At 70.6% G+C, this 57671-nt stretch carries 48 protein-coding genes (2 of these 48 cut by a window edge); 16 read left to right on the top strand and 32 right to left on the bottom strand.

The window, feature by feature from the left end; translation table 11 throughout:
• The 7 genes from gcvT to GF068_RS08490 all read right to left on the bottom strand — a co-directional run.
• Positions 1 to 271, bottom strand: the beginning of a protein-coding gene (gene gcvT, locus GF068_RS08520; protein ID WP_153818811.1) for a glycine cleavage system aminomethyltransferase GcvT. It extends 845 nt beyond the left edge of the window; only the first 271 of its 1116 coding nucleotides appear in the window; the start codon lies at positions 269 to 271; its stop codon lies beyond the left edge, outside the window.
• Between the two features lie 125 nt (positions 272 to 396).
• Positions 397 to 909, bottom strand: coding sequence for a hypothetical protein (locus tag GF068_RS08515; protein WP_153818810.1), 513 nt, complete (start codon positions 907 to 909; stop codon positions 397 to 399).
• A complete protein-coding gene (locus GF068_RS08510) occupies positions 906 to 4550 on the bottom strand; it encodes a pilus assembly protein (protein WP_153818809.1) in 3645 nt (1214 codons plus the stop codon). The genes GF068_RS08515 and GF068_RS08510 overlap by 4 nt, the downstream gene beginning before the upstream one ends.
• An 11-nt stretch (positions 4551 to 4561) precedes the next feature.
• Entirely contained in the window at positions 4562 to 5218 is a 657-nt protein-coding gene (locus tag GF068_RS08505) for a hypothetical protein (RefSeq protein ID WP_153818808.1), read from the bottom strand.
• Positions 5215 to 6480, bottom strand: coding sequence for a prepilin-type N-terminal cleavage/methylation domain-containing protein (locus tag GF068_RS08500; RefSeq protein ID WP_153818807.1), 1266 nt, complete (start codon positions 6478 to 6480; stop codon positions 5215 to 5217). Before GF068_RS08500 ends, GF068_RS08505 begins: the two co-directional genes overlap by 4 nt.
• Complete coding sequence (locus GF068_RS43425) at positions 6480 to 7088, bottom strand: prepilin-type N-terminal cleavage/methylation domain-containing protein (RefSeq protein ID WP_170319363.1); 609 nt, start codon at positions 7086 to 7088, stop codon at positions 6480 to 6482. Before GF068_RS43425 ends, GF068_RS08500 begins: the two co-directional genes overlap by 1 nt.
• Positions 7085 to 7717 carry a prepilin-type N-terminal cleavage/methylation domain-containing protein gene (locus GF068_RS08490; RefSeq protein ID WP_170319362.1) on the bottom strand — a complete coding sequence of 211 codons (633 nt, stop codon included), beginning with the start codon at positions 7715 to 7717 and terminating at the stop codon, positions 7085 to 7087. Before GF068_RS08490 ends, GF068_RS43425 begins: the two co-directional genes overlap by 4 nt.
• A 196-nt stretch (positions 7718 to 7913) precedes the next feature.
• Between GF068_RS08490 and GF068_RS08485 the strand changes: the two genes are divergently transcribed.
• Positions 7914 to 9002, top strand: coding sequence for a DUF6599 family protein (locus GF068_RS08485; RefSeq protein ID WP_240806742.1), 1089 nt, complete (start codon positions 7914 to 7916; stop codon positions 9000 to 9002).
• A 63-nt stretch (positions 9003 to 9065) separates the two neighbouring features.
• On the opposite strand, the gene GF068_RS08480 is transcribed toward GF068_RS08485, so the two are convergent.
• From GF068_RS08480 to GF068_RS08465, 4 genes are all read right to left on the bottom strand, one after another.
• Positions 9066 to 9830 (bottom strand): peptidylprolyl isomerase, encoded by a 765-nt coding sequence (locus GF068_RS08480; protein WP_153818804.1) that lies wholly within the window; start codon positions 9828 to 9830, stop codon positions 9066 to 9068.
• A 103-nt stretch (positions 9831 to 9933) separates the two neighbouring features.
• Positions 9934 to 10785 (bottom strand): MaoC/PaaZ C-terminal domain-containing protein, encoded by an 852-nt coding sequence (locus GF068_RS08475; protein ID WP_153818803.1) that lies wholly within the window; start codon positions 10783 to 10785, stop codon positions 9934 to 9936.
• A 67-nt stretch (positions 10786 to 10852) separates the two neighbouring features.
• Positions 10853 to 11599 (bottom strand): hypothetical protein, encoded by a 747-nt coding sequence (locus tag GF068_RS08470; protein ID WP_153818802.1) that lies wholly within the window; start codon positions 11597 to 11599, stop codon positions 10853 to 10855.
• Positions 11590 to 13746, bottom strand: a complete 2157-nt coding sequence (locus GF068_RS08465; protein ID WP_153818801.1) for a serine/threonine-protein kinase — start codon at positions 13744 to 13746, stop codon at positions 11590 to 11592. Before GF068_RS08465 ends, GF068_RS08470 begins: the two co-directional genes overlap by 10 nt.
• A gap of 26 nt (positions 13747 to 13772) precedes the next feature.
• Between GF068_RS08465 and GF068_RS08460 the strand changes: the two genes are divergently transcribed.
• Both GF068_RS08460 and scpB read left to right on the top strand, forming a co-directional pair.
• Entirely contained in the window at positions 13773 to 15002 is a 1230-nt protein-coding gene (locus GF068_RS08460) for a segregation and condensation protein A (protein ID WP_338046288.1), read from the top strand.
• Positions 14992 to 16581, top strand: coding sequence for an SMC-Scp complex subunit ScpB (gene scpB / locus GF068_RS44930; protein WP_240806741.1), 1590 nt, complete (start codon positions 14992 to 14994; stop codon positions 16579 to 16581). Before GF068_RS08460 ends, scpB begins: the two co-directional genes overlap by 11 nt.
• Positions 16582 to 16598: 17 nt before the next feature.
• Here scpB and GF068_RS08450 read toward each other — a convergent pair whose 3' ends face one another.
• Positions 16599 to 16949: a helix-turn-helix domain-containing protein gene (locus tag GF068_RS08450; RefSeq protein ID WP_153818800.1), complete on the bottom strand. Its 351-nt coding sequence runs from the start codon at positions 16947 to 16949 to the stop codon at positions 16599 to 16601.
• Positions 16950 to 17007: 58 nt separating this feature from the next.
• Between GF068_RS08450 and GF068_RS08445 the strand changes: the two genes are divergently transcribed.
• On the top strand, positions 17008 to 18516 hold the full coding sequence (locus GF068_RS08445) for a lamin tail domain-containing protein (protein ID WP_153818799.1): 1509 nt from the start codon (positions 17008 to 17010) through the stop codon (positions 18514 to 18516).
• Between the two features lie 367 nt (positions 18517 to 18883).
• Positions 18884 to 19546, top strand: coding sequence for a helix-turn-helix domain-containing protein (locus GF068_RS08440; protein WP_153818798.1), 663 nt, complete (start codon positions 18884 to 18886; stop codon positions 19544 to 19546).
• A 68-nt stretch (positions 19547 to 19614) separates the two neighbouring features.
• On the opposite strand, the gene GF068_RS08435 is transcribed toward GF068_RS08440, so the two are convergent.
• The 4 genes from GF068_RS08435 to GF068_RS08420 form a co-directional block, all read right to left on the bottom strand.
• Positions 19615 to 19941: a hypothetical protein gene (locus GF068_RS08435; protein WP_153818797.1), complete on the bottom strand. Its 327-nt coding sequence runs from the start codon at positions 19939 to 19941 to the stop codon at positions 19615 to 19617.
• Positions 19942 to 19954: 13 nt separating this feature from the next.
• The gene (locus tag GF068_RS08430; protein ID WP_153818796.1) at positions 19955 to 20176 is read right to left on the bottom strand and encodes a hypothetical protein; all 222 of its coding nucleotides are present in this window, start codon (positions 20174 to 20176) and stop codon (positions 19955 to 19957) included.
• Between the two features lie 203 nt (positions 20177 to 20379).
• On the bottom strand, positions 20380 to 21765 hold the full coding sequence (locus GF068_RS08425; RefSeq protein ID WP_153818795.1) for a TldD/PmbA family protein: 1386 nt from the start codon (positions 21763 to 21765) through the stop codon (positions 20380 to 20382).
• Positions 21766 to 21805: 40 nt separating this feature from the next.
• Positions 21806 to 22477 (bottom strand): hypothetical protein, encoded by a 672-nt coding sequence (locus GF068_RS08420; RefSeq protein ID WP_153818794.1) that lies wholly within the window; start codon positions 22475 to 22477, stop codon positions 21806 to 21808.
• A gap of 239 nt (positions 22478 to 22716) precedes the next feature.
• Between GF068_RS08420 and GF068_RS08415 the strand changes: the two genes are divergently transcribed.
• From GF068_RS08415 to larB, 4 genes are read left to right on the top strand one after another with little or no spacing between them, the layout of a single operon-like run.
• On the top strand, positions 22717 to 23982 hold the full coding sequence (locus GF068_RS08415) for an AAA family ATPase (RefSeq protein ID WP_153818793.1): 1266 nt from the start codon (positions 22717 to 22719) through the stop codon (positions 23980 to 23982).
• Entirely contained in the window at positions 23982 to 24665 is a 684-nt protein-coding gene (locus tag GF068_RS08410; RefSeq protein WP_153818792.1) for a retron system putative HNH endonuclease, read from the top strand. The genes GF068_RS08415 and GF068_RS08410 overlap by 1 nt, the downstream gene beginning before the upstream one ends.
• A 5-nt stretch (positions 24666 to 24670) precedes the next feature.
• The gene (locus GF068_RS08405) at positions 24671 to 25183 is read left to right on the top strand and encodes a DUF1579 family protein (protein ID WP_170319361.1); all 513 of its coding nucleotides are present in this window, start codon (positions 24671 to 24673) and stop codon (positions 25181 to 25183) included.
• 57 nt (positions 25184 to 25240) lie between these two features.
• Positions 25241 to 26026: a nickel pincer cofactor biosynthesis protein LarB gene (gene larB, locus GF068_RS08400; RefSeq protein WP_153818790.1), complete on the top strand. Its 786-nt coding sequence runs from the start codon at positions 25241 to 25243 to the stop codon at positions 26024 to 26026.
• Here the strand turns inward: larB and GF068_RS46930 are convergent.
• Entirely contained in the window at positions 26011 to 26244 is a 234-nt protein-coding gene (locus GF068_RS46930; RefSeq protein WP_338046287.1) for a hypothetical protein, read from the bottom strand. The genes larB and GF068_RS46930 overlap by 16 nt on opposite strands.
• 9 nt (positions 26245 to 26253) lie before the next feature.
• Here GF068_RS46930 and larC point away from each other — a divergent pair, with 9 nt between their 5' ends.
• Positions 26254 to 27477 carry a nickel pincer cofactor biosynthesis protein LarC gene (gene larC / locus GF068_RS08395; RefSeq protein ID WP_338046286.1) on the top strand — a complete coding sequence of 408 codons (1224 nt, stop codon included), beginning with the start codon at positions 26254 to 26256 and terminating at the stop codon, positions 27475 to 27477.
• Positions 27478 to 27491: 14 nt separating this feature from the next.
• Here the strand turns inward: larC and trxA are convergent, their stop codons facing one another.
• Complete coding sequence (trxA, locus tag GF068_RS08390) at positions 27492 to 28133, bottom strand: thioredoxin (RefSeq protein ID WP_153818789.1); 642 nt, start codon at positions 28131 to 28133, stop codon at positions 27492 to 27494.
• 103 nt (positions 28134 to 28236) lie between these two features.
• On the opposite strand from trxA, the gene corA reads away from it, so the two are divergent.
• On the top strand, positions 28237 to 29397 hold the full coding sequence (gene corA / locus GF068_RS08385; RefSeq protein WP_338046285.1) for a magnesium/cobalt transporter CorA: 1161 nt from the start codon (positions 28237 to 28239) through the stop codon (positions 29395 to 29397).
• Between the two features lie 97 nt (positions 29398 to 29494).
• Entirely contained in the window at positions 29495 to 30565 is a 1071-nt protein-coding gene (locus GF068_RS08380; RefSeq protein ID WP_153818788.1) for an ADYC domain-containing protein, read from the top strand.
• A 4-nt stretch (positions 30566 to 30569) separates the two neighbouring features.
• On the opposite strand, the gene GF068_RS08375 is transcribed toward GF068_RS08380, so the two are convergent.
• The 7 genes from GF068_RS08375 to GF068_RS08345 form a co-directional block, all read right to left on the bottom strand.
• Positions 30570 to 31757 carry a DUF790 family protein gene (locus tag GF068_RS08375; protein WP_338046284.1) on the bottom strand — a complete coding sequence of 396 codons (1188 nt, stop codon included), beginning with the start codon at positions 31755 to 31757 and terminating at the stop codon, positions 30570 to 30572.
• Positions 31758 to 31767: 10 nt separating this feature from the next.
• The gene (locus GF068_RS08370) at positions 31768 to 33138 is read right to left on the bottom strand and encodes a DEAD/DEAH box helicase family protein (protein ID WP_153819143.1); all 1371 of its coding nucleotides are present in this window, start codon (positions 33136 to 33138) and stop codon (positions 31768 to 31770) included.
• A gap of 21 nt (positions 33139 to 33159) precedes the next feature.
• Positions 33160 to 34764 carry an ATP-binding protein gene (locus GF068_RS08365; RefSeq protein WP_153818786.1) on the bottom strand — a complete coding sequence of 535 codons (1605 nt, stop codon included), beginning with the start codon at positions 34762 to 34764 and terminating at the stop codon, positions 33160 to 33162.
• Between the two features lie 103 nt (positions 34765 to 34867).
• The gene (locus GF068_RS08360) at positions 34868 to 35932 is read right to left on the bottom strand and encodes a glycosyltransferase family 4 protein (RefSeq protein ID WP_153818785.1); all 1065 of its coding nucleotides are present in this window, start codon (positions 35930 to 35932) and stop codon (positions 34868 to 34870) included.
• Positions 35925 to 36344 (bottom strand): 6-pyruvoyl trahydropterin synthase family protein, encoded by a 420-nt coding sequence (locus GF068_RS08355; protein ID WP_153818784.1) that lies wholly within the window; start codon positions 36342 to 36344, stop codon positions 35925 to 35927. Before GF068_RS08355 ends, GF068_RS08360 begins: the two co-directional genes overlap by 8 nt.
• Before the next feature lie 29 nt (positions 36345 to 36373).
• Complete coding sequence (locus tag GF068_RS08350; protein ID WP_153818783.1) at positions 36374 to 37369, bottom strand: zinc-binding dehydrogenase; 996 nt, start codon at positions 37367 to 37369, stop codon at positions 36374 to 36376.
• On the bottom strand, positions 37366 to 38088 hold the full coding sequence (locus tag GF068_RS08345) for a RibD family protein (protein WP_153818782.1): 723 nt from the start codon (positions 38086 to 38088) through the stop codon (positions 37366 to 37368). The genes GF068_RS08350 and GF068_RS08345 overlap by 4 nt, the downstream gene beginning before the upstream one ends.
• A 99-nt stretch (positions 38089 to 38187) precedes the next feature.
• On the opposite strand from GF068_RS08345, the gene GF068_RS08340 reads away from it, so the two are divergent.
• Complete coding sequence (locus tag GF068_RS08340; protein ID WP_240806739.1) at positions 38188 to 38787, top strand: YqgE/AlgH family protein; 600 nt, start codon at positions 38188 to 38190, stop codon at positions 38785 to 38787.
• A gap of 12 nt (positions 38788 to 38799) precedes the next feature.
• Here GF068_RS08340 and GF068_RS08335 read toward each other — a convergent pair whose 3' ends face one another.
• Entirely contained in the window at positions 38800 to 39732 is a 933-nt protein-coding gene (locus GF068_RS08335) for an alpha/beta hydrolase (RefSeq protein ID WP_338046283.1), read from the bottom strand.
• Between the two features lie 189 nt (positions 39733 to 39921).
• On the opposite strand from GF068_RS08335, the gene GF068_RS08330 reads away from it, so the two are divergent.
• Together GF068_RS08330 and GF068_RS08325 are read left to right on the top strand one after the other, a co-directional pair.
• Positions 39922 to 50955: a tetratricopeptide repeat protein gene (locus tag GF068_RS08330; protein WP_153818781.1), complete on the top strand. Its 11034-nt coding sequence runs from the start codon at positions 39922 to 39924 to the stop codon at positions 50953 to 50955.
• A gap of 323 nt (positions 50956 to 51278) precedes the next feature.
• Positions 51279 to 51617, top strand: a complete 339-nt coding sequence (locus tag GF068_RS08325; protein WP_153818780.1) for an HU family DNA-binding protein — start codon at positions 51279 to 51281, stop codon at positions 51615 to 51617.
• 162 nt (positions 51618 to 51779) lie between these two features.
• Here the strand turns inward: GF068_RS08325 and GF068_RS08320 are convergent, their stop codons facing one another.
• A complete protein-coding gene (locus GF068_RS08320) occupies positions 51780 to 52397 on the bottom strand; it encodes a hypothetical protein (protein ID WP_240806738.1) in 618 nt (205 codons plus the stop codon).
• Positions 52398 to 52515: 118 nt separating this feature from the next.
• The gene (locus GF068_RS08315; protein ID WP_153818779.1) at positions 52516 to 52809 is read right to left on the bottom strand and encodes a hypothetical protein; all 294 of its coding nucleotides are present in this window, start codon (positions 52807 to 52809) and stop codon (positions 52516 to 52518) included.
• A 209-nt stretch (positions 52810 to 53018) separates the two neighbouring features.
• Here GF068_RS08315 and GF068_RS08310 point away from each other — a divergent pair, with 209 nt between their 5' ends.
• Entirely contained in the window at positions 53019 to 53837 is an 819-nt protein-coding gene (locus GF068_RS08310) for a hypothetical protein (protein ID WP_153818778.1), read from the top strand.
• Positions 53838 to 53924: 87 nt separating this feature from the next.
• Here the strand turns inward: GF068_RS08310 and GF068_RS08305 are convergent, their stop codons facing one another.
• The 4 genes from GF068_RS08305 to GF068_RS08290 all read right to left on the bottom strand — a co-directional run.
• Positions 53925 to 55199 carry a serine hydroxymethyltransferase gene (locus tag GF068_RS08305; protein WP_153818777.1) on the bottom strand — a complete coding sequence of 425 codons (1275 nt, stop codon included), beginning with the start codon at positions 55197 to 55199 and terminating at the stop codon, positions 53925 to 53927.
• On the bottom strand, positions 55196 to 56515 hold the full coding sequence (locus GF068_RS08300; RefSeq protein ID WP_153818776.1) for a dihydrolipoamide acetyltransferase family protein: 1320 nt from the start codon (positions 56513 to 56515) through the stop codon (positions 55196 to 55198). Before GF068_RS08300 ends, GF068_RS08305 begins: the two co-directional genes overlap by 4 nt.
• Positions 56516 to 56642: 127 nt before the next feature.
• Positions 56643 to 57404, bottom strand: a complete 762-nt coding sequence (locus GF068_RS08295; RefSeq protein WP_338046282.1) for a glutaredoxin family protein — start codon at positions 57402 to 57404, stop codon at positions 56643 to 56645.
• Positions 57401 to 57671: the 3' end of an ABC-F family ATP-binding cassette domain-containing protein gene (locus GF068_RS08290; RefSeq protein ID WP_153818775.1), read on the bottom strand. 1748 nt of this gene lie beyond the right edge of the window; the window shows 271 of its 2019 coding nt (coding positions 1749-2019); its start codon lies off the right edge, out of view — the gene reads right to left on this strand; its stop codon occupies positions 57401 to 57403. Before GF068_RS08290 ends, GF068_RS08295 begins: the two co-directional genes overlap by 4 nt.

Here is a 57671-nt window from a genome sequence, read left to right as displayed (position 1 = left end):
TATAGAGCGCCTGCCCGTCCATGAGGCGCTTGGCGTCGTTCGTGATCAGGTAGTTGACCACGTCCGCAGCGTAGTCCCCCGAGAGGACGAGCTCGCCCATGTGGCAGACGTCGAAGATGCCCACGGCGGTGCGGACGGCGCGGTGCTCCTCCGTGACGCCCTTGTACTGCACGGGCATTTCCCAGCCCGCGAAGGGCACGAGGCGACCGCCGAGCGCGACGTGCTCGTCATGAAGAGGGGTCCTGCGAAGCGGTACCTGGGGCTGATCCATGGTCGACACCCCGCGCGATGTAGTCCGATTCGGGGTCGAAGTCGATGGGCGTCGGGTGTGGTCCAGCACGGACGCACGATCGCAGCCAGCACGCCCGATGACGCGGCGCGCATCGTGCCCGAGGCTTACTCGAGCTTCGTGGGATCGAGAGGTTGTCCCTGCGGCGTGAGGCCGAGCTCGCGCCACCGCTCTTCTTCGGTCAGGCCATCCTTCGCAGGAGGTTTCGTCACGTCGCGCACGACGATCTCGGTGTGATCGTCCCGCACGAGGACCTCGACGCGCAGGACACGCGAGGGCGCGGACTTGGACGTCGCGTTGTGGAAGATCGTCTTTCGCGGGGAGGACTCGACGCGCTCGGCGACGACGCGCGCCTTGACGTACGCCGCGACATCCTCGGCGCGCAGGCTGCCCTTCGCGAAGAAGGCGTCCGGGAACTGCGCCGAGACCGTCATCGCGCGCGGCAGCTTGATGCCGAACGCGTCGACCGGGCCCTCGGCGAGCTCGCCGGGCGCGAGTTTGTCGGGGGGCGGGTCCACGACGGCCGCGGGGGCGGCGCTCGGCGCGTGGCGCTCGTCGCCTCCGCGGCACGCCGAGAGGAGCACGAGCGCCGCGGCGGCGTGGAGGTGGACGCGGCTCACTCGAGGACGAGGCCCCACGAGTCGATCCTCACCGAGGTGCGCGGCGGCGGCAGGCGCTTCGTGACGGTGTTCGTCTTCGAGTTCTCGCTCGACGTTCCGCCTTGTCCGGTCTGGAAGACGAGCTGGAACTCGCCCGCGGTCGAGTTGTTCACGACCGACATCGGGCCGAACGCGGGTTCGTCGAAGCTGAGCTGCTCGTAGCAGCTCGGCGTCTGCGTGACGGCCACGCCGAAGACCACGGTGCCGGGCGGTTGGTCCTCGAAGAAGCTCAGGTCCTGCGGCGCGTTCACCGGATCCTGCACGTAACGCGGGCAGGGCCAGTCCGCGGGCGGCGTGGGGCCGTTCGCGCTGCAGGCCGTCTTCCGGTAGTAGTCGACGCCCCACACGGCGCCGTAGCCGTCCGCGCACGCGTTGCCTTGCGGGCCCGTCGGCGTGAAGGTCGAGAAGTACGCGACGCCGTTGAAGAGCGAGATCGGTCCGGTCACGCGCACGCCGTTCTCGAAGGGGATCACCCAGTTGCTCTTCGTGACGAACGAGCCCGAGCCGTTTGGCTCCTCGCGGATCGACCAGGCGCGCGTCTGCACGCCCGCGCTCGACGTGAACGTCTCCTGATCACCCGTCGACAGCAGGACGACCGGGTTGCCGATCGGATCGACCGTGACGATCGGCGGCGTCTCGATCGGCTGGCGCGTCGCGGCCGCGTCGCTGCCGAACGAGTACGCGTCCCACGCGAGATCCACCTTCCAGTTGTCGGGCTTCGGCGAGGTGAGGTCGACGCGCCAGAGCGTCCCGTCCGCGTCGCCGACGTAGATGCGATCGGAGACCTGGCCCGGGAGCGACGGGTAGGGGACGGGGACGCCGGTGACGGGCGAGTCGAACGCGTCTTCCTTCACCTTGTTCGTCGGGAGCGTGGGGCCGTCCTCGAGCTTGCCGCGGAAGTGCATGATGATCTCGCCCGTGTCGAGGCGGACGATCGAGAGCGAGCGCGCCGCGCCGACCTTGCCGTTCGCGTCGTGCCAGCACCGCACCACGTCGCCGCCGACCTTGGGCTGATACGCGTCGGACGACGAGACGCTCGTCGTCGACCTGAGGCGCGGGCAGCTCCCGGTCGTGAGCGTCGTCGTGCCGCCGGGGAGGATCGCGACGGCGACCTCCTTCACGTCGTTGTTGCCGTCGTCGAGCGCGATCGTGGTGATCGCGGGTTTGACCGTGGTGCTGCCGAAGAGCGGCTCGCCGTTCGTGTTCGTCGAGAGCTGCCAGAGGAACTTCGGATCGGCGGGGTTCGTCACGTCGAGCGCGTAATAGAAGCTGCCGCCGAGGCCGCCGCCCGCGACGAGCACGCTCCTCCACGTCGTGCCCGCCGCGCCGGCCTGCGCCTGCGCGCGCGTGCGCTGGAAGATCACGTCCTTCACGATGGGGCTTCCATCGAGGAGGAACGCTTGCCGGCCGTACGTCGGCAGGATCCCGGGCAGCACGTGCGGCGGGAGGAACGACCAGAGCTCGTTGTTCTCCAGCGTGTCGACGCGCTGCGTGTCCGCCGGATCGTTCGCCGCGACCTTGAAGGCGTGGAGCTGGCCGTCGGTCGTCGCTGCGAAGAGCACGAGCGGGCGCTTCTTGACCACCGGATCCGCGGCGAACGCCGCGTAGGACTCGTCGCGCAGGAACTCCTTCGGCGTGCCCATCGTGATCGGCGAGGCGTGGTAGATGCTGCCGAGCGCGTTGCCGAAGCGCGACTGCGGCACGCCCGGCAGGCCGACCTCCCAGCGGATCGCCGTGTCGGCGCACGCGCTCGCGCTCGCGTTTGCTCCGGCGATCGACTCGCACGCGTCGGGCACGGGGTTCGACGGGATGTCGAGCGCGAGCGGAGCCTGGGCGAGCGTCGCGGCGAACGTCGTGCTCTCGACCAGGCCCGTGCTCGCGCCGCCGTAGAGGCCGAGGCCGTCGTCGGTCGAGAGGTTCGGCCGGAGCGAGCGGCGCGAGTGGATCTGCCCGTTCTCCTGCGTGCCGACGAGCGTGAAGAACTTGCGGGCCGGGGCGTTCGTGTTGAGGTTCGCCTCGAAATCGTCGCCTTTGTTTTGCTCGATCGTCGCGAGCACGGGCTTCAGGATGCCGCTCTGGTTCTCGCAGACGTAGCGCTTGCGCTCGAGGTTGCCGGTCCAGAGGCCGCCGACGGGCGCGTCGAAGGACGTGACGAACTGGTAGCCCGCGGCGGCGGCGTCGCCCTGGCTCTGCGTGGCGCCGGCCGTGGAGAAGACGGGGATCGTGCGGCTCGTCGAGCCGGCCGAGACGACCGAGAGCACCTGATCGAGCGCGCTCTTCAGGCTCGGCAGGTCGTCCGCGAAATACGCGCGCGTCGAGCCGCCCTCGTAGGCGATACGCGAGAGCGTGCAGCACGCCTTGAGCGCGCCCGTCGCGCTCGCGCAGAGGCCGTTCGGAGCGACGAGGTCGCTCTGCGTGAGGTTGCTGCAGCTCGTGCCGCCCGCCTGCGACAAACCGAAGCCGATGGCGAAGGTCTTGATCGGGTTCGGCTGCGTCGAGAGCTCGTGCGCGATCTCGTGCGGCCGCGGATAGGGGCACTTGCCGTTGCCCGTCGCGCAGGACTCGCGCAGGTCGAGGTTCGGCTCGCCGTCCGAGAGGAGGATGATGAACTGGTTGCGACACTTGCCCGCGTAGTACGGATCGTCCTTCGGGCCGAAGGGTTTGCCCGTGGCCGGGTCGTTCGAGCCGTCGTTCAAGAGGTAGTCACGCGCGTCGGCGAGGACGCCCGCGATCGGGGTCGCGCCGTAGGGCCGCATCGCGAGGAGCGAGGACTGGAGGCGATCGTTGATCTGCTGCACCTGCGCGATCGGCGCGTCGTGCGGGCCGAAGCCGATGAGGCGCCCCTCCCACGGCGGCGCGGCGGGGTTTCGCGCGCCGACCTCGAAGTCGTGGGTCGCGCAGTTCGGCGGGTTGCCGTCCGCGGGCGAGCCGCCGGAGCTCCAGCTCGGGTAGTAGCTCCACATGCCCTTCGTGCCGTCGTTCGGCGCGGGCGCGGAGCCGCTCGCGCCGGTGCCGGGATCGGGGAGCGTGTCGAACGTCATCAGGCCGAAGCGGACGCGATCGCGGTACGTGTCGAGCAGGCCGTCGTTCGCTTGCTGGAAGCCCGGCGTGTCGCAGGCCTGGCTCGTGTTGTTCCACGCGTGCGTCCGGAGCGCGTTCGCGGGCCAGTCCCACCACGCGCCGCCCATCGATCCCGGGCCGTAGGCGCAGCCGTTCGAGAGGATGCGGTGGAAGGGCAGGTAGTACTTGTAGTCGTAGGGATCCGGCCCGCTCGGCAGGGTGAACTCGTTCTGGAACGAGCTCGACGATCGATCCTGCGCGAAGCAGGAGAAGTTCTGGATCGTCCCCGTCAGCACGGTGACCAGCGTGGCCCAGCGGTTCAGCGGCGTGGTCGTGCCGGGGACACACGCCGCGCCGTCTTCCTCGGGCCGCTTGCCGCTCGCCATGTTCTCCATCGACCCCGAGGTGTCGATGACGAGCAGCACGTTCGGCAGCGGCGGGTTGATGTCGAGCTGCGCCTCGGCGACCGTCGCGAAGGACGCGATCGAGAGCAGCGTGGCGACGGCGATGGAGGGGGAGAGGACGCGGTTCAACGTTCGCATGAGGTCCTCCGTCAAGGTCCGGAGATCGGTCCGACGACGAGCTCGGCGCGGAAGGTGGTGCTCGAAAGGGTGGTCGCGACGCCGCCGGGCGGCGCGAGCCGGATGCGGCCCGTTCCATGGAGCATGACGCTCATGAAGTGGACGTTGGCCGCGCCCGCGGAGGTGTAGTCGAAGCCCGCGATGGGGCGATCGACGCGGAAGAGGTCGTTCACCTCGACGAGCAGATCGGCCGTGCTGTTCTCGATGCGGCCGAGGCTGCCGTGTTGCCCCGATTGCGGGTCGTACGGCTGGAAGAGCGGGATGCCGAGCTCCTTCTCGATGTACGCCCGGCCAAACCGCGAGCAGTTCTGGTAGTACGGATCGCCCATCATGCCGAGGCACTCCGTCGAGTTCTGCCGCGCGAGGAAGTCGACCTGCGCGCCGAGGTCCCGCGAGAGCTTCGCGGTGACGGCGTTCATCGCGCTCTCGCTGAAGTAACGGCTCTGCGTGGTGACGCGCGAGATGCCGCTCGTGCTCGTCGCGATGGTGCTCGCCTGCGCGGCGAAGAGGCCGATGCCCGTGAGCATGGCGATGACGAGCACGACCACGAAGACCGTGGCGCCGCGCTCGCGGCGGCGCGCGAGGCGGCGCGTGATCGCGCTCGGGTTCCTCTGGACGACCTCGGTCACGGCGAACCTCCTCGCGTGTTGACGAGCGAGAACTCGCGCTCGAGCGTCCGGACGCGCGCGAAGCGCTCCGCGCCCTTGGCGTTGCCGACGAGGAAGCGGAACGGTCGTCCCGCGGGCGCCGCGAGCTGCGTGGGTCGATCCGGCGCGCGAGATCGCGTGGAGAGGCGAACCTGCACGGAGCGCACGGCCTCGGGCCGGGTGCCCTGCACGTCGGGAGGGCCTGCGATCGTGTAGATCTGCGCGTTCGGCACGGGATCGGTGATCGGGAAGCGCTCGAGGACCGGCGCGTCCGGCTGCGAGGTCAAGGTGAGCGCGGTGATGCCGAAGCGCAGCCCGACCGCGTACTCGGCGACGATCTCCTGCGTGCCGGGGACCTCGCTGTCGTCCGCCGCGAGCTCGACCCGCACGAGCTCCGTGCGATCTTCGTCGCCGGTCACGGGGTTCAGCGGCTGCACGTAATCGGCGAAGGTCGGGTCTCCGACCACGGACCGGAGCTCGTAACGCACGCGCGAGATCACGTGCACGGGGAAGCCCGTCCCGAAGCCCTTGATCGCGCACGAGGAGCCCACGCCCTGCGACGTCTGCACGGGCAGGGCGGGCGTGTTCGAGACCGCCACCTGGATCGAGTCGATGGGCGCGCCCGTCGTGGCGAAGCCCTGGATGACGCCGTAATAGTCGCTCGTCGGCCCCTCGACGTGCAGCATGCGGCCGACGCGGAAGTACTCCGAGAGCCTCTTGGCGACGTCGCCGTTGTTCGTCAGCGCCGTGAGGCGGCGGATCGCGCGGCTGTTCGGCTGGAGCACGAGCGTCGTGCTGTTCGCGCCGGGCAGCGTCGTGCTCATGATGAAGTTCTCGCCGGACTCGAGGTCGCCGGCGATCGTGATGCGCTCGTTCCGCAGGTCGTTGCCTGCGTTTTGCGGCAGATCGGGGCGAGGCTCGATGACGACGGGCGCGAGCCTTCGCATGCCGTCCGGCCAGCCGACGAGGTTCGTCGGAGCGCAGACGCGCCGGTCGGTGTAGGGGTTCCTCGTGCTGTTGCGCCCGGCGTGCTCGAGGTCCGTGCCCAGACGACCGAGGCCCATCGACACGGCGACCTGCGCGTACGAGATGCGCGCCTCTTCCTGGAAGATCCGCACGGCGTTTTTCGAGAGGAGCACGGCCGCGGCGGCGACGAGCGCGCCCGCGGAGATCGCGACGAGCAGCTCGACGAGCGTGAAGCCACGCCGCTCGCCCGCGCGGAGGGTGCGGTCGTTCGCGCGCATCAGTTCGAGGCCTCCTCTTGGCCGATCACGGTGGAGAGGTAATAGAAGCCGTAACGCGCGTCGTTTGTCTCGATGTTCGCGGGCGGGGTCGTCCGGCACTCGGTGATCGGCGCGAGGTCCCGCCGCCAGATCACGCGCACGAGGGCGCGGGCAGCGATGGGGTGCGTCGCGCCGCCCAGCGAGAGCGGCTTCTGGACGGCCCGCGCGATCTGCAGGTGCGTGCAGAAGACGCCGCTCGTCGTGGTGTCGTCGACGCTCACGTCGACGCCCTGGATGTCGGCCACGGGCGAGCTCCAGCCGGGGATCTCGGGCGCGAGGATCCACTGCGCCGGGCCCGGCGGGCTCGCGCTGTTGTACACGAACGACGAGGCGAGCCAGCGTGTCTCGCCGATGTCCTGCATCCCGAGCGGGTCGTTCCACTGGATCGAGTCGACCTTGAGCCGCTCGGCCCACGTCGACGCGACCTGCCGCGCGCCGTCGCCGATCCGCGCGTTCGAGTTGCCGATCAGCGCGACCTTCTGCAGCGCGATCACGCCCGTCGCGCCGACCGCGAGGATCGAGAGGGCCATCATGACCTCGATGACCGTGTAGCCACGCGCGCGGCTCACTGGATCACCCTCGGCAGGCCAAACGACGGCACGAGCACCCGGCGCACGCGGCCGTTCGAGAGGTTCGTCACGGTGAGCCTCGCCGCGCCGACCATCTCCGTGAACGCGCCGCCGTTGTACCGGACGAACGCCTTGCGACGCGAGAAGCAGACATCGGCGGTGTCCTCGCTCGCGTTGTCGGGGCCGAGGAAGCCGACGTCGACGATCTCCTTCTTGTCGGCCGCGGCGAAGCGGAAGGTTTGTCGCTCGAGCGTGGGGTCGTCCCAGTTGATCGTGTTGCAGCCGCGCGGCGAGATCAGCGTCGGCGTCGGCGTGTCGAGCGCGGCTCGCACGGTCTCGACCTGCGGCAAGCCGTTCGCCTTGCGGAACCGCACGACGAACGTCGCGCGTTCGTTCGACTCGACGTAGCCGCGCCGGTAGATCTCCGCGAGCTGCATCGTGAGCCGACTCAGGCCGATGTCGCGCATGATGCGGATGAACGCGGGCGACGCGATCGCCGCGAGCAGCGCGATCATGAAGATGACCACGAGGATCTCGGTCAGCGTGAAGCCACCGAGCCGCCCCGCCGCACGTGCAGCGCGCGTCCGCGTCCTCGGAAACCGGCGAGAAAGGAAACGAGCCACCAACATGATTGGTAGCAAGCCTCGTGCCTCCACAGAGAAGTTTTCGGGGAAGCCGAAGAGGCCCGGAGCAAGGCCGATCGTGGGGTGCGGCGCGGAACCATCCGCTACGGATTGCGACGCTCTGCAAAAGTTGCGGGATCCGGGGGGCCGGGGCGCTCGTGGCCTTGCACCGGTCTCTTGAACGTTGCATTTGCGGTCGACCATGATCCAACGGCACGCGGCATTCGGAACCCTGTTCGCCCTCGCCCTCGTCAGCGCTTGCAAGAGCGACGAGCCTCGTGGGGCCGCGCCTCCGCCGCCTCCCGCGGCGAAGCCCGCGGCGTGCGCCGGCGGCGGCGGGACCTTGTCCGACGCGCAATCCGCGCCGTTTTTCCCGCGCACCACGGCGAACTTCTGCCTCGACCCGAACGGCGGCGACAAGACGTACGGCGAAGCCGGCAGCCTCCCGCTCGATCAGATCTGCGACATGTTCGACGGCGAGTGCGAGATCTACAAAGGCTTCGGCGTCCGCCGCGTCGTCGAGCTCCGGTACGTCGACGGCAATGGCAGCGCGGCGACGATCGACGTGCACCTCTCGAAGTTCGGCTCGACCGAGGGCGCGTACGCGATGTTCACGAAGCGCGTCGTCGGCGACGGTGATCCCGCGGGCGAGGACACGCCGCGGCCGATCGAGGGCGGCGGCGCGGCCGCGCTCGGCCTCGGGACGGCCTACCTCTGGCGCGGCGCGCACCTCGCGGAGATCACGTACAACGACGAGGCGGCGGCCGAGCCTGCGATCAAGGCGCTCGGCGACAAACTGCTCGCGCCGCTCGTGAAAGAGATCGGCGCGAAGCTCCCGGGCGATACGGCGCTCCCGCCGGCCGCGGCGGCGCTGCCGGAGGCGAACCGGTTGCCGCTCGGCGTTCGCGTCGTGACCAAGGACCTCCTGGGCATCCCGAGCACGGGCGGCGGCGCGTTTGGTTATTACAAGGACGCGGACAAACGGTATCGGTTCGCCGTCATGGTCCGCGCGGACGTGGAGCAGGCGAAGGACGTGCTCGCGACGCTCGGCAAGGGCCCCGGGGCGCAGAAGGAGAAGGGGATCGCCGACGGCGCCGTGCGCTTCATGAGCAAGGAAGGCGAGGCGCCTGCGGTCGAGTGGATCGTCGCGCGCACGGGCAGCCGGCTCGTGGGGATCGGCGACGAGGCGCGCGTGCTCCGGAGCGGGATGACGGCCGACGAGGTCGCGAAGGTGTCGCTCGGCAAGGACGAGAAGATCTCTCGCCTGAAGGACGTGCTCGCGAAGAAGTGAAGTGGACGAATCCCTCACCCCAGACCCCTCTCCGTTCGGGAGAGGGGCAGGGGAGAGGGGCGCTCATTTGGTTCGCAGAATGACGTGGTAGCCGAAGGGCGTCTCGACGAGGCCGCTGATCTCGTTGACCTTCAGCTTCTCGACCGCCTCCTGGAACGGACCCACCATCGCGCCCTTCGGGAAGAGCCCGAGGTCGCCGCCGCGGGCGCCCGCGTTCGGCTCGTCGCTGTACTCCCCGACGATCGTCTCGAACTTCGCGCCGCCCTTGACCTTCTTCAGGGCCTCCTCGGCGCGCGCCTTCGCCTCTTCCTTCGTGCGCGTGATGTTCGCGGGCGCGCGCATGCTGCCCTTGTACATCACGAGGAAGTGCTTCGCGCCGAACATCTCCCGCTGCGGCTGCTGCGCCGGGGCCGTGGGGCGCGGCGGCGCCTGGGGCGTCGGCTGCGTCGCCGGCTGCGTCGTGACCGTCTCCGTCACCGGGGCGGCGGCGGGCTTCGCGGCGAGGAAGCCGAGCGGCTTGTTGAACATCCCGAAGAAGCCGAGGATGCCGATGAGCACGAGCACGCCGAGGACGACGTGCGGCGTCCACCAGTTCGGGTCCTCGTCGTCGCCTTGCGCGGCGGCGTCCTTGCCCTGGTGCTGCGCGTGCTCGTCTTCCTCTTCGTCCTCTTCTTCGTCTTCCTCTTCGTCCTCTTCTTCGTCTTCCTCTTCGTCTTCGGACTCGTCCGCGCCCTCTTCCTCTTCGTCCTCTTCCTCGTCCTCCGCCCGCTTCTTGTCGAGCTCGGGATCCTCTTCGGCCTTGCGCTGCTTCTTGGTCTCTTTGCTCATGATGACTTCTCAGAGAGAGGGCTTCGCCCCACCGTCTTTGCCGCGCGGGCGGCTGTGACCCTGCTATCGGTCCGGTCGAGTTAGCACGCGCCTCGGCGGCACGTCAGGCGATCTCCGCGTATCCGCCCGTGAGCACCGCCTCCGGTCTTCCCTTCACGCTCGCCTGGAGCGCCACCTTTCCGCCTTCGAGCACAAATCCCTGCGTGACGATCGTGTCGCCGGGCCAGACCGGCTTGCGGAACTGCGCCGAGAGGAGCCGCAGCCGCGACGCGTCTCCGCCGAGGAGCCCCTTCACCACGGCGCGCGCGGCAAAACCGTACGTCGCGAGCCCGTGCAGGATCGGGCCCTGCGGGAAGCCCACCGACGCGGCGAACGCCGGGTCGGCGTGCAGCGGGTTGTGATCACCCGAGAGCCGGTAGAGCAGCGCTTGCTCGGGGGACGTCGTCTCCTCGTGGAGGAACGTGGGCTCGCGGTCCTTCGGGATCGAAGGTTCGTCCGGGTCCGCGGGCGGGCGCGGGCCGCTGAAGCCACCTTCGCCGCGGTAGAGGATCGACCACGTCGTCTCGTAGACGCGCTCGCCGCCCTCGAGCGTGGTCGTCGTGTCGATGACGACCTGCGCGAGCCTTTTCATGTCGTAGAGGCCGCGGATCGTGGCGGTCGTGAGCAACGTGCCCGAGGGCGGGATCGGCGCGAGGGCGCGGATCTTCTGGCCGCCGTGGACCACCATCGCGAAGTTGCCGCCCGTGCGCGCGAGGGACTTGAAGACCGGCTCGGTCGCAGGGATCACGGCGAAGGTCGGGTAGACCTTCATGCCGCCGGCGGTGCCCTCGTAGAGGTAGGCGAGCTCGTCGCGCTTCGCGCCGATGCCGAGCGCGTAGAGCGCGAGGGTCTTCCAGTCGTAGGTGAACGAGCTCGGCTCCGTGGTGAAGCCCAGGCTCGAGAGATCGAGGGCCATTCGCGCCTTCCGTGAGGATCGGGACGGGACTCGTACCGATCTCGCGCGGACGCGTCAATTCCCTGTTTTAAAGCGCGATACGGTAGGCCACCAGCAACCCGAACTCCAGCATGTCCACCCGACCCGACAGTGACGCGCTGTCACCCGTGGGCGCTTGTTTTGGCTCCGTCGGCAAGAACCAGCTCGCGTAACGCAGCGTCGTTCCGAGCGACCAGTTCGGGGCCACGGTCCACTCGCCGCCGATGGCCAGGCCCGCCGCGAGGCCCTCGGTCGAGAGCGCCGCGGCGCGCGGGCCGACGAAGGCCGTGTCCGCCCAGGGATCGCGATCCGAGGCCACCGTCCAGGCGTCGCGGATGATCACCGCGCCGAGCGTCACGCCGCCCCACCACTCCCACTTGTCGCTCTGGATGCCGTAATAACGCGCTTGCCCCTCGACGAGGAAGTAGCTGCGATCGTGCTCGCGCTCGAGCTCGGCGGCGCCGGGCGCCGTGCCGCTGAGGAGCGACTGCGCCCAGGCGATGCTCGCGCCGAGGCCGAAGCGGCCGATGCGGTACTGGTTGAAGACGCCGAGCGAGAAGCTCGTCTCGCCCTTCTCGCAGCTCGTGCGCGAGCGCGGGCACACGTTCGCCGCGGGCAGGCTGATCAGCCCCGCGTTCACCGAGACCAGCGTGTGCGTGTAGTCCTGCTCCAGCGCCGCCGACGCGCGCCGCGCCGCCGCAGACTCCTTGCTCTGCGCGCTCGCGAGCGACGGAGACACGAGCCACGTGAGCGCGGCGGTCGAGATCACGAGCGCGACCGGGAGCCTCAAAGCCATGGTCCACCGGTCGGTGTGGGCGGTGGATCGGTCGTCGGCAAGGGCGGCGGCGTGGGCGGAAGGACGGGGCCGTCCTGGCCCGTCGGTTTGCCCGTCGGGGCGTTCGTCGGGGACGTCGTCGTCGTCGGCGCCGGAGGTATGCCCGAAGGTTGCGGCGGGCTCGGGGCCGAGGCGCTCGGCTGGGGTTTTTCGTCCTTGCCCGTGGGGCGCGGCGGCGGGAGGCGGCCCTGGGGGCGTGGATCCGGGGAGAGCACGCGTGGCGCGTCGTTCGACGTGGGCGTGAGCTCCGGGCCGGGCTTCGACGCGAGCTCGGCGACGAGGTGCTGCGCGGTCGTGAGTGAGGGGTTCAGCGAGACGGCGATGCGGGCGAGGTGGAGCGCCTCCTCGGCGTCACCCGCGTACTTGCGGCCGAGCGCGCTCGTGACGAGGCGCTCGGCGGCCTCGCGGCGCAGCTCCTTCACGCGTGCATCGCCGGGCCAGCGCGCGTGCGCGGCCTCGAGGATCTCCTTCACGTTGTCGCCGGGCGGCGCGTCCCAGGCCTGGCGCTTCATGGCCTCCCGCGCGGCTTCGAGCCGGCCGTCGAGCGAGTCGGCCGACGGCGCGCCGACGAGGCCGAGGCGCTTGCCGCCCACGACGGCCACGAGCGGCACGGCCGTCAGGCACAGGACGAGCGCCACGATCCGCGTGAGCCGCGCGCGGCGCTTCGTGCCTTCCGGCGGCGGCGTGGAGAGCGGCGTCTCCGTGCCTTGCATCGTCGACTCGTGCGCGAGCGGGGCCGCGGGCGACACGTGTGCTTCCGCGTCGTCGACCGGGTCTTCGTCGTCGTCGCCGGAGGCGCGTGACGTGGCGTGGCTCGAAGGTGGAGCGGCCTTCGCCTCGTCGGCCTCGATCGCAGGCGCCGAGGTCGCTCCGATCGGCGCGGGTGAGCTCTCGGGATCGTCCTCGATCCGCGACGAGATCGGCATCGGCGTCGCCTCTGCGCCTGCGGCCACGCCGCCGATCCTCGCGGCGAGGTCCGTGGAGAGCTCGAGCGATTTCGTGCGCTCCTTCGAGGGCAACTTCACCGCGCCCTTTCGCGCGAAGAGCAGGTTCGACCGGGCGAGCTCGTCGGGGTCGAGGCCACTCTGCCGCGCGGCGGCGTAGAGCTCCTTGCCGAAGGCGCGCGCGTCTTTCGCCCGTGCCTCCGGCTTCTTCGCGAGGTTCTGCATGATCACCGCGGCGAGCGGCGCGGGCACGTAACTCGCGCGCGGGATGCTCCGCAGATCGGGCGGCGGATCGTGCGTGTGCTGGATCAGGAGCTGCACGGGCGAGTCGCCTTCGAAGGGCGTCCGGCCGGCGAGGCACTGGTAGAGGATCGTCGCGATCGAGTAGACGTCGGCCGCGGGGCTCACGGGTTTGCCCTCGGCGCCCTCGGGCGAGATGTACTTCGCCGTGCCGAAGATCAGGCCCGCCTGCGTGGCCATCGAGCCCTGACGATCGGCCCAGTCGAGGCGGGCGATGCCGAAGTCGAGGACCTTCACGAAGTCGGGGTCGTCGCCGCGGCGGACGAGCATCACGTTCTCGGGCTTGAGATCGCGGTGCACGATGCCCTGCGCGTGGGCCTCGCCGACGGCGTCGCAGATCTGCAGCGCGATGTGCATCGCGCGCGCCAGGGGCAGCGCCGAGGGCTCTCCGCCCGCGCCCGACGCGGCGAGCGCGGAGAGCAACGACATGCCGTCGAGGTGCTCCATCACGAGGTACATCTCGCCGCCCGTGCGGGGATCACCGCGCTGCGGGATCGTGCCGGTCATGAGGACCGAGACCACGCCGGGGTGGGCGAGGCGGCTCGCGATCTTGGCCTCGCGGTGGAAGCGGGCGACGAGCTCGGCGTTGCCGCTGAGCTCGCGGTGGAGGATCTTCACGGCGACGTCGCGCTCGATGCCGGCCTGGAAGGCGCGGTAGACGCGGCCCATCGAGCCGATGCCGATGAGGTGCTTGACGCGGATTTGCCCGCTGAGCTCGAGGCCCGCGTAGGGGTCGACCTCGGGGCTCGAGAGCGAGGGCCCCTTCACGTTCACGAGGGGCGTGCCGTCCTGCGGGCAGAAGAGGACATCCGCGTCGTAGCGCTCGCCGCACGACGGGCAACTCTTCGTGGGGGACGGGGTCATCGGCGGGACGAGTGTAGCAGGAACGCGTGGATCCCACGCGGCCTCCGGATTACCGTCCCGGCCAGGTGAGCAAGGCGAGGGCGAGCGCAGCGGGGAAGACCCAGGCGAAGGCGAAGGCCACGCCTCCGCCCGCGCCCACGCCGATCCGCGAGGTGCCGGCCGAGGCGGTCGAGACGAACGACAACGCCTACCGCGTCGCCTTGCCTCAGTTCGAGGGCCCGCTCGACCTCCTGCTGCACCTGATCCAGCAGCACGAGCTCGATATCCTCGACATCCCCGTGAGCTTCATCACGCAGAAGTATCTCGACTACCTGTCGATGATGCGGGCGCTGTCGATTGATCTGGCGAGCGAGTACCTCGTGATGGCGGCGACGCTGATTCACATCAAGTCGAAGATGCTCTTGCCGGTGGTGCCCAAGGATCAGGACGGGGATGGGCTGCCGGAGGAGGAGGTCGATCCGCGGGAGGAGCTCGTCCGTCGGCTGCTCGAGTACCAGAAGTACAAGGCCGCGGCGGCGGACCTCGCGGAGCGCGGGACGCTCGGCAAGGACATCTTCCCGCGCGGGACGCCGGAGGCCACGCCGGAGGGGCCCGCGCCGTTCGCGCCCGTCGGCGTGTTCTCGCTGTTTGATGCGCTGGAGAAGCTGCTCAAGCGCACGAACGTGAAGATCGAGCACGAGGTCAACTTCGATCGGATCAGCATCACCGATCGGATCGTGCAGCTCACGGAGCGGCTCTCGGGGCGCCGGCGCGCGACGTTCGAGGAGCTCGTGCTCGACGACCCGGCGCGGAAGGGCGCGGCGCTGACGAAGTTCGACATCGTGATCACGTTCCTCGCGATCCTGGAGATGGCGAGGATGAAGCTCCTGCGGATCTACCAGTCGGACCCGCTCGCGACGATCCACCTCGAGCTGTCGATGAAGGCGGGGGGGAGCGACGAGGGGGAAGAGCGGAACGAGGCCGGCGAAGAGCGGAACGAGGCCAGCGAAGAGCGGAACGAGGCCGGCGAAGAGCGGAACGAGGCCGGCGAAGAGCGGAACGAGGCCGGCGAAGAGCGGAACGAGGCCAGCGAAGAGCGGAACGAGGCCGGCGAAGAGCGGAACGAGGCCGGCGAAGAGCGGAACGAGGCCGGCGAAGAGCGGAACGAGGCCGGCGAAGAGCGGAACGAGGCCGGCGAAGAGCGGAGCGAGACCGGCGAAGAGCGGAACGGCGTTGGCGCGCAAGACGGAGAGCCCGAGGTGAACGATGGCGACTGACGGCGGCTCGAAGCGGCGAGGCAAGTTGCGGCTCGTGCCGCAGCCGCAGCCGCAAGAGGAGGCCCCGCCGGACAGCGATTCGCCCGAGCGGCTCCGCCGCGCGGCATGGGCATGGTTCCGCCCGAAGCCGGCCGAGACGGAGCCGGTCGCGGAAGCGGAAGCGGAGCCGGTCGCGGAAGCGGAGGCGGAAGCGGAGGCGGAGCCGGTCGCGGAAGCGGTCGCGGAGCCGGTCGCGGAAGCGGAAGCAGCAGCGGAAGCGGAGCCGGAAGCGGCAGCGCCGACGGAAGCGGCAGCGCCGGCGGAAGCGCCGGCGGAAGCGGAGGCGGCGCCTCCGGCCGAGACGGCCGAGCCCAAACGCAAGCGCGCGCCTCGCAAGCCGAAGCCCGCGCCGCTCTCGCGCGTCGAGCGGTTTCGTTCGCTCGCGGCGGCGTTTTTCCGTGCGCAGCGCCTCGTCGCGAAGGTGTCCCCGACGGGGGCGACGGGTGGCTCGGACGGCGCTTCGGCCGAGCACGAAGAGAACACCACCCAGGCGAGCGGAGCCGTCGCCCGCGCGCATCTGAAGGGTGTGCTGGAGGCTTTGATCTTCGCGTCCGAGCACCCGATGACGTCACGCGACCTCGCGCGTGTGGCGAAGGCCGAGCACCGCCTCGTGGTCGCGCTGCTCGGCGAGCTCGGGGCCGAGTATCGGAACCGTGGGATCCGGCTCGACGAGGTCGCGGGCGGGTATGTGTTCCGGACGAGCCCTGCGTTCGCGCCGTTCGTGCGCGAGCAGGTCGCGAAGAAGCCGGTCAAGATGACACGCGCGCAGGTCGAGACGCTGGCGATCGTCGCGTATCGGCAGCCGATCACGCGGCCGGAGATCGACGACGTGCGCGGCGTGGACTCGGGCGCGGTGCTCAAGTCGTTGCTCGAGCGCGACCTCGTGCGGATCCTGGGCAAGAAGGAGGAGCCGGGGCGGCCGATGCTCTACGGCACGACGGCGTCGTTCCTGGAGTTCTTCGGCCTGAGCAAGCTCTCCGACCTGCCGACGTTGCGCGAGTTCACCGAGCTCACGGACGAGTCGCGGCGGGCCTACGAGCGCGAGATGGGCGAGGAGCCGCCGGACGCGGCGGTCGCCTTCACGGACACGAGCGCCGCCGCGGCCGATGGTGGTTTGATGGGCGGCGAGGGAAACTTCACCACTCGCTTGACGCCGCCCGAGGCAGAGAGCGGTGCAGGTGACGAGTTCGCATTCACAGGCGAGGACCGGACGCAGACGGAGAGCGGCGGGGAGGAAGCGATGAGCGACGTGCAAGCAACGAGCGACGAGTGGGCCGAGAAGGAAGAGACCGAGGAGCGCTTGGCCGCCGAGGACGAGGACGAGCCCGAAGAGGACGAGGACGAGGACGAAGACGAGGACGAGGACGAGGACGAGGACGAGGACGAGGACGAGGACGAGGACGAGGACGAAGACGAGGACGACGAGGACGACGAGGACGAAGACGAGGACGAGGACGAAGACGAGGACGACGAGGACGAGGACGAGGACGACGAGGACGACGAGGACGAAGAGGACGAGGACGAAGACGAGGACGAGTAGTCCTCGGTCGCTTCAGGTCATGTCGTTCCGGCGTCGTCCGCCGGGTCCGGGTAGGCTTCGGCGAGCTTGCCGACCTCGCGGCGCAGCTCGGCGTGGGCCACGAGCTTCCGTACGAGCTTCCACGTCTCGGGATCCGCGAGCACGGCCATCGGCGACGCCGCCACGGCAGCGCGCCTCGGCTTGCGTACGATCGCCCCTCTTCCCTTGCTCCTGAGCTCCTCCATCTTCGTGACGAAGCGCTTCGTCGGGAACAGGTCGCCGCGCTCCCACGCGAGCACGGTCTCCTGCTCGAGCCCGAGCGCCGCCGCGAGCTCCTTCGCCGTGCAATCGAGCTCCTTGCGGAGCGCCTTGATGTCATCGGGCGTCATGGGCGCGTAAACGTACCAATTTCACGCAACCGGCGGAGCCCTCGGTCGATGTTCCGGCATGCAAAAGGTCGCATGCCTCCTGCTCGCCACCCTCGCCGCTTGTCGGCCCGACCTCCCCCTCGCCGAGCTCCGCCCCGGCTCCCCGGGCAAGGCCGAAGGGATCTCGGTCGCCTTCGAGCCCGAAGCGCCCACCACGGCGGCGCCCCGCGTGCTCCGGGTCCACGTCGCCGCGGAGCAGGCGCTCGACGAGGCGCGGCTCTTCCTGGTGCGAGGCGAGGTGCGGGAGAGCCACCTCAAGCAGATCGAGCGGGACGACATCTCGAAGACGCTCGCCGCGCGGTTCGTGCCGAGCTTGTTCTGGCGGGAGGACGACGGGTCCGTGGTGCTCGCGCCGACGGCGCCGCTCGAGCCAGGCGAGACGTACGCGGTGGCGAGCGGGGAGCCGCGGGCGAGCGTGCATTTCGTGGTCGAGGCGGCCGAGGTGGCGCCCTTGCTCACGCGCGTGTGGCCGCCGGCCGAGTCGCCTCGGGCGGGCCTGTTCGGGCTTTATTGTGGCGACGTGGCGCTGCCCGAGGTGACGATCGAGGCCACGCTCGCGCCGGAGGGGCCGCTCGGCGTGTTTTCGCGTGGGGTCGCGCCGGGGGGCGCGGGCCGTGATTGCTTGCGCTTCGGGGGCCGAGGGCTCGCCGCGGACGGGGGGCCCTGGGTGCCGCCGCCTTTCGTGGGGATCCCCGGCCTGCCCGGGCCTCTGCGGCTCGATCCGTATCCCTTCGGGGGCGCGGGGGCGGAGCTCGGCGAAATCATGGAGGTGCAGCCGGACGAGGCGCCGCTCGAATGCGCGGCCTTCGAGGTCCCGTTCGGGCCGGGGTGCGTGGAGGTGCTGGACGATCGGCTGCGCGGCCGCGCGCCCGGGGCGGCGCTGTTATGGGGCGTCGCGGGGGAGGGGCTCGACGTGGTGATGGCGACGGAGAAAAACGAGCGATTCGTCCTCGGGGGATTGCCCGCGGACCGGGTGATCGCGCTGGACGTCACGACGATCGACGCGCACGGACGGGCGCGGCGGATGGCATTTTCTGCGACCACCCTGCCGCCGATGCCGCACGTCGTCTTGAACGAGGTGATGGCCAATCCGCTCGGGCCGGAGCCGGATCAGGAGTGGGTCGAGCTCTACAATGACGGGGCCGTGGAGGCGGCGCTCGGCGAGCTCGTGCTCCGCGATATCGGGGGCGAGACGCCGCTGCCGGAGGTGACGCTCCCGCCCGGGCGATTCGCGGTGGTGGTGAACGAGACGTTCGTGCCGGACGACGAGATCGACGTGCCTCCGGCCGAGGACGCCATCGTGGTGCGTGTGCCCGCGCTCGGGAAAAACGGACTCGGAAATGGAGGAGAGAGCGTTCGCCTGCTCGATACGCGTGGTCGCATTCTTTCAAAGTTTCCCGCGATTCCGAAGCCGAAGGCTGGTCAAAGCGTGATACGGCGGTCACCCGACGCACCAGATGGAGTGAGCGATTCTTTCCTGCTTGCTGTGCCCACGCCTGGTGGGGTGAACGCGGCGTCATTCCCTTGACTACGGAAAAACCGTGCTCGGGGGTGGCCGTGATGGAGAAGGCGTCTTACTTGCCTAGGAGAATGAACGTTCCTTGCCTGTACAGACGGGCGGGGACGTCCGAGGGAGCGAACGAGCGGTGTCATTCCTACATCGGAGCCAGCGGCCTCAACCTTGCTGAACCAGTGAAAAGGAAGCTGGGGAGGCCCGAGCAAAGCAAGGACTGGAGTCGGGGCCTCGGGTGGGCTAGTTAACAAAGCCCGCACCTTCGCAAAAAAGTGCTAGGTTTGGATACAAAGAGCAACAGGGTGGGGGGCCACCCGCTGGTGTGGTCTGCTGGTCCGGAGGGCTGGACGGGTTGGCACACCTTTCGCGTGGAGTTCGGACGATGGCCGGAGTACGGGGAGAGAAACTGCTGACCGCGTCCGACCTCGCAGCGCTGTGCGAGGTCGATCTGAAGACCATCCATAACTGGGTGGATCGTGGCCGGATCGCACATTTTCGCACGCCAGGCCGGCATCTGCGTTTTCGTGCGGCCGACGTGGCGGAGTTCCTGCGAGCTTGGGGCTACAGCGTGCCCCGTGAGCTCGCGCGGGCGAGCGCGAAGAGCGGGCTCGTGGTGGGCTCGAAGGACACGCTCGCTCATGTCACCCGCGCGCTCGGGGATATGATGCCGCTCCGGGACGTGAAGCATCCATACGATGCCCTCGTCCTGGCGGGATCGGACCCTCCGGACGTGTTCATCGTGGACGCGAAGGCGATCTCGACGGACGTCGACGTGGCCCACTGGATGGAAGCGCTCGAGCGAGCCTGTCGGGAAGCACGTTTCGTCGTGCTCAGCGACGAAACGACGGGGCTGCCGGCCTTCGCGACGCGCGTGGGGCGTACGGACGCGCAAGGCCTGCGGACCTTGCTCGTGCCCGAGCCCGTCGCGCCCGTAGCCGCGCCGGGCGCCGTGCCCGCCGCAGCCGCCGCGAATGCAAACGAGCCGGCAGGAGCCGCACAAGCAGAGGAGCTCCCGCCACGCGCGGCGGGTGGTTCGTCTCGCTAGAGCGTGGGGGTCATGTCATCGAGGGCCAGGGCCGCGCCGTCCAGGGCTGGACGGCGCGGCCTCAGGGCTCAGCGGCGAGCCGAGCCGTCTCGCTCGCACGAGTCGAGATCGAGGTAGTCATCCGCGCACGCGAGGGCGGCCTCGTCGAAGACGTTGTTCCCGAGCGCGCAGTCGGACTTCCTCATGATGCAGTCGTGGAGGTCGTCGAATTTGTTCGTACATCCGTAGATGTCCGCCTTGTCGAGCCTCGACTCGTACGTGATCACGCACTCGTCGTAGTTCTCGGCGCTGCAGCCATTGCAGTCGCACTTGACGTCGCAGTACTCGGTCGCCGGGGAGGCGCAACCTACCGCGGTCAAGCTCAATGCGAGGCAGGCGAGGATTGCTCGTGTCATTTGCATCGTTCCGTCACCTTCTCTTGCTGATGCACTCTTGGAGGCGGTTCGCCTCGGCGTTGCAATCGTCGCCGGGGCCGAAATTGTTGTTCGAGCAGCGCGAGCGATCGTCGGTGCAGGCCACGAAGTCCTCCCAGAAATCGCCGCAGTCGTAGGTGTAGGCGACGTCCTCGGCGGTCTCCGAGTCGACCACACACGCGTCCAGGTCGGCGTCGTTGCCGCCTTCGCAATCCATTTTGGCGGAGCACAGCGCTCCATAGGGAGCACATCCCCCGAGCCCAGCGCCTGCCGTCAAGAGGAGGGCCGCCAGGCCCAAAGTTTGATGAAGGCTTCTCATCGTTCGAATCTCCAACCTCCGGGCCGGAGACTACGAGAAATTCCACGTCCGTGCGCGTCAAATTTGCCGCGTAGACGTGCTTTCCAGCGATTTCGCCCGGCTCAGGACGAGCCGGCGATCGTCATCGAAGAAATTCGCAGCGTGGGCGAAGCGGTGGAGCTGCGCAGATCGAGGTCGTCGCCGACGGCGTCGATGCGCTGCCAGAGCTGATCGAGGTTCAGCGAGATGGTCACTTCGCTGACCGGGAACGCGAGCTCGCCGTTTTCAATCCAGAACCCGGCCGCGCCGCGCGAGAAGTCACCCGTGACGGGGTTGTAGCCAAAGCCCATCATCTCCGTGACGTAGAGGCCACGCGGGGTGCCCTTGACGATGTCCGCGGCCTTCGTCTGCGTGGGCAGGAGCATGAAGTTCGAGGTGGAAGGGCCAACGCCGCCGCCACCCCCACGCGAGGCGCTGCCCGTGGGCGAACGGCCGAGCTTGCGGCCGCTGTAGCTGTCGCAGAGGTAGGTCCGGAGGACGCCCTGCTCGACCACGAGGTTCTTGCGCGCCGCGAGGCCCTCGCCGTCGAAGGGGCGCGAGCCAGGGGCACGAAGGACGAGGGGGTCGTCGACGATGGTGACGAGGTCACTCGCGACCCGGCTGTCCTCACGGCCGACGAGGTAACTCGACTTGCGCCAGACGGAGCTGCCCATGATGGCGCCGGCGAGCAGGCCCAGGATCGCGCGCGCCGCGTCGGGGTCGAAGACGACCGGGGCCTCGCACGTGGGGACCTTGCGGGCGCCGAGCTTGCGCAAGGTGCGGCGCGTGGCCTCGCGGCCGACGACCTCGGGCGCGTCGAGCGCGTCGAGGTGGCGCTTGGCCGTCCAGTGAAAGCCGCGGCGCTTCTTGCCGCCCTCGTCGTCGGCCACGGGGGAGACGACGAGCGAGGCATACGAGCCCGCATACCCGCCCGTGAAGCCACCCGAGAGCACGAGCGCGAAGACGCCGGCGGTGCGGCTGAAGGTGGCGCCGTCGCTGTTCGTGATACGAGGGTCGGCGTCGCGGGCGGCCTGCTCGCCGCGGCGGGCGATGTCGATGGCCTCGGCCGCCGTGACGTCGCCGCCCTTGGGGTCGTAGAGCTCGAGGTCGGGGAAGGGGCCCTTCGAGATGAGCGAGGGATCCGCCGGGCCGGCGAAGGGGTCTTCCTGGGAGATGTCGACGAGCTCGAGGGCGTCGCGGACGAAGCGGTCGATGCCGCGGGCGGTGAGGTCCGAGGTGGAGGTGAGGGCGACGCGGCCCTGCTTGATGACGCGCATGCCGAGGCTCTTGTGGGAGGCCTCCTCGACGAGCTCGGGTTCGCCGAGGCGAACCTTGGTGCTGAGCTCGGAGCCGGAGCGCGCGATGGCCTCGGCGACGTCGGCGCCGCCCGCGCGGGCGCGGCGGACGACGTCCGCGGCGAGGTTCTTCAACTCATCGATCTCGGTCTCGAGCCGGTTCGGCGCCGTCATCGTGGGGGCAGAGCGTGGTGGACAACCGGACGCTCGTCAATCAGCGAGGCCCGCGGGTCCGACCAAGAAAACGCGGCGGCTCGTCCGAGGCGGGATCAGGCGGCAAAACCTCGGGCAGAGGCCGTCCGGGGCGTGCGTGCAGCGGCAAAGGAGCGGCGCCGCGGCCTTCGATCGTTGACAACGTCCGCGCGGTGAAGACGGCGCCGGCGACGAGCAAGGCGTCCATCCAGAGGATGGCGTAGCCGAGCGGGCTGCCCGGGAGCGGGCGGGTGCCGAAGTCGCTCTGGACCTGGTCGTAGCTGGCGTCGACGCCGAAGCGAGCATGCAGCACGACGAGGGGGAGCAAGGCGACGAGGAGCGGGAGGGCCGCGAGCCAGGCGAGGGCGGGGAGAGCGCGTCGCGCGAGGGCGCGGCGGCCCGCGAGGAAGCCGAGGACCGGAGCCGCCGCGTCGAGCAGGACGAGGAGGAGCAGGAGGGCCGAGGGGATGGCGCGGCCGTCGACGAGGTAAGCGAACGACCAGTCGGCGGCGAAGACGGCGAAGTAGGCCGAGACGGGGGCGTAGAGGAAGAGGGCGTAGAGGGCGACGGCGAGGGTGGGGCGATCCCAGGAGGAGGCGCCGGGGCGTTCGTCGGGGCCATCCTCGGGGCGCGCGAGCCAGGCGAGCAGGACGCCGAGGGTGAAGCCGAGGAGAGGGGCGAGGGGGGCGGGCAAAGCGCCGCAACGGTTGCAAGGGGCGGCGCGGCGGTCAAGGCGGGGGTTGCAAGCGTTGCGAAGACGGGCGCGGGGGCCGCGAGGAGGATCGCAAGCGTTGAGGAGGGCGGCTCGGCAGGCGAGGCGGGCGCTTCAAGCGTTGAGACGGGCGGCTCGGCGTTCGGGGCGGCGTTGCAAGCGTTGAAGCAAGCGTTGAGGGAGTCGGGGGCGAACGTCTAGGATGCGGGCCGGTCGCCTCGATGAAGATCCACGCGCTGCACATCGAAAATTTTCGCGGGTTCGAGAAGCTAGACGTCACGTTCCAGCCATCGATGACCGTGCTCATCGGGGAGAACGGGGCGGGGAAGACGGCGCTCTTGGAGGCGCTGGCGGTTACGCTCGGCGGGTTGTTTCTCGGTCTTCCGGGGAAGACGGGGCGATCGATCGACAGGGAAGACGTGCGGCACGTCGTTTACGAGCACGCCGGCATGCTCGATCTGCAGCCGCAGTGGCCGGTGAACGTGAGCGCGAGCGGTACGGTCGACGGCGAACCCTTGGTGTGGTCACGCGACTTGTCACATGACGGAGGGCGCACCACGCGTGTCAAGGCAGCGCCCATCAAGCGCGTGGCCGAGAAACTGGCCCGCGCCGTGAAGGCGGGCAAACCGCGGGCGCTTCCCATCGTGGCGTTCTACGGCACACAGCGTCTCTGGCTCCACAAGAAGGTCACGGAGGCAAAGCGCGGCGTAGGATCACGGTACGACGGGTACGTGGATGCGCTCGATCCGGCATCGAACCACCGTCTCCTCGCCGAGTGGATGTACCAGCAGACGCTCGTGGAACTGCAGAGCGGCAAGCTCGTGCCGCAACTCCACGCAGTGGAGCGGGCCGTCTGCCAGTGCATCGAGGGCACGCAGAGGTTCTACTTCGACGTCAAGACGCAGGACCTGCAGGTTGCGCGTACGGACGGGCGACTCCTGCCCTTCTCGTTCCTCAGCGACGGCTATCGCAACATGGTCGCCCTCGTCGCGGATGTAGCCTGGCGCGCCGCGGTTCTGAACCCGCATCTTGCGGACGCGGCCGCAGAGAAATCGGAGGGGGTGGTGCTGATCGACGAGGTGGATCTGCACCTTCATCCGCGCTGGCAGCGACGTATCCTCGACGACCTCCGCCGCACGTTCCCGAACATCCAGTTCGTCGTGACCACACACTCGCCGCAGGTGATCGCGAGCGTGCATCGTGAGGAGGTGCGGGTCTTCGAGAACAACAAGCTCGTCCCCATGCAGCCCTTCGTGGAAGGCCGGGACACGAACAGCCTGCTCGAAGACGTGTTCGGCGTACCGGAGCGACCGGAGAAAGATCAAGGCGAGATCGACGAGCTCTCGCGGATCCTCGACGACGAGCGGTACGAGGAGGGGCGAGTGCTGCTCGGGCAGCTCGAAGAGCGCCTCGGGCCGGACGATCCCGCGGTGATACGCGCGCGGTGGATCCTGGAGCGCGAGGCGCCGGAGCCCGGAGCCGGTTGATGCTGCGGTTCGCGAAGGGAGCCGCGCCGAAGGTGCTCACCGGATGGCAAGCCACGCCGGGCGCGGACTGGGAGAGCCTCTCCGCCACCCACAAGGACGACGTTCGAGACGCGCTGCTGCGTGATCAAGGGGAACTCTGTGCGTACTGCCAGCGCCGGATCCCCACGAAGGACGGGTACGTGAAGGTCGAGCACTGGCACGCGCAGTCCGCCGAGGAAGAGGCGAAAGGCACGCTGCGGTGGCTCGACATGCTGGGCGTCTGCCTCGGGGATGAAGCGCAGGAGACGGGCGCGAAGGAAGGCGAGCGGCACTGCGATACGGCGAGGGGCAACAAGAAGCTGTTCCTGCACCCCGTCGCCGGGAGAGGCCCCGATCCTCGGGAGCACCTGCGCTACACGTCGGAAGGCGAGGTCCTTCCCTCCACCGGCACGTCGTCTGCGAGGGTGCAGAGTGACATCGACGCCCTCAACCTCAACGCGACGCGGCTGAAGCGCGCGCGACGCGAGATCTTCGACGCGCTCCGAGAGCGCCTCGACAAGCGTAAATTCACGACCGCGGCGTTGAACGCAGAGTACAAGGCGGCGGGCATCCAGCCGGGCGTGCAGAGCCCCACGCAGTGCGAGGTCGTCCGGTACCACCTCAGGCGCTGGGCTCGGCAAAAGAACGTGGAGTTGGGAGGATGATGAACATGACCACCGTGAACCTCGAAACCGAGCCGACGAAGCCGTACGAATCCGACGCCGAGCATCAGCGGCTCGCGCGGCTCGTGGGCGCGTGGCGCGGGACGGCGCAGACCATCATGGGGCCGCCGGGCACGACGCCGATCGAGGCGCCGTGGGAAGGGCGGATCACGACGATCCTCGACGGGCGCTTCGTCCGGTTCACGTACCGCTCGAGCGTCGAGGAGAAGCCGATCGCCGGGGAGATGCTCCTCGCGTTCGAGTCGGGCGAGAAGCTCTGGCGGATCTCGTGGGTCGACAGCTTCCACACGGGGACGGCGATCCTGGTGTCGGTGAGCAAGGAAGGTGGGACGGACATCGACGTTCGGGGCAGCTACTTCGCGGCGCCGGGGCATCCGCACTGGGGGTGGCGCACCGTGGTCGACGACGCGCAGGCCGACAGGCTGGTGATCCGCATGTACAACATCACGCCCGACGGGCAGGAGGCGCCCGGCATCGAGATCACGCTCGCGCGTGGTTGAGCGAGCGGAGGGGCCGTGCGTTGCGCGCGGGCTTCCACCGGGCTAAGGGCTCCCGCGATGGATCCCAGGCGCGTGGAAGAGCTGCTCGAACAGGTGCGACGTGGGGACGTGACGGTCGAGCAGGGGGTCGAGGCGCTCAAGAATCTGCCGTTCCGGGATCTCGGGTTCGCGACCGTCGATCACCATCGCGCGCTCCGGCAGGGCGTGCCGGAGGTGATCTTCGGCGAGGGCAAGAGCGGCGAGCAGATCGCGGGGATCGCCGCCGAGATGGTGCGCGCCGGGACGAACGTGCTCGTGACCCGGATCGACGCAGAGAAGGCGGCGATCGTGGGGCAGCGGGTGCCGAGCTTCCGGTACGCGCCGCTCGCGAGGACGGGGAGCGTGGAGCTCACGCCGCCCGCGAAGAGGCCGTGCGCGCCCGTGGCGGTGGTGACGGCCGGGACGAGCGACAACGAGGTGGCCGAGGAGGCGGCGGAGACGCTCTCCGCGCTGGGGCTCGAGCCGATGCGGATCTACGACATCGGGGTCGCCGGCATCCATCGGCTCTTGCATCGCGTGGAGGATCTCAGGCGCGCGTCGGCGGCGATCGTGTGCGCGGGGATGGAAGGCGCGCTGCCGAGCGTGGTGGGCGGGATGGTGTCGACGCCGGTCGTGGCCGTGCCGACGGCGGTGGGGTACGGGACGTCGCTCGGCGGGTTCACGGCGCTCTTCGCGATGCTGACGTCGTGCGCGTCGGGCGTCGCGGTCGTGAACATCGGCAACGGGTTCGGCGCGGCGATGGTCGTGCACCGCATGATGCCGAAGACCACACAAGCGACCGAGCAGCCTCACAAGGCCGGCTGAACAAGGAGCACGAGCACGTGCACGGACACGGACACGATCACGGGCATGGCCATGGCCATGGCCACGGGCACGACCACGATCACGGGCATGGCCACGTGCATCACGCGCACGATCACGGGCACGCGCATACACACGATCACCCGCATACGCACGCGCATGCGCCCGGGCCCTCGCACGATCACGGGCACGTGCACGGGCACGGCGAGGGGCGAGGGCACGAGCATCCGGTGAGGACGCCGCTGCTCGAGCAAGGAGCAGGGATCGGAAAAATCCTGTTCTTCGACGCGTTCAGCGGCATCGCGGGCGACATGACGATCGCGGCGCTGCTCGACCTCGGCGTGCCGCTGCTCGTGATCGAGCACGCGGTGGCGGCGCTGCCGCTCGAAGGCGTGTTCCTGGAGCGCGGGCACGTGCATCGGAGCGGGATCGTGGCGACCTCGTTCGAGGTGCACGTGGAGACGCCGCAGCCGGAGCGGACGTACGCGTCGATCGACGCGATGCTCGCGAGCGCGCCGCTCGAGCCGGACGTGCAGGCCCTCGCGCGGCGGATCTTCCGGCGGCTCGCCGAGGCCGAGTGCGCGGTGCACCGCATGCCGCTCGACGAGGTGCATTTCCACGAGGTGGGCGCGGTCGACGCGATCGTGGACATCGTCGGCGCGGCCGCGGCGCTCGTGTACCTCGGGGCCGAGGCGCGAGGCGCGCCGCTGCCGATGGGGCGAGGGTTCGTCCGGGCGCGTCATGGGATCCTGCCGCTGCCGCCGCCGGCGACGGTGGAGTGTCTGCGCGGGGTGCCGACGTACGGGGTGGATCTCGACGCGGAGCTCGTGACGCCGACGGGCGCGGCGATCGTGTCGACGGCGGCCGTGCGCTTCGAGCGGTGGCCGTCGTTCGCGCCCGAGCGCGTGGGCTGGGGCGCGGGATCTCGCGAGCTGCCGGATCGGCCGAACCTGCTCCGGGTCGTGCTCGGGACACGCGGCGGCGCGTCGGACGAGCCCACGGTGGGCGCTTCGCACGTGGTGCTCGAGGTGAACGTGGACGACATGACGGGCGAGATGGCGGCGCACGCGATCGAGGCGCTCTTCGCGGCGGGCGCGCTCGACGCGTGGGCCGTGCCGATCACGATGAAGAAGGGGCGCCCGGCGCTGACGATCGCGGCGCTCGCGCCGTCGCCGCAGGCAGACGCGGTGGGCGCGACGTTGCTCAAGGAGACGACGTCGATCGGGCTTCGCAAGATCCCGGTGACGCGGACCGAGCGGCCGCGGCGCACGGTGGCGGTCGACACGGCCTACGGGCGGGTGCGCGTGAAGATCAGCGAGGGGCCGTTTGGTCCGCCGCAGGTGAAGCCGGAGTTCGAGGACTGCGCGGCCGCGGCGAAGACACACGGCGTGGCGCTGCGCGAGGTGATCCAGGCGGCGCTCGCCGCGCTGGAGAACGTCCCCGGAAAGACCTGATCAGGACGGCCGGATCACTCCGGCCGCTCGATCGGCAGGCTCTCGGCTTCCCAGCCGAGGAAGCCGCTCTCCAGGAACGCGATCGGCACGCCGCTCTTGGCGAGCGTCTCGGCGAGGACCTTCGTCTTGTCGCCGGTGCGATCGTAGAGGATCGGCTCGCCCGGCAGCATGTGGAGCTCGGCGAGGCGCGTCTCGATCTCGTCGAGCGGGATGTTGACGGCGCCCGGGATACGCGCGCGGTTGTAGACAGCGGCGTCGCGCGTGTCGACGGGGACGACCTGGCCTTGCTTGAGGAGCTGCGCGAGCTCGACGGCGCGGATCGCGCCTTCGGCCCGCGGGAGGAAGGGATCGAGCAGCTCGCGCAGGCGCGCCTTGCGCACGGCGCCTTGCTCGCCGGCGACGGGGCGGCCGCGGAAGAAGACCATGAAGGTGGGCACCGCCTGCACGCGCAAGGCCTGCGCGAGGCGCTTGCTCTGGTCGATGTTCACCTTGACGAACTTCGCTTTGCCTTCGAGCTCGTGCGAGAGCGCCTCGACCTCGGGGGCCACCGTTTTGCAGGGGCCACACCAGTCGGCGTAGAAGTCGATGAGGACGGGGAGCTCGCTGCGCAGAACCTCGCGCTCGAAATCTTGCTCGGAAATGACGGGGACCGGCATGGGAGGAAGTCCATAGCGAGACTGCGGGCCGATGGCGAGGGGTCTCGCCGTTCGGCTCGCGCGGGCGGCGAAGGGAGGCCCGGCAGGCGGTAGGATGGGCTCCGTGCAGGACACCCACGACGCCCCGCCGCCTTCGTCGAGCGTGGCCACGATGCGCAGGAGGCCGCGGCCGAGCCTGATCCTCTCCAACGAGCCCGCGCCGGGCGCGCCGCCGGGCACGCTGCTCGTCGAGGATCCGAACAAGCCGAAGATGTACCTGATCGACTACGGCCTCGATCACATCGTCGAGCGCTGGATCGACTCGGTCGACGAGGCGATGCCCTACCTGATCGACGACCGCCCGAGCATCACCTGGATCGACGTGCAGGGGATCGGGCACAAGCCGACGTTCGAGCGGCTCGGGGAGGTCTTCGGCATCCACCCGCTCGCGCTGGAGGACGTGGTGAACGTACCGCAGCGGCCGAAGAGCGACGTGTACCCGGGGCAGCAGGTGATCATCTGCCGGATGGCGCAGGCCGACGACAAGGGCGCGCTCGTGACGGAGCAGATCGCGATCGTCTTCGGCAAGGGCTTCGTGCTGACGGTGCAGGAGGAGCCGAGCGCGGACGTGCTAGAGCCGGTGCGCGAGCGCATCCGCAAGGGGCGGCAGCTCATGCGCACGGGCGGCTCGGACTACCTCGCGTATGCGCTCTTCGACGCGATCATCGACGGCTTCTACCCCGTGCTCGAGAAGCTCGGCGACCGGCTCGACGAGATCGAGCTCGACGCGCTACGCGGCAAGGACGGGACGGCGCACCAGATCCACGACGTGAAGCGAGAGTTGCTCTCGCTGCGGCGGACGATATGGCCCCAGCGCGAGGTCGCGAACTCGCTGCTCCGGGACGGATCACCCCACATCCAGGAGCACACGCGGCTCTACCTGCGCGACACGTACGACCACGCGGTGCAGGTGATGGATATGGTCGAGACGTTCCGCGAGGTCGCCTCGGGCCTCATGGATCTGCACCTCTCCGGGGTGTCGAACCGGATGAACGAGATCATGAAGGTGCTCACGATCATCTCGACGATCTTCCTGCCGCTCACGTTCATCGCGGGCGTGTACGGGATGAACTTCGACACGAGGGTCTCGGCCTACAACATGCCCGAGCTCGAGTGGCGTTACGGGTATCCGTTCTCGATCGCGCTCATGCTGCTCAGCGTGGCCGCGCTCTTCGTCTTTTACTGGCGAAAAGGTTGGATCGGGAACCGACGCCGGGAACCGTGAGCGCGAAATCGCGACGCGACGGTTTGCTGCTTCCCTCCGGCCCCGGCGAAACGCTCTCGCGCCCGTGGGCATCTGCGCTCCCAGAGAGGGAAGAAACATGCATTCGTGGATGTCCTGCACGTCCGAGATTGGATGGAGACGCGCCACCGCACGGGCCTCGATCCTGCTGACGATGCTCGCCGGCGCGGCTTGCACGGAGCAGACCGCAGACGAGGAGGAGGAGGTGATCACGTCGGTCCAGGCGCTCAGCACGACGAACGGACTCGCGCTGAACGGGATCGCGCTGAACGGACTCGCGCTGAACGGGATCGCGCTGAACGGGGTCTCTCTCAACGGCCTCGCGCTGAACGGGGTGAAGCTCGAGGGCACGGAGTTCGTCGGCAAGACGGCGGACGGCAAGCCCGTGGCGCCGGAGGCGTTCCTCGGCGCGATCTTCACGGGCATGCTGAGCAACGGGCAGACGATCTCGTTGCGGATCGACGATCGTGTCACGTCGACGCGCCCCGACGTGTTCCTCTACGAGATCTCGTACCTGTCGAACCCGAAGCAGGACGACTGGAAGAGCCTCTGCGGCACGTCGGGCGGCACGCCGCGCCGCGCGATCCCGCTGCCGGGCACCTGGGACTACTCGCAGAAGACCACGACGAGCGGCATGCACCTCCCGTCGGAGACGAGCTTCACCTTCGCGTGCAGGCCGTACGCGATCGCGAAGTGCGTGGAGCTCGGTTACAAGCCCTGGAGCGACGTGACGGAGTGCGCCAAACCGGGCGTCTGCAAGGAGATCCCGGGCACGCTGCTGCACCAGGCGTGCACGCGCATGCTGCGCGCGGATTATTGCGGCGACGGGGTGCCGCACACGCAGGACGGCACGCCGGTCGACGTGTGGGACGAGCTCGGGATCCAGGCGTCGGCGGGCAACGAGTTCGTGTTCGAGGCGGAGTGGACGCCGATGGGCGCGCGTTGCATCGAGCACACGCGCTGGCTCGGCGATACGAGCGGATCGGTGGCGTCGTACGTGAACAAGGTCTGCCCGTCGCGATGGGCGAGCGCGCAGCCGAGCTACGACTGCGGAGGGCCGGGCTCGAAGCTGCGCACGGCGAACGGGTTCTCGGTGCCGCCGCTCGTCCGCTCGTTGATCGGCAACGAGTCGGCGCTGCCGACCGATTGACGTCCTAGCCCTTGCGGCGCAGGCGTTCGAGCACGGCGCGTGGGGACATCGTGGCGCGGTAGACGTAGATCTCGCCGGCCTCGTCCTCGGCGAGCACCTCCTCGCTCACGCGGAGCTGCTTGCCGACGGCGAGGAGGAAACGCGCGGGGAAACCCTTGCGGACGAGCTCGATGCGTCGCCAGACGGCCTGCCGGCTCCAGAAGCCGAAGGCCTCGAGGAAGACCTCCTCGCCGGTCTCTTGGTTGCGGAAGACGAGGTCGGGCACGCACGCGATCTCGCCGGGCAGGGCGAAGATGTGATCGTTGTCGGCGACGATCCACTCCGAGCCGAGGCGCTCGAAGGCCTGCTTGAACACGTCGAGGTCGGGGCCCGTGGAGGGGGCGTCGGCGACGTGCGAGACGAGGCCGTCTTCGGGGGTGATCTCGAGGACGGCTCGCGTGCGCGCCTTGCCCCACGCGAGCTCGGCGTGGACGTGAAAGTCGCGGAACACGAGGACCTGCGGCAGGAACATGGCGAGGCGCAGGCCGTACTTCTGCACGGCGTCGAAGAGGCTCCACGGGCCGTCGAGCGTGATGCGATAGCCCTCGGCGGGTGAGCCCTCGACGACGTGGATGAGGCCGTGGAAACGCGCGGCGCGGAAGAGCCTTCGGTAACGATCGGGGCCCTCGCCGGCGACGCGGATCGTGACGCGCGTGGCCTTGAGCAAGATGGCCTGGGCGAGGCCGAGGTCGTACCGCTCGAGCAGGGCCTCGGGGCCGATCGATCGGAAGGCCTCGAGCCGCTCGTTCTCGCGCAGATCGGCGTAGAGCGCGGCGTCGATCTCGGCGGGGGTTTTTCCGAGGCGGGGGGCGATCTCGGCGAGGACGCTCTCGCGATCGAACTCGCTGCGGACGTCGAGCGCGCGGTGGGCCTTGGCGGCGGCGAGGAAGACTTCGCGGCGGATCTCCTCGGGATCAACGCCGGACGGGACGCTCCACGTGCACGACGCGTCGAGGACCTTGCGCAGGCCCTCGCCGAGCAGGCGTGCGTCGGCCGGGACGGGGACGGCGTCGAGGGCGGCCTCGATCTCGTCGCGGCTCCGGCCGACGCCACTCGCGAGGATGCGGACGAAGTCCTTGGCGAGGTCCTTGGCGAGCTCGGCGTCGTCGCCGCGGAGGTAACGAGGCACGACGCGGCCGCCTTTGCGGCGCACGCGGAGGAGATCACTTGTAAGCAACGTGCTCCCTCCGCTTGTCGCTCGTGTACTGCTCGGCGGTCTTCTCGGCGACGAGCTCGTAGAGCAAGGCGCGTTTGTCCTGTCCCTTGCGCAGGATGCGGCCGAGGCGCTGGACGTGCTCGCGGACCGAGCCGTTGCCGCTCAAGACGATGGCGACGTTGGCTTCGGGGACGTTGACGCCCTCGTTCAGGACCTTGGAGGTGACGACGGCGCCGAGGTCGCCGGTGTTGAAGGCGGCGAGGATCGCGCTGCGCTCTTTCACGCGGGTCTGGTGGGTGATCGAGGGCAGGAGGAAGCGGCGCGAGATCTGGTGGACCGTGGCGTTGTCCTCGGTGAAGACGATCGTGCGGTCGTGCCGGTGGTTGTGGAGCAGGCGCGCGAGGACGTTGATCTTGCCAGGCGCGGCGAGGGCGAGGGCGCGCTGCTTGCGGTAGGCGAGGAAGGCGCGGCGGCCCGCGTCGCTGCGCGAGGAGAGGTAGAGGAAGCGGCTCCAGCCGTCGGGGGAGGACATGCGGATGCCCTCTTCGCGGAGGAAGGCGACGTACTCGCCGCGGGCCGCGTCGTAGGCCTCGCGCTCCTCGGGCGAGAGCGGGACGTTGATCCGTTCGGTCTCGTAAGAAGCGAGGTAGTCGCCGGAGAGCTCGGTGATGTCCTTGCGGTAGACGATGGGGCCGATGAGCTCGTCGTAGGCGCGGCCGTCGGTGCGCTCGGGCGTGGCGGTGAGGCCGAGGCGGAAGGGCGCGATGCTCATGCGCGCGGCGAGCTGGTAGGAGGAGCTCGGGAGGTGATGGCACTCGTCGAAGACGACGAGGCCGAAGCGGCCGCCGAGTCGGTCCATGTGCAGGTGCGCCGAGTCGTAGGTGGTGACGGTGATCGGCTCGACTTCGTGGTAGCCGCCGCCGATGACGCCGATCGCGCGGCCGAAGGCGGCGGCGAGGATGTCGTACCACTGGTTCAAGAGATCGAGCGTGGGCACGACGACGAGCGTGGAGCGCTTGCGGCCCGCGATCGCCATGGTGGCGACGTAGGTTTTTCCGGCGCCGGTCGGCAGGACGACGACGCCGCGGAAGCGATACGCGGCCCACGCGTCGAGCGCCTCGCGCTGGTAAGGGAAGGGCTCGTGGCGCGCGGCGGGCTCGAGGTCGAGCGTGTCGTAGGCGCGCGCGTCGTCGGTGAAAGGAAGCTTTTTCGCGCGGAGCCAGAGCACGAGGTCCGCGTAGGACGAGGCGGGGACGCGGAAGGTGTTCTCACGCGCGTCCCACGTACAAACGGGGGGTAAGCTCGTCGCGTCGTCCGGCGAGAGGCCGTCGAGGCGCACCGTGCCGCCCTGAAAAACGAGGCGGAGGCCGTCGCTCATCATCTCGCGGCGGACATTACCTCAAACCGAGGAAGGTGCGCGATCGCGGGGGGCGATGGCGCGCAGGATCTCCTCGAGGTCGGCCGGCGAGAAGGGTTTTTCCAGGCACCGGTTCGGGGCCTGGGCCAGGAAACTCCGGGCCTCCTGGGTGAAGGCGCCGCCGGTCATGTACACGATCCGCTCGGAAGACTCGGGCATCCGCTCGCAGAGGGAGCTGTGGATGTCGAAGCCGGAGACGCCGGGCATCATCACGTCGCAGAGCACCGCGTCGTACCGTTTGTCCGCGAGCGCCTCGAGGGCGCCTTTCCAGCTCGTCCGGCCGTCGACGTCGTGGCTGCGCTCGAGCTGGCGCACGATGGCCGAGAGGAGCGCGGGCTCGTCGTCGACGACGAGGACCGAGAGGCGCGGCACGGGCGCGCGCCTGGGGACGTCGGAGCGAGAGTCGGCGGCGATGTCGGCGCTCTCGGCGGGCAGGAGCGTGACGCGCACGACCGTGCCTTTGCCGACCTCGCTCTCGATCTCGATGCGGCCGCCGTGGGCGCTGACGATGCTGCGGCAGATCGAGAGGCCGAGGCCGCTGCCGACGCCGACGGGCTTGGTGGTGAAGAAGGGCTCGAAGACGCGGTTCAAGATCTCGGGCGGGATGCCGGGGCCGTTGTCGCGGATCTCGACGAGCGCGCTGCCGGAGACCTTGTGCGTGGCCGTGACGACGCGGATCTCGTTCGTCGCGACCGAGCCCTGCGGCAAGGCCTGCAGGGCGTTGACGAGCAGGTTCAGGAAGACCTGCCCGAGGCGGGCTTCGTTCGCGTGGACGAGCGGGACCTCGCCGTAGCTGCGGACGAGGTGGCCGCGGTGGCGGATCTCGTTGTCGGCGACCTTGATGGAGGCGTCGAGGACGCGGCGCACGTCGACGGGGCGGCGCTCTTCCTGGTTGGCGCTGGAGAAGACGCGGAAGTCGCGCACGATCTGGGCGACGCGTTCGGTGCCGTCGAGGGCCTCGCCGCAGCAGCCGAGCAGCTCGCGCGCGAGGGCCTGCGTGGCCTCGTCGCCGCGCGCGCCCGACGCGCTCGCGAGGTCTTCGAGCTTCTTGGTGACGAGCGCGATGTTGAGCGTGACGTAGGCGAGCGGGTTGTTGATCTCGTGGGCGACGCCGGCGGCGAGCGTGCCCATGGAGTTCATGAGGTTCGCCTGGTAGACGCGCGCCTCGGTCTCGATACGCGTGGTGATGTCGCGGCAGAGGCTGATGACGGCGACGCCGCCCTCGAAGGGCGCGGGCGCGGAGGCGACCTCCACGGTGAGCGCGCTGCCGTCGCGTCGGACGAGCCGATAGGTGTAGAGCGGCGCGTTCTCGTTCGTCGCGAGCATGATGCGCACGCGGCGGTTCTCGCGGGTGACGTCTTCGGCGTGGAGGATGTCGCCGAGGGGGCGGCCGTAGAGCGCCTCGCCGCTCTCGTAGCCGAGGCAGGTCGCGAGCGTGGGGTTCGTGTAGAGGATCTTGCCGCCGCGGTGCACGACGACGAGCTCACTCGTCTTCTCCACGATGAGGCGGAAGAGCCCCCGGACGCCCGCGAGAGCCTCCTCCACGGCGCCTTCGAACCGGGAGGTTTGTGCGTGATCGTCGTGCATGGCGTGCCCTATCCGATCGGAGCCTCGCCACCATTCTAGAACGGAAGGCGACCACGTTTCGGGGATTCGTGAAGGCCGCGGAAGCGCGTGTTGCGCGGGGGAGTCAAGGCCTTGTCGGGAATACCGCGCGACAGAAGGCGTCCTGGGTGTCGGCCCACGTGGGCAGGTCCGCGGCGCGGCGGAGGGCGGCGTGTTGCATGGCGACGCGGCGAGGATCGTCGCGCACGACGGCGACGAGCGCACGTTCGAGGGCGCGAGGATCGCCGGGCGGGACGAGGAGGGCCTCCTCGCCGTGGCGTACGACCTCGGGGATCGCGCCCGCGTCACACGAGACGAGGGCGAGGCCGTGGGAGGCCGCTTCGGCGAGGGCGATGCCGTACCCCTCGTAGCGGCTCGGGAGGACGAGGACGTCGTGTTCGCCGAGCTCGCGCGCGAGGGCGGCGTCGGAGAGCGCGCCCGTCACGCGCACGCGGGCGCCGAAGCGAGACGCGGCAGCGAGCACGCGAGCCGCGTAGAACGCGTCACGATCGGCGGGCCCGACGAGCGTGAGGACGGCGCGCGCGGCGACGGCGGCGAAGGCCTCGAGCAAGGCGAGGGGATCCTTGCGTGACGTGAGGGCGCCGAGGAAAAGCAAGCGGACGGGAGTGTCGCGCGAGCGCGCGGGTGGCGCTACGCGGGCGCCGAGTCGATCGCGGCCGGGGCGCACGACGGTGATGCGATCTCGCGAGATGCCCGCGGCGACGGCCGCGGTCGCGGTGGTCTCGCTCGTGACGACGACACGATCGGAGGCGGCGAGCAGCGCGCGCTCGATGAAGAGGCGGAGCTTCGCGGAGGCGCCCGTCCGCTCGCTGGCGGCGAGGTGGTGGAGCAGGGTGACGAGGCGCGGCCCAGGCGCGCGGCGGAGCGCGGCGGCGACCGCGGCGCGTGGGTGACAGAGCTCGTCGACGATGACGACGTCATGGGCGCGGGGAGATGGAGCGAGGAGGCGGAGCAGGCGAGCGTTCTCGCGCAGCGGTGCGAGTGCAGAACGCGCGTCGAGGTTCACGACGTCGACGTCGACGCCGCGCGCTCTCAGCCCTTCGATGACGAGGCGATCGTAGAGGTAGCCGCCGGTCGGTTGATCGAGCGGACCATCAACGACGAACGCCGCGCGCGCGCCATCAAGCAACCCCGAGCTCCGCGCCGGGCATGGTGGAAGCCGCGCGGATGGGGCCGCGGTACTTGGCCCACGCGTTCGGGGACTCGTCGAGCACGACCGTGAGCATCGTGCCCGCGCGGAGCGGAAGGACGTGCCCGAGCTCGCGGTGGATGTAACGCGCGATCACCTCGGTCGTGGACTTGCCGGGCGTGAAGCACGGGTGATCGTCGAGGTTCCTGTAGTCGAGCTGATCGAGGACGCCGCGTAGCTTCTCGCGCAGCATGCCGATGTCGCAAACGACGCCGTGTTCGTCGAGCTCCTCCTGCTCGACCTCGACGCTGACGACGTAGGTCGCGCCGTGCATGCGCTGCGCAGGTCCGAAGAACTCGCCGTCGAGGCGGTGAGCCACCATGATGTGATCGCGAACGCCGACCGTGTACATGCTCGCGAGGATACCGCACGCGCCGCGGATCAACGCGCAGGATCGAGCACGCGATGCGGCGGATGCCAGGCCTCACCGGCAGCGAGCGCCGCGTACAGGCGGGGCGCATCGGTGAAGGGAACGAGCGGTCCGACGAGAAGATCGAGGCGCTCGTCGCGGAGCAGTTCGTTCACGACGGAGAAGCGGCGTTCGAAGGTGAAACGAGCGCGGGCGCGCGGAGGGATGGCGCCGACCTGGCTCGAGCGGATGGTGACGCGGTTCGGATGAAATCGGCCGCCGAGGGGCAAGGTGACGCCGCGCTCGCCGTACCAGGAGACGACGAGGACACGCGCTTCGTACCCGGCAGCAGCGACGAGCGCGGCGAGCGCGTCGGGGGAGCCGGACGCGTCGATGAGGACGTCGGCCTCGGCGACGATCGAAGGATCGATCGTGGTGAACGCCGCGGCACAGCCGAGCTCGCGGGCGAGGGCGACGCGGCGTTCGTCCGGGTCGATGCACGCGACGCGGCCGCCCGCGAGCGTCGAGAGGCGCGCGACGAGCTGGCCGACGACGCCGAGGCCCACGACGACGACCCGCTCGCCGAGGGCGATCTCGGCGTCCCACACGGCGTTCAGCGCGGTCTCGAGGTTCGCCGCGAGGGTCGCGCGGGGCGCGGGGAGGCCTTCGGGCAGAGGGCGGAGGGAGCGTTCGTTGGAGATGAAACGATCGTGGTGCGGATGGAGCGCGAAGACCACGCGGCCGAGCAGATCCGGCGAGGTGCCGGCGCCGATCGCCTCGACGAGGCCGACGGCCGCGTAGCCGTAACTCGTCGGCAGATCGAAGGAGCCGCGCTGCGTGGGCAGGGCCATCGCGGCGCGGATGTCGGGTGGTACGCGGCCCGTGAGCACGAGCCGCTCGGTGCCGGCGCTGACGCCACAAGCGAGCGCGCGGACGAGGGCCTCGCCGGGGCCGGGATCGGCGAGGGTCTCCTCGCGGAGGGCGGCGACGCCGGGGCGTTCGAACCAGATGGAGCGCGCCGGGATCACGAGGTCACCTTCGCGGGATCGGGGAGGGCGATCGGCAAGGGAGGCGCGCCCTCGCGGGCGAGCTCGAGGAGCACGTCGCCGCCGACGTGCAGCACGCGGCGGAGCTCGAGGCGCAGGGCTTGATCGAGCTTGCGCGTGCCGAGATCACCGACGGCCTCGATGCCCTCGCCGATGACGAGCGGGGCGACCGTGACGACGAGCCTGTCGACGAGGCCTTCGCGGAGGAAGGAGGTGATCACGCCGCGGCCACCCTCGACGAGGAGCTCACGCGCGCCGCGCTCGGCGAGGGCGACGAGCAGCGCGTCGAGGTGGACGCCTTCGCCGCTCGGCGAGACGGGCAGCGCGCAGCGCTCGACGTGGGAAGGGAGCTCGGCGCCGAGCACCTGCCGCGTGACGTGCAGCGTGCGTGTCGTCGTGTCGCGGAAGAGCTGCGCAGCGGGAGGCACGCGGCCGCGGGTGTCGAGCAGGACGCGCAGGGGCTGCTTGCCGGGCACGTGCCGCACCGTGAGCAGAGGATCGTCGGCGAGGGCCGTGCCGGATCCGACGAGGACCGCGTCCGCGGCGGCGCGCAGGGCGTGCGCGAAGCGCGTGGTCTCCTGTCCGCTGATCCACCGCGAGTCGCCGGCCTTCGTGGCGATGCGACCGTCGAGGGATTGCGCGAAGTGCACGGTGACCCAGGGCCGCGCGCGGGGCGGCCTTCGTTCGGTGCGATCGCGCATGGTTCGGCGATCGTAGCGTTCACCGCCTTTCGACGCGAGGCGCGCGGGAGCATGGAGCGGGCGCTCCCGCGGCCACGAATTCGATTAAGATGGGAACGGATGATGAAAGCCCAACGCTCGCTCGCGCCCGGGTTCTTGATCGCGTCGCCTCCGCTCGGAGATCCGAACTTCGATCGGACGGTGGTGCTGCTCGCGGTGCACAACACGGACGGCGCGCTCGGGTTCGTGGTGAACCGCGTCGCCCCGATGTCGCTCGGCGAGGTGCTGAAGCTCGCGGGATACAAGGGCCCCGAGTCGAAGGACGAGGGCCCGGTTTTCCTCGGGGGACCGGTGGCGCCGACGATGGGGTGGATCCTCTGCGTGGATCCGGAGCTCGATCCGGAGCAGGAGGGCGTGCTCGCGGTGGACGGGCGGATCCGGGTCACCTCGCGTCGCCTTGCGTTCGACGAGCTCGTGCACGAGCGCGTCGCGCAGGCGGGCGCGCCGGATCCGAAGCGGCGGATGGTGGTGCTCGGCTACAGCGGCTGGGGGCCCGGGCAGCTCGAGCGAGAAATCGGGGCCGGCGCGTGGCTGCCGACGCCGCTCGACGAAGGCGTGCTCTTCGACGTCGACGTGGACGATCGATGGGAGAAGGCGTACGCGCTGCACGGGCTCACGCCCGCCGTGATGATGTCGATGCACCGCGTGGGCGAAGCGTAACGAGCCCCCGGCTCAGGTTTTCGACGGAGACAAACCCCGGAAGCGGCGGTCGTGCCAGCGGAGCATCTCCAGCGTGCCGACCTCGCGGAGCCAAGGTTGGTCGTGCGGGCCGGGCAAGACGATGGCGTCGTGCGGGACCTTGCGCTTGCCGAGCTCGGCCGAGAGCGCCTCGTTTGCCGCGCGAAACGGATCCGCGGCGCTCGTCTCGACGTGCACGCCGCGCGCGCCGTGGCTCGTGAGGATCGAGGCGATCCGATCGGCGTACCCCGGGGCGCGGTGCGCGCCGATCGCCGTCTGCACGACGCCGATCGCGCCGAAGACGTCGGGGCGGCGCGAGAAGACCTCGAGCGCGACGAAGCCGCCGAGCGAGCAACCATCGAGGGCGGCGCGGGCGACGTCCGCCGCGACGTGCGCCTCGCGCCGCGCGCGCGGCACGACGACCTCGGCGATCCAGCGCGCGTATCCGTCGAGCGCGGCCCTGGGGTTCTTCGCCTTGTTGACGTTGGGCGTGTACGGACAGGCGATGACGAACCCGCGGAACGGAGCGCGCGCGAGCTCGTCGTTGACCACGCGCAGATGCGCGTCGGTGAAGTCCAGCCGCTTCGACGTGCGGGCGACGGGCGGCCGGGCGAGCCGGGCGTACGCCGTCGCGAGGCCGTACCGTTCGAGCCACGCGTAGGCGCCCATGCGCTCGTCGCCGGTCTCGCCGAGGCCGTGGAGAAGAACGAGGAGCGGCGCCGGGGATCGGGTGGCGTCGAGCCCGCGCGGGATCGCGAGGGTCATGCGCCGGCCGAGCGCGCGATCCCCGGGGAGATCGAGGTCGCGCACGTCGAGGTCCGGGCCGCCGGGATCGGGCGTCTTTTCGGCTTCGGCGCGACGCGTCGCGGCGAGTGAACACGCCGCCGCGGAGGCGCTGATCAAGAACGCTCGACGTGTGGTCAGCACGGTGACGCAGCGTAACCCATGCCCCCCGCGTGGGGCCACCCCGGGAGGCGAGGTGGCCGACCGGTCTCCCGGGTTCCCGCTGCATTTCGACATTTTGCCCTCGGACGATTCAGATCAATGCGATCGGTCCGAACGATCCTTGATACGTTCTCGGCCGCGCCGATTTTCCCCGGCGGCTCGGGAAGGGACATGCAGGAATCGAAGACCGGTCGCGCCGTACCGCAGCTGGACACCGTTGCCTCGGCCCTGGAACAGACGCTCGAGAACGAGCCCGCGCTCCTGGATTTGCTCGCTCAGGCCCTCGCGAAGGGCGCGAGCCCCGGCGAGCTCTGGGACATGCTTCATCAGGCCGCGCATCGGGACAACCGCATCGCCGAGCTCGCCGCTGCCTACGACGCCATCTGTCGCGACCGGAAGATTCGTTTGCTGCAGCCGGCCGCGCAGATCGAGCTCTTGCTCTGCGCCTCCGCGTTCCTCGTCGACTACGCGGGCGACGGCGCGACGGCGCAGCCGCACCTCGAGCGCGTCATGCAGCTCTCGCCGGGCAACGTCGACGCGTTCCAGCGCCTCGAGGCCATCCTGCGCGACCGCGAGGACTGGCTGAAGCTCGCCGAGCTCTACACGCAGATGGCGGCGCACCGGCAGGACAAACAGGAGCAGCTCGCGTTCCTCCGCGCCGCCGTCCAGATCCTCGCCGCGCTCCCGGGCGAAGAGGACAAGGCGTTCAAGCTCCACCAGCAGATCCTGCGGCTCGACCCGACCGACGCCGACAGCCGCATCGCGATGACCGAGCGGCTCGTGGCCGCGGGTCGCTTCGCCGACGTGGCCAAGCTCTACGAGCAAGCCATCGCGGCCGATCCGCCGCCCCCCGACGAGGATCTCCTCGCGCTGCGCGAGCAGGCCATCGAGCTCTACTCCGTGAGCCTGCACGAGATCGAGAAGGCGCTGCCGCACGCCGAGGAGGTGCTGAAGAAGAACCCCGACAGCGAGCTCGCGTGGAGCACGTGCGAGCAGCTCCTCACGCACAAGACGCTCGCCGCGCGCGCCGCCGCCGCCATCGAGAGCGTGTTCATGTCGCGCGAGCAGTACGAGGACGCGGCGCGCATGCTCACGATCCAGATCGACAGCGTGCGTGGCCCGCGCAGGCTCGAGGCGCAGAAGCGGCTCGCGTCGCTGCAGTACCACCACCTCGGCGACCTCGGCGCGGCGTTCACGCTCTACGAGGGCATCCTCACGGTCGATCCGAACGACGACGAGGTGCGCGCGCGGTACCGCTCCATCGGCGCCGCGCTCGATCGCAGGCTCGACGTGACGCGCGTGCTCACGCGCGCCTCGGCCGGCGCGAAGGACCCGCTCGTGCGCGCCAAGATCGCCGCCGACCTCGGCGAGCTCTTCCTGGAGACGGGGGATCCGAAGCGGGCGCGCGCGTCGTTCCAGAGCGCCGTGGACGCGGGGCTCGCGGAGGACGCGGGCGTGCGCGCGGCGCGGGCGCTCGCGGAGCTGTGCGAGCAGGCCGGCGACGGGAGCGCGCTCGCGGCGGCGCTCGATCGGCTGAGCGACATCGAGCCGGAGCCCGACGCGCGCGCCGGCGCGGCCGAGCGGCTCGCGCGGCTGCGCGAGGAGACGCTCGGGGACGCCGCGGGCGCGATCGCCGCGTACCGCAAGCTCGTCGGCACGTCGCTCGAGAGCGACGCGTTGCCCGCGCTCGAGCGCCTCTACGAGGCCACGGGCGACGAGGTCTCGCTCGCCGACGTCCTCGAGCGCCGCGCGGCCCTCGAGACGGACCGGGAAGCGGCGCGTGATCTCGCCTTCCGCGCGGCCGATCTCCGCGCGGCGCGTTCGAACGATCTCGGCGCCGTGCTCGACGGCTGGCGTCGGTTTCTCCAGACGTACGGGCCGACGCGCGAGATCCACGCGCGCATCCTGCCCTTGCTCGAGCGCGAGCAGCGATGGGAGGAGCTCGCGCAGACGCTCGACGCCGAGGCGGGGCTCGCGCCTTCCGAGGAGCGCGTCGCCATCCTCGCGAAGCTGGCGCAGGTGCGGCTCGCTCGGCTCGGCGACGGCGCGGGCGCGCTCGACGCGTACCGCCAGGCGCTCGACCTCGATCGCTCCGACAAGACCTGCCGCCAGGCCGTGGAGCGGATGCTCGGCGGCGGTGATCATCGGCTCGGCGCGGCCGACGTCCTCGAGCCGATCTACCGCGAGGAGGGCGCCAACCAGGGGCTCCTCAAGGTCCTCGAGGTGCGCGGGGACGTGGCGAAGGACGCCGTCGACAAACTCGCCGCGCTGCGCGAGGCCACGCAGCTCGCGGAGGGGGAGCTCGGGGACACGAAGCGCGCCATGCAGTTCGCGGGGCTCGGCCTTCGCATCGCCACGAACGACATGGCCGAGGAGGTGCCGGAGTGGCTCTCGACGGTCGAGCGCCTCGCGGGGGACGACGCCGCGCGCCGCGCGGGCATCCTGATCCAGGCCCTCGGCAACCGGAGCGTCGATCACCCGGCGATCGCGGAGCTCGCGAAGGCCACGGGCGAGGCGCTCGCGGTTTACGGTGACTTCGTCGGCGCGCTCTCCGTGCTCCGGAACGCGCTCGCCTTCGAGCCTTCGTCGCCCGACCTCATCGCGCGGATCGACGCCCTCCTGCAGAAACACGGCAACGCGCAGGAGCGGCTCGCGCTCTACAAGGGCGCGCTCGCGGCCACGACGGATCCGGAGCGGCGTCGTGAGATCTTCCACTCCATCGGCACGATCGAGCGTCGAGGGCTGCGGGACCTCGCGGCCGCGGCGGCCACCTATCGGCGCGCGCTCTCGGAGGACGCGACGGATCGAGGCGCCTACGAGGCGCTGCTCGACGTGATGGAGGAAGGTGGGGACGCGGAGGGCCTCTACGCGGCGCTGCTCGGCGGCGTGGAGCGCGCGGCCGACGCGGAGGAGCGCGCGGCGATCACGCTGCGCATGGCGAACCTGTCCGCCTCCCGCGGGTGGATCGATCGGGCGCGTCAGCACTACCGGAGCCTGCTCGACGAGGGCACCACGCTCTCGGAGGAGACGCTCGATCGGATCGCGGATCTCGCGCGGAAGGCGGGCGACAACGACCTCTACCGGGTGCTGCTCGAGCGCCGCATCGCGAGCGCGGACGGCCCGCTCTCCGAGGCGAAGTGGCTCGAGCTCCTCGCCGCGCTGAAGGCCGAGGCCTTGGGCGACACGGCGGCGTCGATCGAGGACTACCGCCGCGCAGGCGACCTCGCGGACAGCGGCGGAGACGGCGCGGTCGCGGAGCGCCTCTTCGAGCGCGTGCTCGCGCTCTCGGCCGACGATCGCGAGGCCGCCGAGCGTCTCGTGGATCTCTACCGCCGCTCCGAGGCCTGGGAGAAGTTGCCCGCGGTCTACGAGGTCCTCTTCCGCACCGCGGCCGATGCGGCCGAGCGCGCGGACAAACTGCTCGCGTTCGAGGACGCGGCCATCCACGCGAGGGCCACGACGCGCTTCGTGGGCGCGGCAGACGCGCTCCTCGCGGACGAGGGCGCGCTCGACGTCGGCGCGCGTGAGGCCCTCCTGGCGGCGCGCGCGCGTGTGCTCGGGGCCGATCCCGAGCGCCAGGAGGAGGCCGCGGCGGCGTACCGCGGCATGATCGAGAGCGCCTCGGATCCGTGGAGCGCGGTCGAGGCCTTCGAAGCGTTCCTCGATCGGAGCCCGCCCACGCAGGCGCGACTCGAGGATCGCCGCTGGGTGCTCGGCTTCCGCCTGCAACGCGCCGAGGGCGATCGTCGCGTCGAGGCGCTGCTCGCGTGGGCGGCGGCCGAGGAGAACGTCTTCAAGGATCCGCGCGCGGCCGAGGGGCTCTATGCCCGCGTGCTCGAACAGGATCCGCAGAACGACGCGGCGCTCGCGGCGCGCAGCCGGCTGCTGCTCGACCTCGGTGACGTCGAGGGCGCAGCGGCCATGCTCGCCGCGCGCCGTGATCTGCGCGAGGGCGCGGAGCGGACGGCGCTCGAGCTCGAGCTCGCGACGCTCCTGCTCGATCGCCTCGGCCGTGTGGACGAGGCGCTCGCCGCGGTGGAGCCGGTGCTCGAAGCCGAGCCGGGCAACGAGGGCGCGCTCGTGCTCCTCGAGCGGGCCCTCTCGCGGCCCGAATCGCGGAGGCGCGCGGCCGAGATGCTGGAGCGCGCTTGCGACGCGACGGACGACGAGGCCATCGCCGCGCGGATCCTCAAGCTTCTCATCGCGACGCCCGCCGACGCGAGCGACGTCCTGGATCTGCGCGCCGGCTGGTTCACGCGGCTGCTCGACAGGCCGGGCGCCGCGCCGGAGCTCGCCCTCGACCTCGCCGTGCGCGCGGTCGAGGAGCTGCCCTACGACGCGGCGCTCTGGGATCGCGCCGAGCAGCTCGGCCGCGACGCCGATCGGCCCGATCTCGTCGCCGAGGCCTACCGCAAGAAGCTCGAGTCCGACACGGTCCGCGAGCTCGATCCCGACACGCTCGACGACCTCGGGCGGCGCTCGGTCGACTACCACGAGGAGTTCTTCTTCGACGATCAGGACGCCGTGATGAGGCTCCTGCGCAGGGTCGTCGACGTCGCGCCCGACGCGCTCTGGGCCTTCGAGCGCCTGAAGCTCGCCTACAACCAGAACGAGCGCTGGGCGGACCTCTTCTCGCTCTACGACCAGGCCATCGAGCGCACCGACGACAAGTTCGCGCGCGTCGAGCTCCTGGAGGACGCAGCCGAGTCGGCGAAGGACCTCGCGGGCGATCCGGATCGCGCCGTGCAGTACCTCGAGCAGCTCCTGCCGCTCAAGCCGCGCGACAAGAAGATCCGCGCCTCGCTCGAGCGCCTCTACGAGCGCCTCGGCCGCCACCGCCCGCTCATCGAGCTGCTCTCGCACGAGCTCGCCGCGCTCGACGTCGAGGCGGCGCAGAAGCTCCGCGCGCGGATCGCGTCGCTCTGGCTCGACGGCGTCGGCGAGCCCGACGCCGCCTTCCGCGTCGTCGAGGAGATGCTCTCCGTCGAACCGTCGCGCGCCGAGGCGCTCGACCTCCTCGAGCGCGTCCTCGCCGCGAGCGACGCGGGCGAGCCGCTCTCCATCCGCCCGAACGCGGAGGCCGAGAACACGGCCCGCCAGCGCGCGGCCGTCGTCCTCGAAGGCCGCTACCGCAGCGAGGAGCGCCACGAGGACCTCGCGCGTGTGCTCGCCGTGCGCCTCGAAGCCGCGGTCGATCCCGCCGCGCGTGGCAAGCTCCTGCGCGAGATCGTCTCCTTGCGCGCCGACGTCCTCGACGACCCGGCGAGCGCGCTGGAGAGCCTCGCCGCGCTCGTCGCGCTCGAACCCGCCGAGCCGGCCCACCGCGCCGAGCTCGAGCGCCTGGCCGCGCGTGTCGACCGTTTCGATCGGCTCGCGGAGGTCCTCGTCACGGTCTCCGAGGGCGCCGAGGGCGCTCTCCGCATCGAGCTCCTCTCCCGCGCCTCGGCCATCTACGTCGAGAAGCTCGGGGATCGGGGTCGCGCGATCGATCTCGGCCGCGCGATCCTCTCGCTCGAACCGGAGCACCCCGAGCTCGTGGTGGGCCCTGCGCGGGACCTCGAGCGCCTCCTCGCCGAGGAGGGCCGCTCCGCGGAGCGCTGCGAGGTCCTCGAGCGGCTCGCGCGCCTCGAGAAGGATCCCGACGCGCGCCGCGCCACGCTTCTCGAGGTCGCGCGGATCGCGTCGAGCGAGCTCGGCGACAAACCGCGCGCCATCGCGGCGTATCGCGCCCGCCTCGCGGACGAGCCGAGCGACCTCGACGCGCTCGGTGGCCTGGCCACCGACCTCGAATCCGAGGCCCGCTTCGGCGAGCTCGCGGAGGTCCTCGAGCGTCGCGCCGAGCTCACCGAGGGCGCGGACGCGCGCAAGGACCTCGTGCGCGTCGCGGCGATCTGCGATCAAGAGCTCAACGACACCGCCCGCGCGATCACCGTGTGGGAGGGCGTGCGCAGCCGCTTCGGCGCCGACGACGAGAGCTGCGACGCGCTGGCTCGGCTGCTCGAGAAGGCGGCTCGCTGGCCCGAGCTCGTCGAGCTGCTTTTGATGAGCGCCATGCAGGCCGACGAGACCGGCAGCGACGTCGCCCGCGCGGCCGAGCTGTATCGTCGCCTCGGCGACGTGCAGCGTGATCGGACCGCCCAGTGGGCCGAGGCCGTCACGAGCTACGAGGCCGCGATCCGCTGCGCCGATCCGGGCGGCCTCGCGCTCTCTGGCCTCGAGACCTTGCTCTCGCTCATCGACCTCGACGACGAAGGTCGCCGGCCGATCCTCGCCGCTGCCGTCCGCGTGCTCACGGCGGCCTATTCGGCCTCGGGCGACTGGCAGCGCACCATCGATCTCCTCGAGCCGCGCCTCGCCGCCGCGACCTCCGCGGCCGAGCGCACGGCGATCCTCGCGGAGACCGCCTCGCTGCACGAGCACCGCCGGAACGACCCTGGTGCGGCGTTCGACGCGGTCTGGCGCGCGTTCGCGGCCGTGAAGACCCCCGAGCTCTCGGCCGAGGTCCTGCGCCTCGCCGCGACCGCCGATCGCTGGTCCGACGTGGCCGACGCGTTCCCGGCGATCGAGGCCGAGGGCGATGTCCCGGCCGACGTCGCGCGGGCCCTGTGGTGGAGCGTCGCGCTCTGGCACCGGGATCGCCGCGGCGACGAGCGTGCCGCCGAGGTCGCCATCGAGCGGGCGCTCACGTACGATCCGACGAACGCCGAGATGCTCGCGGCGCTCGTCGAGCTGCGCCGCCACACGCCTGGCAAGCCCCTCGTCGATGCGCTCTTGCGCCTCAGCGAGGTGTCTGCCGACGCGCTCCCGCTCCACCGTGAGGCGGTCACCGTCGCGAGCGACCACGTGGGCGACGCGAGCCTCGCCAAGAGCATCGCCGAGGCCATGCTCCACAAGGCCGAGGCGCGCTGGATCGGCGAGGGCTCGGATCCGATGAGCGAGGCCGCGACCTTCGCCGCGTGGGCGCTCGACGTCCTCGTGCGTATCTGCCGCGAGGAGGGTGACCTCGCGCGTGTCGTCACGCTTTGCCTCGACGGCGCGAAGCTGCCCTTCGAGCCCTCGCGTCGCCGCTCGCTCCGCCTCGCGGCTGCCGAGATCTCCGACGCGCAGCCGGCGATCGTCATCTACGAGGAGCTCTTCGGCGAGGATCCGACCGACGAGCTCGTGGGCTCTCGCCTCGAGGAGCTCTATCGCAACGAGGGGCGTCGCGCCGAGCTCCTCACCCTGCGCGAGCGGCAGATCTCCGTGGCGGACGACGTGCTCGCGCGTGTCGATCTGCGCGTCGACCTCGCGTTCCTGCTCGTCGAGTCGGGCGACGCGGAGCGCGCGATCGGGTCCTTGCGCAAGAACCTCGAGGAGAGCCCCTCGCACGCGCCCTCCGTCGACAAACTCGCCGAGCTCTTCGAGGCGCGTGGTGACCACGGCGCGCTCGCGGCGCTCTGGGAGGATCAGGCGGCGCGGCGCGAGGCCAACCGCGACACGACGACCGCCGCCGAGCTTTGGCGCAGGGCGGCCATCATCGCCGAGACGCGCGTCGGCGATCTGCCGCGCGCGATCAGCGATTACCGCCGCGCCGCGCGGTACCGCGACATGGCCTCGCTCGACGCGCTCGCTCGCCTCTTCACGGCGCGCGGCGATCACGCGGCCGCCGCGGAGGTCCTCGAGACCATCTGCGCGGACGCGCCGGCCGACGCCTCGCCGCACCCGGTCCTGCGCCTCGCCGAGGCCTACATCGCCTCGGGCGAGCCTGCGCTCGCGCAGCAGCGCCTCGAGGAGGCGCAGGGCCGCGTGGCCGACCCGGCGCCGCTCCGGGCTCGCCTCTCCGTCCTCTACCGCGAGGCGGAGGCGTGGGGCCCGCTCGCCGAGCTCATCGCCATCGAGGCCGAGCACACCGAGAACACCCAGAAGCGCACGGCCCTCCTCCGTGAGGCCGCCGATCTGCACTTCTCCAAGCGGAACAAGCCCGACGCGGCCGTCCCGCTGCTCGAGCAGGCCGTGCAGCTCACGCCCGACGATCGCGCGATCAAGCTCTCGCTTTGCGACGCGCTCAGCGCCGCGGGCCGCGCGGACGAGGCCTCGACCATCCTCCGCCAGATCATCGAGTCGTACGGAAGCCGGCGGCCCAAGGACCGCGCGATCGTGCATTACTACCTGGCGCGGGTCTTCCTCGCGACCGGGGATCGCAAGGCTGCGCTCGCCGAGCTCGACGTCGCGCTCAAGATCGACCCGACGCACCCCGAGATCCTGCTCGCGCTCGCGCGGTTGTCGTTCGACGAGGGCCAGTACGATCGGGCGCAACGCACGTACCGCTCGCTCCTCATGATGGTGCGGCGCCTGCGCGACGAGCAGGGCAGCCCCGCCGTCACGCGGACCGAGGTGCTCATCGCGCTCGCGGAGATCGCCGATCGCCAGGGCGACGCCGATCGCTCCGCCGAGCACGTGGAGTCGGCGTTCGAGGCCTCGCGCGAGAGCCCGGACGAGGCCGACAGGCTCGTGCGTGCGCTCCGCGGCCGTCAGAACCACGTGCTCCTCGCTCGCGCGCTCGAGCTCCGGCTCGAGGGCGCAGGCGCGGACGCTGCGGCCTCTGCGCCCCTGCTCGCCGAGCTCGCCTCGCTCTACGAGCAGCACCTCGGTCGCGCCGAGGACGCGCTCTCCCTGTACCTCCGCGCCCTCTCCGTGCGCCCGACCTCGGCCGACGCGCATCGCGCGGCGCTCGGGCTCGCTCGCCGCCTCGGCGTGGTGGATCGTTACCTCGACGCCCTGCGCAAGCTCATCGCCGCGGCGACGGTCGAGCCTCCGCTCGTCGATCTGCTCCTCCACCTCGGTCGTGCGCTCTCGGGCGAGGGCGGCGACGCGGCCCAGGCGGACGAGGCGTTCCGGCGCGCCGAGGTGCTCTTGCTCGAGCGGCCTGGGGATCGCCGGATCCACGAGGTCTGGCGCGCGCTCGAGGCCTCCTGCGAGCAGCGCGGCGATCGCGAGGGGCAGATCGCCATCCTCGAGAAGCGGATCGCCGCTGCGAGCGAGAGCGCTCCGCCTGCCGAGCTGGCCGATGGCCTCTACCGTCTCGCCGAGCTCGCCTTGCGCGAGCCGGGGGGCGCGGCGCGTGGCGTGCCCGCGCTCGAGCGTGCTCTCTCGCTCGACGCGTCGCCCGATCGTGCCGAGGCGATCTGCCGGCTCGGCCTCCAGCGTGACGAGAACGCGCCCCTGATCGCCCCGCTCTTCGAGCGGTTCGCGCGCCAGCACGAGCGGCCCCGCGCCCTCGTCGACGCGCTCGTCCTGCTCGCGCCCGAGCGCGGGGTCGACCTCTATCGCGAGGCCGTCACCGTCGCCGAGGGCCTCGACGACGCGGCGCTCGTCGAGTCGGTCCTGCGGCGCGCGCTCGCCCGCGAGGAGGGCGTCTCCGACATGTCGGACGACCTGTGGGCGCTCGTCGCGCTCGCCAAGGTGCGCGCTGCGGCCGAGGACTGGGCCGAGGCGCGCGCCCTCGAAGAGCGCGCGGCCCGCGTCGCCGACCCCAGCGACGAGCGTGGGCACCTGCTCACGGCGGCCTCGATCGCTCGCGACAAACTCGGCGATCTGGCCGGCGCGGCGAAGCTCTACGCCGAGCTCTTCGAGCGTGAGCCTGCCGATCGTGACCTCTGGGGGCCGCTCGCCGATCTCTACCGGAGCCTCGGCGAGGACGAGGCCCTCGGGCGCCTCATCGAGCAGGTCGTCCCGCTGCTCGAGACCGTCGAGGATCGCTCGCGCATGCGCCTCGAACGCGCGCGCCTCGCGCAGAAGCGTGAAGGCGGCGCCGACGAGGCGATCACGACCCTCCACGAGCTCCTCGACGACGATCCGGCGAACGAGGAGGCGGCCAGGGTGCTCTCCGGCCTGCTCTCGGCCGCGGGCCGCGTCGACGATCTCGCCTCGCTCCTCGAGCGTCGTATCGACCTCGCCAAGGACCGCGAGGACACGGCTTCCGTCGCGTCGCTCTCCATGCAGCTCGGCGCGCTGCTCGAGCAGCAGGGCGAGGCGGGCCGTGCCCGGGACGCGTACCAGGGCATCCTCGATTGGGACGCAAACAACCTCGACGCGCTGCGCGCCATCGTACGCCTCTGCGAGAAGGCCGAGGATCCCTCGGAGCTCGGGGATGCGCTCGAGAAGCTCCTCGGCGCCGAGAAGGGCGAGGCTGCGGAGGCGACCGCGCAACGGCTCTCCGCGCTGCGCGCCGAGCAGGGCGACGAGGACGGCGTGGATCGCGCGCTCGAGGCGGGGTACCGCGCGTTCCCGACGAGCGCCGTCCTCGGCGCCACGCTCAGGCAGCGCTTCGAGGCCCGCGAGGATTTCCGCAAGCTCGCGGAGGTCTACCAGATCGAGGCCGAGGGTCGGACCGGCAAGGAAGAGCGCGTCGGCTGCCTCCGCAAGGCTGCCGCGATCCTCCGCGACAAGGAGCAGGATCTCCCGGGCGCCATCGAGGTCCTCAAGCGCGCGCTCGACATCGACCCGCTCGATCGCGCCCTCGTCGCCGAGCTCGTTGGGGCTCAAAGTGAAATGGGCGATCACCAGCTCGCGGCGGCGTCGATCGCCTCGGCGGCGGCGAACGTCGAGGGCCCGGCGGCGGTCGAGCTCCTGCTCCACGCGGCGCGCGTGCTCCTCGCGTCGCCCGAGGGCGCGACGGCTGCGGTCGAGCTCGTCGAGGACGCTCGTCGTCGGGCGCCGGAGGCGTGGGATCCCGTCATCGTGCTGGCCGAGGCGTATGTCGCGGCGGGTCGCGTCGACGAGGCGCGCCCGCTCGCCACGAATGCCGTCGCTGCGTACGAGGGTCGTCGGTCGAGGACGCTCGCGGCGGCGCATCGCGCCCTCGCGCACGTCGAGCGCGCGTCGGGCAACGACGACGTGGCTTTCGAGCAGCTCTCGAAGGCGTTCGACAATGACGCGGGCAGCGCCGACATCGCGCTCGAGCTCGGCCAGCTCGCGGTGGATCGGGGCGACGGCGACGTCGCTTCGCGTGTCCTCCGGACGGTCACGATGATGAAGATCACGGCGCCGGGCTCGACCGAGGGCACGACGTCGCGTGGCCGCGCGCTCGCGTATTTCCACCTCGGGAGGCTCGCGGCTGCGCAAGGTGATAGCGGCAAGGCGCGCCTCCTCGTCGAGAAGGCGCTCGCGGAAGATGCAAGCCTCGACGCCGCGCGCGACCTCGCGGACGAGCTCGCGAGCGCCTGATCCGGCTCATTTCCCGCCCTTCTGGAACGGCGCGCCGCGTGTCCTCGCGGCGCGCTCCCTCCTCCTCCTTATGAGAAGCAGCCACGCCGAACGCCCGTTGCGGCCTGTTTTCAGGCTGTTTCCGGCCCTTTTCGTGCGCCGTCATCTCGGCTGCTCGCCCTGGGGCGGGCCCGTTCTCGGCCTGGTAGAGCGACTCTCCGCGCCGAAATCGCTATTTCCCCCCGAAGATTTCGCTTTTTTCGCGACGCACGCCGTGTATGGTTCACCCGAGCCGAGCGCGCGGCGAGGGGTCGCGCGCGACGCGGAGCTCGGAGGAATTTGCAATGGCGACCAAGAAGAGTGCTGGGGGCGGGGCGAAGAAGTCGTTGAGCAAGAGCGCTCTGATCCAGGCGATCACGGAGGCTGCTGGGGACGAGATCTCCCGCAAGCAGGTCAAGAGTGTGCTCGAGTCTCTGGTCACGGTCGGGCACCGTGAGCTGAAGAAGTCGGGCGTCTTCACGCTGCCGGGCTTTGCGAAGTTCCGGGTGGTGAAGCGGCCGGCGACGAAGGCCCGCCAGGGGATCAACCCCTTCACCAAGCAGCCGATGACCTTCCCGGCGAAGCCCGCCAGCAAGTCGGTGCGTGCGCGCCCGATCAAGGCGATCAAGGACGCTCTCGCCTGATCAACCGCTGCTCCCGTCGCGGCAGCAGCGCGCGACGAACGGCCCTCGCGATTTTGCGTGGGCCGTTCGTTTTTTGTGGGCTCACGAATCTTTGAGTCCCAACCATTCCCCGCTCCCGGCGCAGCCCTCGTAATCTGCGAGAGCCGCGCCGCCGCGGGACGCTCACTTCTTCTTCTTGTAGACCTGCACCGCCACGGGCCCCGAGCCCGTCTTCGCGGTCGCGTTGACCTTCACCATCGCCGGCACCGGCCACGGCCACTGGTAGCAGCTCGTCTTCTGGCCGATCGACGCCGACGAACCCGCCTCCTGATCCACCGCGAGCGTCGGGTTCGCCGCGAGCGCGCCGAGCTGCGGCGGCAGCGCCGTCGCCATGTCGAGCGTCAGCGCCAGGTTGAGCTCCGTCACGCCGCCCGCGCCTTGCCCGATCACCGTGTAACAGAAGCCCGGCTCCAGCATCATCGTGGGCGTCGAGGCCGTCTGCCCCTCGGGCACCACCATGCAGAGCTGCCCGCCCTCGGCCTTCATGCCTGGCGCCTCCACCTTCTCGCGCCCTTGCACCATCGTCGTCAGCGCAAGCGACTGCACCGAGTCGCACGCCGTCACTTGCGGCGGGGGCGGCGGGGGCGGGGGCGGGGGCGGGGGCGGCGGCGGCATCATGCCGGCGTCCGGACCCGGCTGCGGCGGCGTCTCGGGCTCGCTGCCGCAGCCCGTCGACATCACCATCACCATCATCGAAACGGCCGCCGCAGCGGCCCCCATGCACACCATCGAACGCGTCATCGGACCCTCCTCGAAGCTCGAGGGGCGCAGAGGTGCGCCGCGCGAGACAGGCTCGCGCTCATACACCCGAACCCTACGCGGGGCCACCTACCGATGAGGGCGCCTGCGCGCCTCGCCGTCATCGCACGGTCACGCCGAGCTCCTCCATCTCGCGCTGGATGCAGATGCGCGCCACGATGAGCGCTCGGGCCCGGAGCGACTCGTCGAGGTGCGCGGCCGTGTTCGCGTCGTCGAGCGCCTCGCGTAACATGCCTCGCTCGAGGTTCGCGATGGCCCGGCAGAGGTGGTACTCGGCGCGCTCCGCCGCGATCCCCATCCCCGCGCCCGGCTTCAGCTCCTCTTCCAGGAACCACTGCGCGAACGTCCCGGGCGGAACGTCCGTCCCTTTCGCCCCCCCGCTCCTGTCGCTCATGAACTAGTATTTAAACTTACTTCGCCAAGTCGGGCAGGGGCCTGTCACGCGGGTCGTGCATGTGCGTGGGGACGAAAAATGGCTCTGGACGATTCGCTGTTGCTTGACGCCCGTCCAATCCGTCGGGAAGGCAGACGTAAGTTTCCCGGGCTCGCCCCGTTGATTGATAGGGTAGGACCCAGAATTCGCCGACTCTTGAGGAGGTCGCCTTGAATCGAACCATCGTTCTCTCGTCCGCGCTGCTCGTCGCGCTCGCGCTTGCGACCGGCTGCGAGAAGTCCGACGACTCTCAGCCGGCCCAGACGGCCGCCAACCAGCAACAACCGAACCCCTACCAGCAGCAGCCCTACCCGCAGCAGGGCTACCCCCAGCAGCAGCCCTACCCGGGCCAGCAGCCCTATCCGCAGCAGCAGCCGTACCCGCAGCAGCAGCCGTACCCGCAGCAGCAGCCGTACCCGCAGCAGCAGCCGTACCCGCAGCAGCCGGCCCCGCAGGGCACCACGCCGGCCCCGCAGGGCACGGCCGCGCCCGGCGGCTTCCAGCTCCCCCCGATCCCCGGCTTCCCCGCCCCGGGCGGCACCACGGCGCCTCAGGGCGGCGGCACGGCCCCGAGCGGCGCCCAGGCCCAGCGCATCGACCCGAACCTGGCGGGCGCGGCCACGTTGCCCCTCATGGCCTTCGCCAACCAGGCGGCCCCGGGCATGCAGCGCGAGGGCAACCCCGTCGCGGGCAACTTCTCCGAGGGCAGCGTCCTCGAGGAGCCGGTCAACCTGCAGCCGGGCAAGTGCTACACGGTGCTCGCCGTCGGCGCGGGGCCGAGCGAGGTCGACATCTCGCTCGTGGCCACGACGCCCGTCCCTGGCATGAACCCGGTCCTCGCGCAGGACAGCGGCGGCGGCCAGCAGGCCTCGCTCGGCGGCAACGGCAATTGTTACAAGTGGCCGTGGCCGATGGCGGGGCAGGCCAAGTACGTCGTCAAGGCCACGCGTGGATCGGGCGTCGTCGCGGCGCAGCTCTACGTGAAGTGAAGCCGAGCCTCTGATCGAGGCCCGAAAAGCGCGGGGGCGCCACTCGACGAACCGAGCCGGCGCCCCCGGTTTTTTGTGGGTTCGTGATCAGGACAGGATGCCGGGCGCGGGGAAGCTCTGGCAGAGCTCCTTCACCTCGCCGGCGATACGCGCGAGGCGCGCCTCGTCCTGCGGATGGTCGGCGACCTCGGCCATCCACGCCGCGATCCGCTCCATCTCCTTCGGGCCCATGCCGCGCGACGAGATCGACGGCGTGCCGATGCGGATGCCCGAGGGATCCATGGGCTTGCGCGGATCGTTCGGGATCGCGTTGTAGTTGCCCACGAGCCCGGCGCGATCGAGGGCCTTCGCGTAGGGCTTCCCGCCGATGTTCTTCGGCGTCATGTCGACGAGCAGGAGGTGGTTGTCCGTGCCGCCCGTGATCAGGCGGAAGCCCTTCGCCACGAGCGCCTCGCCGAGCACGCGCGCGTTCTCCACCACGCGCGCCGCGTACTGCTTGAACGACGGCTCCATCGCCTCCTTCGCGGCGACCGCGATCGCGGCCGTCGTGTGGTTGTGCGGGCCGCCCTGCAGGCCCGGGAACACCGCGCGATCGATCGCCGCGGCGTGCTCGGACTTGCAGAGGATGGCCGCGCCGCGCGGGCCGCGGAACGTCTTGTGCGTCGTCATCGTCACGACGTCCGCGATCCCGATCGGCGACGGATGCGCCCCGCCCGCGACGAGCCCCGCGATGTGCGCGATGTCGGCCGCGAGGATCGCGCCCACCTCGTCCGCGATGGCGCGGAACGCGGGGAAGTCGATCGTGCGCGGGTACGCCGTCGTGCCGCACCAGATGAGCTTCGGCCGGTGCTTCTGGGCGAGCTCGCGGACCTGGTCCATGTCGATGCGGTGATCGTCCGCGCGCACGCCGTACGGCACGCTCGTGAAGAACTTGCCCGTGATGCTGACCGTCCAGCCGTGGGTCAGGTGCCCGCCCGCGGGCAACCCGAGGCCCATGATCGTCTCGCCGGGCTTCACGAACGCGAGGTAGACGGCGAGGTTCGCCGGGCTGCCCGAGTACGGCTGCACGTTGACGTGATCGGCCCCGAAGACCTGCTTCATGCGGCCGCGGGCGAGCTCTTCGACCACGTCGATCTGCTGCTGGCCCTCGTAGTACCGCTTCTGCGGGTAACCCTCGGAGTACTTGTTCGTCAGGACCGACCCCGTCGCCTCGAGCACCGCGCGCGAGACGTAGTTCTCGCTCGCGATGAGCCGGATCGTGTCCGACTCCGCGCGCTCCTCCTTGCGGATGAGCTCGGCGATCTCGGGATCGACCTCGGCGAGCGGGCGGTGGCCCTCGGGTTTCGTGGTGGCGACGGTCATCCGACTTCGAACTCCCCGCGGCTCAAGAGATCAGCGACGCGCCAGAGGAACGAGTTTGCGAGCACGCCGTCCACGATACGGTGATCGTACGAGAGCGCCATGTACATCACCGGGTGGATGGCGATGACGTCCTCGCCGTCGCGCGTGACCACGACGGGCCGCTTCTTGATCTCGCCCATGCGCAAGATGCCCACGTTCGGCTGCGAGATGATCGCGCCGCCGAAGAGGTTGCCCTTCAGGCCCGGGTTCGAGACGGTGAACGTCGTGCCGGCGAGGTCGTCTGCCGTGGTCTTGCCCGCCCGCGCGCGCGTCGCGAGCTCGTCGATCTGCGCCGCGATGCCGCGCAGCGAGAGCTGATCGGCGTGCTTGATGCTCGGCACGAGCAACCCGCCCGGCGTCTCGACCGCGACGCCGAGGTTGATGTCCTTCAGCACGACGAACGAGTTGTCGAGCACGCGCGCGTTCAGATGCGGATGCTCGCGCAGCGCCCGGACCGTCGCGGCGCAGATGAAGGCGAGGAACGTGAGCGGCACGCCTTCCTTCTTGAAGCGATCCTTGTGCTGCTCGCGCAGCTTCGTGGTCGCGTGCAGATCGATCTCGGCCACCGTCACCACGTGCGGCGACGTGACCTTCGAGTAGGCCATGTGATCCGCCGTGATGCGGCGGCGGCGCGAGAACGGGATCACCTCGTCGCCCGGCCGCGGCGTGTACGGCGGCACCTTGTACGCGCCGTACCCGACGCCCGGGATCGGCGGGACGAACCCGCCGCCCGCCTGGATGAGCTGCGCGAGCCCCGGCGCGGCCGCGACCGGCTGCGCGGGCATCGCCGCGGGGGCCGGCGGAGGCGCGGCGGGCGCAGGCGGAGGCGTCGCGTGGGCCACGCGGCGCACGTCCTCGTGCGTGATTCGCCCGCGCTCGCCCGTCCCTTGCACCTGGCTCAGGTCGACGCCTTCTTCACGCGCGAGCTTGCGCGTCGAGGGCGAACCGAGCGGCTGCCCGGCGGGCTCCGCGGCCTTCGTCTCCTGCAGCGCGGCGGCCGGCACGGGCTGGACGGGGCGCGGAGGCTCTTGGCTGGCCGTCGCCGTCTCGTCGATGCGGCAGAGCAGCCCGCCTTTTGCGATCACCGCCCCTACGGGCGCCGCGATCTCCGTGACCCGCCCCGCTGCAGGCGCGGGGACCTCGGTGTCGGCCTTGTCCGTCGAGACCTCCAGGAGCGGCTGCTCCCGGGTCACGAAGTCACCAACACGCACGAGCCACTTGGACACCGTCCCCTCGGCCACGCTCTCGCCGAGCTGGGGCATGACTACGTCGATCATGGAGTTCGCTCCTGAAAGTCCCCGCTTTCGGGTCCGGCTTGCGGGGGGGCCGCTCGTATACGCCCGGCGCCTGGCGAGGGCAACGTGGGCGCACGCGATGGGCGACGATCTCCGCCCTCCGCCGCAGTCAGAGCGCGGTGCCCGACGAGGCCTTCGCGAGCGCGCGGTCGACGGCGCGGGTGCTGAAGCCCACGAGGATCTGCCCGCGAATGTCGATGACCGGGATGCTGCCGCCGCGCTGGCCCGACTTCTCGAGCTTGTCGCGCATCTCGACGGCGGCCTCGGGGCTCTCCTCCACGTCCTTCTTCACGACCCGCACTCCCTTGGAGCGCAAATAATCTTCGGCCTGGTGGCAGGGTTTGCACCAGTCCGCGCCGTAGATGATCACGGTCAGGTCGGAGCTCGTGACGGGCGGCTGTTGCATCGGCTTCGGCCCCTGCGTCCCGCTCGGCGCGCTGCTCGGCGAGGGCGGCGGCGGCGGCGGCGGGGCGATCTTCGCGAGGTACGCGCTCCGCCGCTTCTCCACCTCGGCCTCCCAGGCGCGCCGCGTCATCGTCCGCGCCGCGTACGTCCCGTCCTCGCGCTTCTTCGTCAGATCGGCGACGTAAAACAGGCCCTTCGTGCCCTCCTCGCGGTCGCTCACCACGACCCGCACGAGGGCTCGACCTTCCGCCGGCACGCCCGCGGGCTCGAGCTCGACGTGCATGTCGCCCTTCTCGTCGATCCACGTGAGCAGGAGGTTCGGCGTGTCGTCGCGGATCACGAGCGCCGGCAGCTCCTCCGTCGTCGCGAGCGGCGTCGTGCCGTCGTCTTCCTTCTTGTTCGAGCACGCGGCCGCGCTTTGCAGCGTCACGAGCGCGATCATCGCCAGGAGCGCCGCGCGCTTCACGCCGTCCTCCCTTGCTGCACGTCCTCGGCCGCGAGCTCCTCGCCGAGCGTCATCCACTCCGTCATCGCCGCGTCCACGCGCTTCGCGAGCGCTTGCTCCTCGGCCACCATCTTCGCGAGTTTCTCCCAGTCGCCGCCCGGGTCCCCCTTCAGCGCCTCGCGCATGCGCCCGAGCTCGGCCTCGCCCTTCGCGATCTCCTCCTCGAGCTCCTTCACGCGTTTTCGTTTCCGCTCGAGCGCCCGCGACGCCGCCTTCTCCGCCTCGAAC

It is taken from the genome of Polyangium spumosum (assembly GCF_009649845.1).
Classification (GTDB): Bacteria; Myxococcota_A; Polyangia; order Polyangiales; family Polyangiaceae; genus Polyangium; species Polyangium spumosum.
This window is presented reverse-complemented; position numbering and strand designations above follow the sequence as displayed.

Excerpts from the sequence above, each read along its gene's own strand:
- GF068_RS08510 (WP_153818809.1), bottom strand. The coding sequence starts at position 4,550 with ATGCGAACGTTGAACCGCGTCCTCTCCCCCTCCATCGCCGTCGCCACG.
- GF068_RS08500 (WP_153818807.1), bottom strand. The coding sequence starts at position 6,480 with ATGCGCGCGAACGACCGCACCCTCCGCGCGGGCGAGCGGCGTGGCTTC.
- GF068_RS08490 (WP_170319362.1), bottom strand. The coding sequence starts at position 7,717 with ATGTTGGTGGCTCGTTTCCTTTCTCGCCGGTTTCCGAGGACGCGGACG.
- GF068_RS08485 (WP_240806742.1), top strand. The coding sequence starts at position 7,914 with ATGATCCAACGGCACGCGGCATTCGGAACCCTGTTCGCCCTCGCCCTC.
- GF068_RS08480 (WP_153818804.1), bottom strand. The coding sequence starts at position 9,830 with ATGAGCAAAGAGACCAAGAAGCAGCGCAAGGCCGAAGAGGATCCCGAG.
- GF068_RS08475 (WP_153818803.1), bottom strand. The coding sequence starts at position 10,785 with ATGGCCCTCGATCTCTCGAGCCTGGGCTTCACCACGGAGCCGAGCTCG.
- GF068_RS08470 (WP_153818802.1), bottom strand. The coding sequence starts at position 11,599 with ATGGCTTTGAGGCTCCCGGTCGCGCTCGTGATCTCGACCGCCGCGCTC.
- GF068_RS08465 (WP_153818801.1), bottom strand. The coding sequence starts at position 13,746 with ATGACCCCGTCCCCCACGAAGAGTTGCCCGTCGTGCGGCGAGCGCTAC.
- scpB (WP_240806741.1), top strand. The coding sequence starts at position 14,992 with ATGGCGACTGACGGCGGCTCGAAGCGGCGAGGCAAGTTGCGGCTCGTG.
- GF068_RS08450 (WP_153818800.1), bottom strand. The coding sequence starts at position 16,949 with ATGACGCCCGATGACATCAAGGCGCTCCGCAAGGAGCTCGATTGCACG.
- GF068_RS08445 (WP_153818799.1), top strand. The coding sequence starts at position 17,008 with ATGCAAAAGGTCGCATGCCTCCTGCTCGCCACCCTCGCCGCTTGTCGG.
- GF068_RS08440 (WP_153818798.1), top strand. The coding sequence starts at position 18,884 with ATGGCCGGAGTACGGGGAGAGAAACTGCTGACCGCGTCCGACCTCGCA.
- GF068_RS08435 (WP_153818797.1), bottom strand. The coding sequence starts at position 19,941 with ATGACACGAGCAATCCTCGCCTGCCTCGCATTGAGCTTGACCGCGGTA.
- GF068_RS08430 (WP_153818796.1), bottom strand. The coding sequence starts at position 20,176 with ATGGATTGCGAAGGCGGCAACGACGCCGACCTGGACGCGTGTGTGGTC.
- GF068_RS08425 (WP_153818795.1), bottom strand. The coding sequence starts at position 21,765 with ATGACGGCGCCGAACCGGCTCGAGACCGAGATCGATGAGTTGAAGAAC.
- GF068_RS08415 (WP_153818793.1), top strand. The coding sequence starts at position 22,717 with ATGAAGATCCACGCGCTGCACATCGAAAATTTTCGCGGGTTCGAGAAG.
- GF068_RS08410 (WP_153818792.1), top strand. The coding sequence starts at position 23,982 with ATGCTGCGGTTCGCGAAGGGAGCCGCGCCGAAGGTGCTCACCGGATGG.
- GF068_RS08405 (WP_170319361.1), top strand. The coding sequence starts at position 24,671 with ATGACCACCGTGAACCTCGAAACCGAGCCGACGAAGCCGTACGAATCC.
- larB (WP_153818790.1), top strand. The coding sequence starts at position 25,241 with ATGGATCCCAGGCGCGTGGAAGAGCTGCTCGAACAGGTGCGACGTGGG.
- trxA (WP_153818789.1), bottom strand. The coding sequence starts at position 28,133 with ATGCCGGTCCCCGTCATTTCCGAGCAAGATTTCGAGCGCGAGGTTCTG.
- GF068_RS08380 (WP_153818788.1), top strand. The coding sequence starts at position 29,495 with ATGCATTCGTGGATGTCCTGCACGTCCGAGATTGGATGGAGACGCGCC.
- GF068_RS08370 (WP_153819143.1), bottom strand. The coding sequence starts at position 33,138 with ATGAGCGACGGCCTCCGCCTCGTTTTTCAGGGCGGCACGGTGCGCCTC.
- GF068_RS08365 (WP_153818786.1), bottom strand. The coding sequence starts at position 34,764 with ATGCACGACGATCACGCACAAACCTCCCGGTTCGAAGGCGCCGTGGAG.
- GF068_RS08355 (WP_153818784.1), bottom strand. The coding sequence starts at position 36,344 with ATGTACACGGTCGGCGTTCGCGATCACATCATGGTGGCTCACCGCCTC.
- GF068_RS08345 (WP_153818782.1), bottom strand. The coding sequence starts at position 38,088 with ATGCGCGATCGCACCGAACGAAGGCCGCCCCGCGCGCGGCCCTGGGTC.
- GF068_RS08340 (WP_240806739.1), top strand. The coding sequence starts at position 38,188 with ATGATGAAAGCCCAACGCTCGCTCGCGCCCGGGTTCTTGATCGCGTCG.
- GF068_RS08330 (WP_153818781.1), top strand. The coding sequence starts at position 39,922 with ATGCAGGAATCGAAGACCGGTCGCGCCGTACCGCAGCTGGACACCGTT.
- GF068_RS08325 (WP_153818780.1), top strand. The coding sequence starts at position 51,279 with ATGGCGACCAAGAAGAGTGCTGGGGGCGGGGCGAAGAAGTCGTTGAGC.
- GF068_RS08320 (WP_240806738.1), bottom strand. The coding sequence starts at position 52,397 with ATGACGCGTTCGATGGTGTGCATGGGGGCCGCTGCGGCGGCCGTTTCG.
- GF068_RS08315 (WP_153818779.1), bottom strand. The coding sequence starts at position 52,809 with ATGAGCGACAGGAGCGGGGGGGCGAAAGGGACGGACGTTCCGCCCGGG.
- GF068_RS08305 (WP_153818777.1), bottom strand. The coding sequence starts at position 55,199 with ATGACCGTCGCCACCACGAAACCCGAGGGCCACCGCCCGCTCGCCGAG.
- GF068_RS08300 (WP_153818776.1), bottom strand. The coding sequence starts at position 56,515 with ATGATCGACGTAGTCATGCCCCAGCTCGGCGAGAGCGTGGCCGAGGGG.